This window comes from Caulobacter sp. 602-2 (assembly GCF_011043625.1).
Taxonomy (GTDB): domain Bacteria; phylum Pseudomonadota; class Alphaproteobacteria; order Caulobacterales; family Caulobacteraceae; genus Caulobacter.
The window spans coordinates 54,940-109,248 of the sequence record NZ_JAAKGT010000005.1; the positions used below are offsets into that span (position 1 = coordinate 54,940).

The 54,309-nt window shown below is 69.6% G+C and carries 58 protein-coding genes (2 of these 58 cut by a window edge); 35 read left to right on the forward strand and 23 right to left on the reverse strand.

From position 1 onward, the window contains the following. On the forward strand, window positions 1-226 hold the 3' portion of the coding sequence (locus G5B46_RS12310) for a nucleotidyltransferase family protein (RefSeq protein ID WP_165259036.1). Its footprint begins 536 nt before the window's first position; 226 of the gene's 762 nt are visible here — the last part of the coding sequence; the start codon falls outside the window, past its left edge; it ends in the stop codon at window positions 224-226. Between the two features lie 156 nt (window positions 227-382). Here G5B46_RS12310 and G5B46_RS12315 read toward each other — a convergent pair whose 3' ends face one another. From G5B46_RS12315 to G5B46_RS12330, 4 genes are all read right to left on the reverse strand, one after another. Continuing rightward, entirely contained in the window at window positions 383-607 is a 225-nt protein-coding gene (locus G5B46_RS12315) for a hexameric tyrosine-coordinated heme protein (RefSeq protein WP_165259038.1), read from the reverse strand. A 104-nt stretch (window positions 608-711) separates the two neighbouring features. Further along, the gene (locus G5B46_RS12320; protein ID WP_165259040.1) at window positions 712-1,194 is read right to left on the reverse strand and encodes a hypothetical protein; all 483 of its coding nucleotides are present in this window, start codon (window positions 1,192-1,194) and stop codon (window positions 712-714) included. A 55-nt stretch (window positions 1,195-1,249) separates the two neighbouring features. Next, window positions 1,250-2,461, reverse strand: coding sequence for an NO-inducible flavohemoprotein (hmpA, locus tag G5B46_RS12325; protein ID WP_165259041.1), 1,212 nt, complete (start codon window positions 2,459-2,461; stop codon window positions 1,250-1,252). A 33-nt stretch (window positions 2,462-2,494) separates the two neighbouring features. Then, on the reverse strand, window positions 2,495-3,154 hold the full coding sequence (locus tag G5B46_RS12330) for a DUF1971 domain-containing protein (RefSeq protein WP_165259043.1): 660 nt from the start codon (window positions 3,152-3,154) through the stop codon (window positions 2,495-2,497). Between the two features lie 104 nt (window positions 3,155-3,258). Between G5B46_RS12330 and G5B46_RS12335 the strand changes: the two genes are divergently transcribed. Together G5B46_RS12335 and G5B46_RS12340 are read left to right on the forward strand one after the other, a co-directional pair. Then, complete coding sequence (locus G5B46_RS12335; RefSeq protein WP_165259045.1) at window positions 3,259-3,681, forward strand: Rrf2 family transcriptional regulator; 423 nt, start codon at window positions 3,259-3,261, stop codon at window positions 3,679-3,681. Between the two features lie 135 nt (window positions 3,682-3,816). Further along, window positions 3,817-4,737 carry a phosphodiester glycosidase family protein gene (locus G5B46_RS12340; protein ID WP_165259047.1) on the forward strand — a complete coding sequence of 307 codons (921 nt, stop codon included), beginning with the start codon at window positions 3,817-3,819 and terminating at the stop codon, window positions 4,735-4,737. Between the two features lie 181 nt (window positions 4,738-4,918). Here the strand turns inward: G5B46_RS12340 and G5B46_RS12345 are convergent, their stop codons facing one another. From G5B46_RS12345 to G5B46_RS12375, 7 genes are all read right to left on the reverse strand, one after another. Further along, the gene (locus G5B46_RS12345; RefSeq protein WP_165259048.1) at window positions 4,919-5,365 is read right to left on the reverse strand and encodes a hypothetical protein; all 447 of its coding nucleotides are present in this window, start codon (window positions 5,363-5,365) and stop codon (window positions 4,919-4,921) included. A 170-nt stretch (window positions 5,366-5,535) separates the two neighbouring features. Further along, window positions 5,536-6,297: an NTP transferase domain-containing protein gene (locus G5B46_RS12350; protein WP_165259050.1), complete on the reverse strand. Its 762-nt coding sequence runs from the start codon at window positions 6,295-6,297 to the stop codon at window positions 5,536-5,538. A gap of 188 nt (window positions 6,298-6,485) precedes the next feature. Beyond that, window positions 6,486-7,277 carry a DJ-1/PfpI family protein gene (locus G5B46_RS12355; RefSeq protein WP_165259052.1) on the reverse strand — a complete coding sequence of 264 codons (792 nt, stop codon included), beginning with the start codon at window positions 7,275-7,277 and terminating at the stop codon, window positions 6,486-6,488. Then, entirely contained in the window at window positions 7,274-7,687 is a 414-nt protein-coding gene (locus G5B46_RS12360; protein WP_165259054.1) for a hypothetical protein, read from the reverse strand. Before G5B46_RS12360 ends, G5B46_RS12355 begins: the two co-directional genes overlap by 4 nt. Before the next feature lie 24 nt (window positions 7,688-7,711). Further along, window positions 7,712-9,427, reverse strand: a complete 1,716-nt coding sequence (locus G5B46_RS12365) for a tyrosinase family protein (RefSeq protein WP_165259055.1) — start codon at window positions 9,425-9,427, stop codon at window positions 7,712-7,714. A gap of 81 nt (window positions 9,428-9,508) precedes the next feature. Then, window positions 9,509-11,581 carry a multicopper oxidase family protein gene (locus G5B46_RS12370; RefSeq protein WP_240903456.1) on the reverse strand — a complete coding sequence of 691 codons (2,073 nt, stop codon included), beginning with the start codon at window positions 11,579-11,581 and terminating at the stop codon, window positions 9,509-9,511. Between the two features lie 136 nt (window positions 11,582-11,717). Beyond that, window positions 11,718-12,338 carry a TIGR02466 family protein gene (locus G5B46_RS12375; RefSeq protein WP_165259059.1) on the reverse strand — a complete coding sequence of 207 codons (621 nt, stop codon included), beginning with the start codon at window positions 12,336-12,338 and terminating at the stop codon, window positions 11,718-11,720. Between the two features lie 62 nt (window positions 12,339-12,400). Here G5B46_RS12375 and G5B46_RS12380 point away from each other — a divergent pair, with 62 nt between their 5' ends. The 4 genes from G5B46_RS12380 (at window position 12,401) to G5B46_RS12395 (ending at window position 16,394) form a co-directional block, all read left to right on the forward strand. After that, window positions 12,401-12,691, forward strand: a complete 291-nt coding sequence (locus G5B46_RS12380) for an antitoxin (protein ID WP_165259060.1) — start codon at window positions 12,401-12,403, stop codon at window positions 12,689-12,691. Next, window positions 12,688-12,966 carry a type II toxin-antitoxin system RelE/ParE family toxin gene (locus tag G5B46_RS12385; protein WP_165259062.1) on the forward strand — a complete coding sequence of 93 codons (279 nt, stop codon included), beginning with the start codon at window positions 12,688-12,690 and terminating at the stop codon, window positions 12,964-12,966. Before G5B46_RS12380 ends, G5B46_RS12385 begins: the two co-directional genes overlap by 4 nt. Before the next feature lie 28 nt (window positions 12,967-12,994). After that, window positions 12,995-14,905 carry an excinuclease ABC subunit UvrC gene (gene uvrC, locus G5B46_RS12390; protein ID WP_165259063.1) on the forward strand — a complete coding sequence of 637 codons (1,911 nt, stop codon included), beginning with the start codon at window positions 12,995-12,997 and terminating at the stop codon, window positions 14,903-14,905. 139 nt (window positions 14,906-15,044) lie between these two features. Further along, window positions 15,045-16,394: a lipocalin-like domain-containing protein gene (locus G5B46_RS12395; RefSeq protein ID WP_165259065.1), complete on the forward strand. Its 1,350-nt coding sequence runs from the start codon at window positions 15,045-15,047 to the stop codon at window positions 16,392-16,394. Window positions 16,395-16,436: 42 nt separating this feature from the next. On the opposite strand, the gene G5B46_RS12400 is transcribed toward G5B46_RS12395, so the two are convergent. From G5B46_RS12400 to G5B46_RS12410, 3 genes are all read right to left on the reverse strand, one after another. Beyond that, window positions 16,437-18,113, reverse strand: coding sequence for a sensor histidine kinase (locus tag G5B46_RS12400; protein ID WP_165259066.1), 1,677 nt, complete (start codon window positions 18,111-18,113; stop codon window positions 16,437-16,439). 160 nt (window positions 18,114-18,273) lie between these two features. Continuing rightward, window positions 18,274-19,551 (reverse strand): MFS transporter, encoded by a 1,278-nt coding sequence (locus G5B46_RS12405; RefSeq protein ID WP_165259067.1) that lies wholly within the window; start codon window positions 19,549-19,551, stop codon window positions 18,274-18,276. Between the two features lie 177 nt (window positions 19,552-19,728). After that, the gene (locus G5B46_RS12410; protein WP_165259069.1) at window positions 19,729-20,472 is read right to left on the reverse strand and encodes an SDR family NAD(P)-dependent oxidoreductase; all 744 of its coding nucleotides are present in this window, start codon (window positions 20,470-20,472) and stop codon (window positions 19,729-19,731) included. A gap of 169 nt (window positions 20,473-20,641) precedes the next feature. Here G5B46_RS12410 and G5B46_RS12415 point away from each other — a divergent pair, with 169 nt between their 5' ends. From G5B46_RS12415 to G5B46_RS12425, 3 genes are all read left to right on the forward strand, one after another. Then, on the forward strand, window positions 20,642-21,310 hold the full coding sequence (locus G5B46_RS12415) for a phytanoyl-CoA dioxygenase family protein (protein ID WP_165259070.1): 669 nt from the start codon (window positions 20,642-20,644) through the stop codon (window positions 21,308-21,310). A 179-nt stretch (window positions 21,311-21,489) separates the two neighbouring features. Then, on the forward strand, window positions 21,490-22,107 hold the full coding sequence (gene pgsA, locus G5B46_RS12420; RefSeq protein WP_165259072.1) for a CDP-diacylglycerol--glycerol-3-phosphate 3-phosphatidyltransferase: 618 nt from the start codon (window positions 21,490-21,492) through the stop codon (window positions 22,105-22,107). Between the two features lie 92 nt (window positions 22,108-22,199). Further along, window positions 22,200-23,228: an alpha/beta hydrolase-fold protein gene (locus G5B46_RS12425; protein ID WP_346764913.1), complete on the forward strand. Its 1,029-nt coding sequence runs from the start codon at window positions 22,200-22,202 to the stop codon at window positions 23,226-23,228. Window positions 23,229-23,233: 5 nt separating this feature from the next. On the opposite strand, the gene G5B46_RS12430 is transcribed toward G5B46_RS12425, so the two are convergent. Both G5B46_RS12430 and G5B46_RS12435 read right to left on the reverse strand, forming a co-directional pair. Next, the gene (locus G5B46_RS12430) at window positions 23,234-23,380 is read right to left on the reverse strand and encodes a hypothetical protein (protein WP_165259074.1); all 147 of its coding nucleotides are present in this window, start codon (window positions 23,378-23,380) and stop codon (window positions 23,234-23,236) included. Window positions 23,381-23,481: 101 nt separating this feature from the next. After that, window positions 23,482-23,682, reverse strand: coding sequence for a hypothetical protein (locus G5B46_RS12435; protein WP_165259075.1), 201 nt, complete (start codon window positions 23,680-23,682; stop codon window positions 23,482-23,484). A 279-nt stretch (window positions 23,683-23,961) separates the two neighbouring features. On the opposite strand from G5B46_RS12435, the gene G5B46_RS12440 reads away from it, so the two are divergent. The 15 genes from G5B46_RS12440 to G5B46_RS12510 all read left to right on the forward strand — a co-directional run bounded on the left by G5B46_RS12440 (window position 23,962) and on the right by G5B46_RS12510 (window position 39,007). Beyond that, on the forward strand, window positions 23,962-24,171 hold the full coding sequence (locus G5B46_RS12440; RefSeq protein ID WP_058346787.1) for a cold-shock protein: 210 nt from the start codon (window positions 23,962-23,964) through the stop codon (window positions 24,169-24,171). A 151-nt stretch (window positions 24,172-24,322) separates the two neighbouring features. Continuing rightward, window positions 24,323-25,507 (forward strand): patatin-like phospholipase family protein, encoded by a 1,185-nt coding sequence (locus G5B46_RS12445; RefSeq protein ID WP_165259076.1) that lies wholly within the window; start codon window positions 24,323-24,325, stop codon window positions 25,505-25,507. Window positions 25,508-25,653: 146 nt separating this feature from the next. Further along, window positions 25,654-28,947 carry a carbamoyl-phosphate synthase large subunit gene (gene carB, locus G5B46_RS12450; protein WP_165259077.1) on the forward strand — a complete coding sequence of 1,098 codons (3,294 nt, stop codon included), beginning with the start codon at window positions 25,654-25,656 and terminating at the stop codon, window positions 28,945-28,947. 205 nt (window positions 28,948-29,152) lie between these two features. Beyond that, window positions 29,153-29,602, forward strand: coding sequence for a hypothetical protein (locus G5B46_RS12455; RefSeq protein ID WP_165259078.1), 450 nt, complete (start codon window positions 29,153-29,155; stop codon window positions 29,600-29,602). Further along, the gene (locus G5B46_RS12460; RefSeq protein ID WP_346764914.1) at window positions 29,599-29,880 is read left to right on the forward strand and encodes a DUF1294 domain-containing protein; all 282 of its coding nucleotides are present in this window, start codon (window positions 29,599-29,601) and stop codon (window positions 29,878-29,880) included. The genes G5B46_RS12455 and G5B46_RS12460 overlap by 4 nt, the downstream gene beginning before the upstream one ends. Next, window positions 29,877-30,968: an HPP family protein gene (locus tag G5B46_RS12465; RefSeq protein ID WP_165259079.1), complete on the forward strand. Its 1,092-nt coding sequence runs from the start codon at window positions 29,877-29,879 to the stop codon at window positions 30,966-30,968. Before G5B46_RS12460 ends, G5B46_RS12465 begins: the two co-directional genes overlap by 4 nt. 63 nt (window positions 30,969-31,031) lie before the next feature. Then, on the forward strand, window positions 31,032-31,697 hold the full coding sequence (locus G5B46_RS12470; protein WP_165259080.1) for a glutathione S-transferase: 666 nt from the start codon (window positions 31,032-31,034) through the stop codon (window positions 31,695-31,697). 145 nt (window positions 31,698-31,842) lie between these two features. After that, window positions 31,843-32,199 (forward strand): hypothetical protein, encoded by a 357-nt coding sequence (locus G5B46_RS12475; protein WP_240903458.1) that lies wholly within the window; start codon window positions 31,843-31,845, stop codon window positions 32,197-32,199. Beyond that, window positions 32,196-33,809 carry a methyl-accepting chemotaxis protein gene (locus tag G5B46_RS12480; protein ID WP_165259081.1) on the forward strand — a complete coding sequence of 538 codons (1,614 nt, stop codon included), beginning with the start codon at window positions 32,196-32,198 and terminating at the stop codon, window positions 33,807-33,809. The genes G5B46_RS12475 and G5B46_RS12480 overlap by 4 nt, the downstream gene beginning before the upstream one ends. 154 nt (window positions 33,810-33,963) lie before the next feature. Continuing rightward, complete coding sequence (gene greA, locus G5B46_RS12485; protein WP_165259082.1) at window positions 33,964-34,437, forward strand: transcription elongation factor GreA; 474 nt, start codon at window positions 33,964-33,966, stop codon at window positions 34,435-34,437. 97 nt (window positions 34,438-34,534) lie between these two features. Beyond that, on the forward strand, window positions 34,535-35,536 hold the full coding sequence (locus G5B46_RS12490) for an ELM1/GtrOC1 family putative glycosyltransferase (protein WP_165259083.1): 1,002 nt from the start codon (window positions 34,535-34,537) through the stop codon (window positions 35,534-35,536). Between the two features lie 9 nt (window positions 35,537-35,545). Further along, window positions 35,546-36,262, forward strand: coding sequence for an NTP transferase domain-containing protein (locus G5B46_RS12495; RefSeq protein WP_165259084.1), 717 nt, complete (start codon window positions 35,546-35,548; stop codon window positions 36,260-36,262). A 140-nt stretch (window positions 36,263-36,402) separates the two neighbouring features. After that, window positions 36,403-37,050, forward strand: coding sequence for a class I SAM-dependent methyltransferase (locus G5B46_RS12500; RefSeq protein WP_165259086.1), 648 nt, complete (start codon window positions 36,403-36,405; stop codon window positions 37,048-37,050). After that, window positions 37,047-38,303 (forward strand): flagellin modification protein FlmF, encoded by a 1,257-nt coding sequence (locus tag G5B46_RS12505; RefSeq protein WP_165259088.1) that lies wholly within the window; start codon window positions 37,047-37,049, stop codon window positions 38,301-38,303. The genes G5B46_RS12500 and G5B46_RS12505 overlap by 4 nt, the downstream gene beginning before the upstream one ends. Continuing rightward, on the forward strand, window positions 38,300-39,007 hold the full coding sequence (locus G5B46_RS12510; protein WP_165259090.1) for a WbqC family protein: 708 nt from the start codon (window positions 38,300-38,302) through the stop codon (window positions 39,005-39,007). The genes G5B46_RS12505 and G5B46_RS12510 overlap by 4 nt, the downstream gene beginning before the upstream one ends. Here the strand turns inward: G5B46_RS12510 and G5B46_RS12515 are convergent. The 4 genes from G5B46_RS12515 to G5B46_RS12530 all read right to left on the reverse strand — a co-directional run bounded on the left by G5B46_RS12515 (window position 39,004) and on the right by G5B46_RS12530 (window position 41,139). Next, on the reverse strand, window positions 39,004-39,441 hold the full coding sequence (locus G5B46_RS12515) for a hypothetical protein (RefSeq protein WP_165259091.1): 438 nt from the start codon (window positions 39,439-39,441) through the stop codon (window positions 39,004-39,006). The genes G5B46_RS12510 and G5B46_RS12515 overlap by 4 nt on opposite strands. Next, window positions 39,438-40,496, reverse strand: coding sequence for a pseudaminic acid synthase (pseI, locus tag G5B46_RS12520; protein WP_165259093.1), 1,059 nt, complete (start codon window positions 40,494-40,496; stop codon window positions 39,438-39,440). The genes G5B46_RS12515 and pseI overlap by 4 nt, the downstream gene beginning before the upstream one ends. A gap of 55 nt (window positions 40,497-40,551) precedes the next feature. Next, a complete protein-coding gene (locus tag G5B46_RS12525) occupies window positions 40,552-40,845 on the reverse strand; it encodes a hypothetical protein (RefSeq protein ID WP_165259095.1) in 294 nt (97 codons plus the stop codon). Window positions 40,846-40,938: 93 nt separating this feature from the next. Beyond that, window positions 40,939-41,139 carry a DUF433 domain-containing protein gene (locus G5B46_RS12530; protein WP_165259097.1) on the reverse strand — a complete coding sequence of 67 codons (201 nt, stop codon included), beginning with the start codon at window positions 41,137-41,139 and terminating at the stop codon, window positions 40,939-40,941. 46 nt (window positions 41,140-41,185) lie between these two features. On the opposite strand from G5B46_RS12530, the gene trxB reads away from it, so the two are divergent. Next, on the forward strand, window positions 41,186-42,193 hold the full coding sequence (gene trxB / locus G5B46_RS12535) for a thioredoxin-disulfide reductase (protein ID WP_165259098.1): 1,008 nt from the start codon (window positions 41,186-41,188) through the stop codon (window positions 42,191-42,193). Window positions 42,194-42,446: 253 nt separating this feature from the next. Here trxB and G5B46_RS12540 read toward each other — a convergent pair whose 3' ends face one another. After that, window positions 42,447-43,670, reverse strand: a complete 1,224-nt coding sequence (locus tag G5B46_RS12540) for a cell wall hydrolase (RefSeq protein ID WP_165259100.1) — start codon at window positions 43,668-43,670, stop codon at window positions 42,447-42,449. 14 nt (window positions 43,671-43,684) lie between these two features. Continuing rightward, entirely contained in the window at window positions 43,685-44,161 is a 477-nt protein-coding gene (locus tag G5B46_RS12545) for a Dps family protein (RefSeq protein ID WP_116488582.1), read from the reverse strand. Window positions 44,162-44,239: 78 nt separating this feature from the next. Here G5B46_RS12545 and G5B46_RS12550 point away from each other — a divergent pair, with 78 nt between their 5' ends. The 7 genes from G5B46_RS12550 to G5B46_RS12580 all read left to right on the forward strand — a co-directional run bounded on the left by G5B46_RS12550 (window position 44,240) and on the right by G5B46_RS12580 (window position 52,146). Continuing rightward, window positions 44,240-46,633: a PAS domain-containing hybrid sensor histidine kinase/response regulator gene (locus G5B46_RS12550; RefSeq protein ID WP_165259102.1), complete on the forward strand. Its 2,394-nt coding sequence runs from the start codon at window positions 44,240-44,242 to the stop codon at window positions 46,631-46,633. A gap of 207 nt (window positions 46,634-46,840) precedes the next feature. Beyond that, on the forward strand, window positions 46,841-47,926 hold the full coding sequence (gene nadA, locus G5B46_RS12555; protein ID WP_165259104.1) for a quinolinate synthase NadA: 1,086 nt from the start codon (window positions 46,841-46,843) through the stop codon (window positions 47,924-47,926). A gap of 2 nt (window positions 47,927-47,928) precedes the next feature. Further along, complete coding sequence (locus tag G5B46_RS12560) at window positions 47,929-48,438, forward strand: O-acetyl-ADP-ribose deacetylase (RefSeq protein WP_165259105.1); 510 nt, start codon at window positions 47,929-47,931, stop codon at window positions 48,436-48,438. Beyond that, window positions 48,431-49,951, forward strand: coding sequence for an L-aspartate oxidase (locus G5B46_RS12565; RefSeq protein ID WP_165259107.1), 1,521 nt, complete (start codon window positions 48,431-48,433; stop codon window positions 49,949-49,951). Before G5B46_RS12560 ends, G5B46_RS12565 begins: the two co-directional genes overlap by 8 nt. Before the next feature lie 29 nt (window positions 49,952-49,980). Then, entirely contained in the window at window positions 49,981-50,574 is a 594-nt protein-coding gene (locus G5B46_RS12570; RefSeq protein ID WP_165259109.1) for a Uma2 family endonuclease, read from the forward strand. Window positions 50,575-50,588: 14 nt separating this feature from the next. Continuing rightward, entirely contained in the window at window positions 50,589-51,431 is an 843-nt protein-coding gene (gene nadC / locus G5B46_RS12575) for a carboxylating nicotinate-nucleotide diphosphorylase (RefSeq protein ID WP_165259388.1), read from the forward strand. Window positions 51,432-51,504: 73 nt separating this feature from the next. Next, on the forward strand, window positions 51,505-52,146 hold the full coding sequence (locus G5B46_RS12580) for a DUF4328 domain-containing protein (RefSeq protein WP_165259110.1): 642 nt from the start codon (window positions 51,505-51,507) through the stop codon (window positions 52,144-52,146). Here the strand turns inward: G5B46_RS12580 and G5B46_RS12585 are convergent. Beyond that, window positions 52,143-53,300, reverse strand: a complete 1,158-nt coding sequence (locus tag G5B46_RS12585; protein WP_165259112.1) for an acyltransferase — start codon at window positions 53,298-53,300, stop codon at window positions 52,143-52,145. The two genes, G5B46_RS12580 and G5B46_RS12585, sit on opposite strands and share 4 nt — an antisense overlap. Before the next feature lie 125 nt (window positions 53,301-53,425). Between G5B46_RS12585 and ygiD the strand changes: the two genes are divergently transcribed. Then, window positions 53,426-54,196, forward strand: a complete 771-nt coding sequence (gene ygiD / locus G5B46_RS12590; RefSeq protein ID WP_165259114.1) for a 4,5-DOPA dioxygenase extradiol — start codon at window positions 53,426-53,428, stop codon at window positions 54,194-54,196. A gap of 60 nt (window positions 54,197-54,256) precedes the next feature. Further along, window positions 54,257-54,309: the 5' end (the start) of a hypothetical protein gene (locus tag G5B46_RS12595; protein ID WP_165259116.1), read on the forward strand. The gene runs 340 nt beyond the window's last position; 53 of the gene's 393 nt are visible here — the first part of the coding sequence; the start codon lies at window positions 54,257-54,259; the stop codon falls past the right edge of the window.

Sequence of the window (54,309 nt, forward strand, 5' to 3'; positions counted from 1 at the left end):
GCAGAACCGCAAGCAGCCGTGGAAGATCGCCGCCATGCTGGGTCCCGGCCTGCTGGTCCGCTACCTGCTGGGCCTGCTGACGCTGGACGAGGCCATCGCCCGCCTGGGCGCCTTGGCCGGGGTCCGGGCCGCCGCCGTGCGCGCCCAGGACGGCCTGGCGGCGGTCGACGTCGACAAGCCCGCCGACCTCGACCTGGTCCGCAAGATCGTCGGCGAGACGGTCTAGGTCGATTTTCTACCGAGCTTCCCCGCGAAGGCGGGGATCCAAGCCGCCTTTCAGGAAAAGGTGCGGCGGTGAACGAACCGCAGCCTCAGCTTGGGTCCCCGCTTTCGCGGGGAAGAATGGATTTGGGGGCCGTCGTCGGGTGAACCTCGAAACCGCTTAGCGCCAGTACCCGTTCGCCGCCGCCACGGTGGCGAAGTTCACGGCCACCACGTGCGAGACGGCCACCAGGGCCTGGGCGTCGTTCTCGTAGAGCGCCCGCAGCCGGCCGCGAACCTCGTCGGAGGGTTGGGTCTTCTTGACCGCCATCCGCGAGAGCTTGATGGCCAGGTCGTAGCCCTCTTCGGGCGTGGCGGTGATCAGGCTGGGCAGCCAGGCGGGCATCGAACCCTCCCCTCGTGTTGCGGACTTGGGAAAGCTAGACCGCCGGAGCGGCGCGACGATTGGACGAATGGCTCCGCCGTTCCGTCCAATCGGGCCCGGACCTGTCAGGCGCTGAGCCTGACGATGACCCCAAGGCCGGCGGCCGCGACGGCCAGGGCCACGGGGATGGTCAGGATCTGGGCCAGGGCCGAGCCGGCGCTGACCCGTCCCGTCCAGGTGGAGAGCCCCTGGCGCAGGAAATCGGCCAGGTCGGGCCGGGTTTCGGCCTTCGGCTCCATGCGCAGGATCACCGCCGGCACGCCCAGATAGACGGCCAGATAGGCCGCGCAGACGCCCAGCACCAGACCCACCTCGGCGTCGCCGAGGAAGGCCAGGCCGAACGCCCCGAGGATCGCGCCATAGGCGCCCACGATCATCCAGCCCACCGCCTTGGGCAGATCCGGCGTCGACGGCTCGGGCGCCAGGGGCGCGCGAGGGGCGGGTTCGACCACCGCCGGGGCCGTCCGCGCGCGCGGCGCCGACGGCTCCCAGGACGGACCTTCGTAGAAGGCGTAGGTCAGCGGCGTCGTGGTGGAGACATAGTCCATGACAGGCTCCTTCGGCCGCTCGGCGGCCGGATCAGGGTTGGAAAGACACGCGCACTCAGACGGCCAGGGCTTCGTCGGCCGGGCCGAAGAACTCGAAATGGATCCGCTCGGAGGCCACCCCGGCCCGCGACAGCCCGCCGACGAAGGCCTTCAGGAAGGGACGCGGCCCGCACAGGAAGAAGTCGGCGGTCTCGAACGGGGTGTTTGCCCTCAGCCAGTCGACAGTGATCAAACCGTCGTGGTCGTGGGTGCGGCCGGCTTCGTCATTGGCCGCGGGCTTGGCGTAGAAGGTCGCCACCGAGGTCTTGCCGTGCGCCTTGGCCAGGGCCCGCACGTGACCGTCCATGGCGTGGCTGGCTCCGTCCAGCGCGCCATGGACGAAGGCGGTCTCCAGCTCTGGGTGCTTGTCGGCGATGGTCTCCAGCATGCTGACCATCGGCGTCAGGCCCACCCCGCCCGACAGCAGCACCACCGGCCGCTCTTGCGCCTGCGGCAGGAAGAAGTCGCCCGACGGCGGGGTCAGCAGGATCGTCGTGCCGACCTGCGCCACGTCGTGCAGGAAGCGCGAGCCGCCCTGCCCGCCCTCCTCGCGCTTGACCGAGATGCGATAGGCCTCGTGGTTGGGCGCGTTCGAGATGGTGTAGTTGCGGCGGATCTCGCCCTGGTCGGGCGTCGTCAGGCGCAGGGTCAGGTACTGGCCGGGCTTGTGCGGCAGAACCTTGCCGCCGTCCTTGGGCCGCAGCACGAACGAGGTGATCACCGCGCTCTCGACCGTGCGCTCGGCGATCTCGAAGGCGCGCCAGCCGTTCCAGCCGCCGTCGATCGCCTCGATCGCCTCGCGGATGCCGTGCTCGCGTTCCTGCAGCAGGCCGGCCAGGAACCAGTACGCCTCGCCCCAGGCGGCCAGGATTTCGTCGTTCACCGCCTCGCCCATGACCTCGGCGATCGCCCCCAGCAGGGCGTTGGCCACATAGGGATAGTGCTCGGGCAGCACGTGATAGCCGACGTGCTTCTGGGCCATGCGCTCGATGGCCGGGATCAGCGCCTCCAGGTTCTCGATGTTGAGGGCGTAGCCGACGATCGCGCCCGCCAGCGCGTGATGCTGCTTACCGCTGGCCTGGTTGGCGTGGTTGAACAGCGCCTTGATGTGGTCGTCCTGGAAGAGCCGGGCGTACATCGCCCGGGTCACTTCGGTGGCGCGCGCGGCGACGGCCGGGGCCGTGGCCTTGACGTGCGCGATCGTCTCCGCGCTCAGCGGCTTGGGCATGGTCTTGCTCCTTGGAAAGTCGGGTGTCGGGCGTCAGGCGGCGAGCGCGGGTTCGCGGTCGTAGAAATCCACCTGCATGCGGATCGGCCCCAGCGGCTCGACCCGATGGATCTGTCGCGGGCGGACGAGGCCGCAAACGCCGGGGCTCAGCTCGACCGACGGGCTATCGGGGTCGTCGTAGTGCAGGACGAGCCGCCCCTCGATCAGGCGGATCACGCCCCAGACGCCGGCCTGGGTGCTGTGGTCGCGACGCAGGCCCTCGGGCAGGGTCGTCTCGTCGAACACCGGGGTCGAGCGGTAAGGCGCGTCCGGCGCCGGCCGACGGCTTTCCAGCGCCCCGTTCAGGTTCCTGGCCATGCGCTCGGCCTTCTCCTGCAGTTCGGCCGCGTGGCGGGGCGGAACGAACGCATCCGTCGCCTGCCGCCACAGCGCCAGCCAGCGGTCGAACATCGCAGACTCGATCCGCTCGACGTGCTTCATGTGCGCGGCCAGCGGATTGCCCTTGTAGCGGGCCGAGGCGCGCATCACCGACGACCAGAAATCGGCCAGCCGGTCGAGGTGCTCGTCCCAGTCCTCCACCGCGTCGGCGAAGACGGGGCCCAGCTGCGGATCCTCGCGCACGGCGGCGTAGAAGCTGGTCAGCAACGCCGGCAGAACGGTGTCGTCGAAGTCGAAGACGGGGTTGGCGGACATGACGCCCTCAATTCATTCATCTGGAATGCATCTATTCTCGCGACCTAAAACATGCAATATGAATGCATGATTTATCCGCCGCGCCGAACCCTTAAGGGGAGCCGATGAAGCTCACCCGCTACACCGACTACGCGGTGCGCACGGTCATCTACCTGGCCAACAACGACGGCCGCCTGGCCTCGATCGCCGAGATCGCCCGCGCCTACGACATCTCGCAGAACCACCTGATGAAGGTGGTGCAGCAACTGGCGAGCGCGGGCTTCGTCGAGACGGTGCGGGGTCGCGGCGGCGGCCTGCGGCTGGCGCGCCCCGCCGACCAGATCAATGTCGGCGCCCTGGTGCGCAAGACCGAGGGTGGCTTCGACCTCGTCGACTGCTCGTCATGCCTGGCCGCGCCTGGCTGCGGCCTGCCGCGCATGCTGGCCGAGGCCACGCGGGCCTTCCTGGCCGTGCTCGACGGCTATAGCGTCGCCGACATCTCACGCCAGCCCGATGTGCTGCGCCGGCTGTTCGCCGAAGCCGGCTGAGGCCCTTCCGCCACACGGCGATAAAACACGCCGTTCGGCTTTGCATGCGGCGGCGCCAGGACCTATGTGCCGGGCGAACGCCGCCGGCTCGCATGGCCGGCGGCGACCTGTTTTCGTCCGTTCGAAGTCTGTCCCGTGTCGCCTTTTCTACGCCGCGCCGCCGCTTTGGGCGCCCTGCTCCTGCTGTCGGCCTGCGCCAGCGTCGACATCCCCGCCTCGCCCCGGGCCGCGTTCAGCCGCAGCGCCTCCAGCACGCTCTCCGAGGGCGTGACCTACTGGAGCGAGACCCGCGAGAACCCGCTGCGGCAGGTCTATCATGTGGTCCAGCTGGACCTGGCCGACCCCAAGGTCGAGCTCTTCGTCTCGCCGCCCAATGACGGGGCGGGCCAGTACCACGCCCGCACCACCTCCGAGTTCGTGACCGCCTCGGGCGCCCTGCTGGCCGTCAACGCCAGCTATTTCGTGCCGTTCAAGGCCGGCACACCCGGCGGCGACGACTTCGTCCCGCACGCGGGCCAGCACGTCGATCCGGTCGGCAAGGTGATCGTCGCCGGCCGCGAGGTGGCCCCGCCGGACGACCCCGAGGTCGATCCACGGGTCAACGCCATCCTCTGCATCCACCCTTCCTTCGTCGAGATCCGCTCGGGCGCCACCTGCCGCTGGGACGTGGTCGACGCCGTGGCCGCCGGTCCGGTGCTGCTGGTCGACGGCGCCGAGCAGTCCTTCCAGCACGCCGGCCCCAAATACGCCCGCGACCGCCACCCGCGCACCGCCTTCGGCGTCTCGGCCGACGGCCGCACCGGCTGGCTGGTGGTGGTCGACGGCCGCCAGACCGTGATCAGCGAGGGCGCGACCCTGGCCGAACTGACCGCCTTCTTCCGCGACCTGGGCGCGGCCGACGCCATCAATCTCGACGGCGGCGGCTCGACCACCCTGGCGGTCGACGACGGCTTTGGCCGGCCCCGCGTGCTGAACTCGCCGATCCACACCGGCGTGCCCGGCCGCGAACGCCCGGTCGCCAACCAGATCGGCGTGCGGGTGCTTGGCGCGCCCTAGGATCCGCCCCGGACCAGATTGGCGCTCCCGTTTTCCACCGAGCTTCCCCGCGCAGGCGGGGACCCAAGCCGCGCTTCAAGGGAAGGCGCGGCCGTGAGCTACCCGCAACATCCGCTTGGGTCCCCGCCTTCGCGGGGAAGGACGGGTTTAGGGGCGTCCATCGAGTGAATGTCGATCCGCCCTAGACCTGCGGCGACAGGAAGCTGGCCGCGACGTTGCTGAGCGGCCCCGGCCAGTCGCCAAACACGATCGAGCCGGAAAGCGGGTCGCTCGACATCGACGGGAAGCACAGGTTGAGCCTGAATTTCAGCAGCTCGGCGCTGGTGCTGCTGGCCATGATCGATAGCGGAAAGCCGATGGCCGGAGCGTTGTCGTAGATGAACATCGCGCCGGTGAACGGCGAGATCACCGGCGCGGCCGGGTTGGGGAACGACAGCGTTCCCGTCACCGGAACCACCTCGCATCGCGCCGTCGAAGCCGCCTCGGGCGCGGCGCAGGCGGCGGACAGCAGGCCGGCCTTCTCTTCTTCGGCGACGACCAGGGTCAGGTCGTATTCGAACCCCACCTGGCCGTCGGCCACGATGTCGGGCTTGTAGACGGTCAGCTTGAAAGTGGCGGCTTCGGGCATGGCGTGTCCTCGATCCGGGCGGCGCGAACGACTTCGCGCAACCTATGATCGCATTGACGCACGACACATTCTTTGGAGGAACGCCGTTCCACCGGATGGGCGCGCCAACCGCCCGTCTGCGCAAGGCATGGGCGGGCGTTGACGCTTGGGGCGCAGGAAACGCCCCGCCGTCAGGCCGGGGTCGCCTCGGCGGCCGCCCAGCGCGCGGCCAGTTCGCGGTTCTTGGGCAGGTCTTCGGGGAAGTCCATCTCGGCCCAGTCCAGGCCCTGGATCGAGCGCACCGCCACTGCATCGTGGGCGCGGGCGATCTGGTCGATGGCCGACAGGTACCAGCGGCGCAGGCCCTCGGGCGTGCGCAGCGAGCGCTCGACGATGTCTGTGAACAGCGCCGCGCCCTCGGGCTCGAAGCGCAGGAAGCCGATCGACTCGGCGTCGTAGGTGGTGATGGTCTTGCCGATCTCGCGCAGGGCGTCGCCTTCGGTGCGCACCTTCATGTCGTCGGAATCGTAGCCGCCGTCCTTGCGGTCGATGGTCACCGTGATCGGGGCCGACGGGGCCGACAGCAGGCGCTCGGCGATGGCCGGCTCGAACAGGGTGTCGCCGTTGAGCAGCAGGAACGAGCCCTGCATCTCGCCGCGCGCCATCCACACCGAGGCCAGGTTGTCGCTGACGCTGTAGAACGGGTTGAAGACCGTGCGCAGGGTCAGGCCCGGCAGGCGCAGCTTGGCCAGTTCGGCCTCGACCAGGTCGGCGTTGAAGCCGGTGACGACCACCACCTCGGTGACGCCGGCGCGGTGCAGGTGGCGGATCTGCCATTCCAGGACCGAGCGGCCCGACAGGTCCACCAGGCACTTGGGACGGGTGTCGGTCAACGGCGACAGGCGCTTGCCCTGTCCGGCGCTGAGAATGATGGCTTTGACCGGCGACTGCATGGCGAAAACTCGAGCGCGCCGCGAAGAGGGCGGCGAAGACGGGGGTGAAAAGGGCGAGAGCACGACTCGAAACGAGCCATATCAGCGCAGATCGTGCGCGACCATAGCCCTGGCAAGGCCCGGCCTTCCGCAAAACGCCGCTTGCGACAATGTGCGCGCCCCTCGGGGCGCCCCGCCCTGCCCCGCCCTCAGGCCTCGACGGTCGCCTTGTAGGCGCTCGTCGCCGGATGCAGCCGCGCCTCGATCGCCTTGTCGATGGCCGTCCGGAAGTCGACCATGCTGGCGTTCACCGGCTCGAACACCTCGTAGCTGACCGAGCACGGGTCGCCGCCCGGGAACGGCGGGTCGGGATTGTACTGGATCGACAGCTGGGCCTGCTGGGAGGCCAGCTGCGCCTTTTCCGCCGCGTCTGGACCGCCGGCCAGGTCGGTCACGATCGTCTGGACCATGAACAGCGACTCGTCGATCGACGACGAGATCCCCGCCCCGGTGATGCGATTGCCGTCCTTGACCCAGCGCGGGCAGCCGTTGACCACGGTCACCTCGGGGAACAGCTTCAGGCACTCGATGAAGCCCCAGTGGGTGGTGGCGCGATAGCCGTCCAGCAGGCCGGCCGAGGCCAGCAGCAGGCCGCCGGTGCACACCGAGACCACATAGCGCGCCTTGCCGGCCCGATCGGTCAGGAAGTCCAGCAGCGCCTTGTCGCCGATCGCCGCCTGCAGCCCGTCGCCGCCGCCGGGCACGAACAGCATGTCGATGTGCGGCGCGGCGCAATAGTCGTACTGCGCCACCACCTTCAGGACACCCGAGGTCTGGATCGGGTCGGTGCTCGCCGCCACGGTCGCCACCTGGATGGTCCGCCCGATCACCTCGCCGTCGAAGAAGGCGAACACCTCGTGCGGCCCCGCGACGTCGAGGATGTCCACGCCCGGATAGAGCACGATCCCCACCGTGAACGGCGGCAGCGCCGGGGCGGTCATTGGGCCACCGCGATGAACGAGGCCGTCACGCCGGCCGGCTCGCCGTTGTGCGGCTTGGCCCGCACGATCGTGCCGACGATCGACGGAACCTGGTCCACGCCGTCGGGCCACATATAGCCGGGCCAGCCGTAATAGTCGTACTCCCAGCCGGCCGTCGGCGTGCCGTCGCGGCCAAAGCCCCGGATGACGAGGGTCGTCGGCCCCTCGCACTCGGGATCGACCTCGCCCTTCAGGTCCAGCACGTAGCCGCCGCCCATGTCGAGCGTGCCCGTCAGGCTGCGCGGCGTCGGGGTCTCGAAGGTGAACACCCCCTCGCCGAAGATCAGGCTGAGCGCCGTCTGGGCGTCATCGCCCACCAGCTCGGGATTGTTCAGGTAGCTGCGGTAGGTCCACTTGCCGGCCAGCGCCATGGCTTTCCTCCCTCGTGCATCGCCTCAGTAGGCGTTGACCTCGACGCCCAGCAGTTCCGGCTCGGCCCGGGTCGCGCCCGGGGCCGCGCCGTGGTCGTGCGACGGGGCCGCGTTCGACAGCATGCGCGGCTTCAGGCGCACCAGGCGGATGTTGAGCCCGGCGTCCGAAGCGGCCGCGCCCAGGCCCTTGGCCATGGCCAGCTTGGCCAGCGGCGGCGACAGCGGCACGGTGAAGGTGACCGGCCGGGTCACCAGGTGCTGGCCGAACATCGACAGCGTGGTGACGAAGCCCGGCGAGTTGACGCCGACCGCCTCGCTCTCGGGCGTGTTGACCACCACCGCCAGGTCGTGACCGTGCTCGAACGGCGGCAGCTCCACCGTCAGGGTGGCCAGCAGCTTGGGGCCGTCCACCTTGACCGCCTCGGTCAGCAGCGACTGCGGCACGGCCACGTCGCCCGAGGCCAGGCTGGCGTCGCTGGGGATGTTCAGCTTGGCGAGGAACTGCTGCGGCTTGGCGGCGACGGCCGCCTTCAGGCGCGGACCCGGGCGCGGCGGCGGCACCACGTTCTCGCCCGACCCAGGCTGGTAGTCGTAGTCGAAGGCCCCGATGGTCTCGTAGGCGCCGGCCATCTGCTGGGCCGGCGGCAGAACCTGGCCGTCCGCGTTGCGGAAGAACAGGAACGGCTCGGCCCGCCATTGGCCAAGATCACCACGCGGGTTGAGGTAGTTGGGGTTGTCGTCCGGCAGGGTCGGATAGCCGTAGCCCTGCTGCTTGCGCGTCCAGACGTCCCAGATGCGGTCGATGTTGGCGTGGTGCAGGAAGAACAGCGGATCGACCGGCGACAGGTTCGACTGCATGAAGCCGTCGCCATAGGTCGTGTTGCCGTTGGCGTCGGTCCAGATGCCGCCGACGCAGTTGTGCACCTTGTTGTGCGGCTGGCCTTCCATCACCCCGAAGCCGGTGATGCTGCTGTGGAACTGCGACTTGGGGCTGGCGAAGCCGATGAAGTCGCGCGGGGCCAGGGCGTTGTCGAGCATCCAGGCCGAGACGGCGCGGTTGGTGATGTCATCGAAGCCCGGACGCTGAGGGGTCGAGCCGCGCGACTTGGGCGGCGCGAAGAACATCGGCCCGCCCTTGGGCCCGATGTCGAACAGCAGGTCGGCCGGGAAGCGCAGGCCGCGGATCAGCAGCTGCTGGTTCTGGGCGGGGGTGAGGCCGTTCCAGAACTTCTCGAGCACCGGCCCGAACGCCCTGTTGAAGGCGTCCAGGCTCTGGATGTAGCCCGGATAGGTGCTGGGGTTGAGCACGCCCTGGAACATCTCGGCCGGCACTTGGGGATTGGCCGTCCAGTCCCAGTAGGGGAAGGCGAAGGTGTTGTCGCCGCTGAGCTTGCGGACCACCTGCTCGAACCAGCCCACATAGCCCCGGTGCCAGACCACGAACCACCAGTTGCCGTGCGGGCAGTCGACCGTGTGGGTCAGGGCGTGGTTGTACCAGTTGTAGGGATGCGACGGCGGCAGCTTCAGCATGATGTCGATCGCCCGGGCGTAGCTGGCCAGGGCCTTCTTGCCTTCCGGGCTGCTGACGTTCCAGCGCCGCCAGCGGGCCTTGGTCGGCGCGGCGGGCTGGGCCAGCGCCTGGCCGGCGGCCATCGCGCCCACGATCGCGGCGCCGCCGGCCATCAGGTCGCGGCGCGAGGGAGCGGAGAACGGGCCGAAGGCGGCGGGATCCTGGGTCATGTCACGGACTCTCTCTGGGGATCGGATTGGGATCGGGGAAACACCGGCGCGACCTTGCGAGGCCGCGCCGGGAGGGGTCGGTCAGTGGTGGCCGTGGGACACGCCGCCGGCGCCGCCGGGCAGCACGATCTGGACGTTCTGCATCATGCCCTGGTCCTCGTGGTCGAGGATGTGGCAGTGCAGGACGTACTCGCCGATGTAGCGCTGGTAGCGGGTGCGGACGATCAGGGTGTAGGGCAGGTAGGGACCGTTGTCGGTCTTCTGCACGCTCTTGACCCACAGGGTGTCCTTCCAGGCGCCCTTCAGGCCCGGATACTGCGGGTCGGCCGGCCCGGGGCCGAAGTCGTCGACCGCGCCGGGCGCGCTGACGTCCTTGCCGTTCGGATCCAGGATCTTGACGATCTGGAACGGGTTCACGTGGATGTGGAACGGGTGGCTGACGAACTCCGAGCGCAGCTCCCACTCCTGGGCGGTGCCCAGCACCAGGGTGCGGTCGACCCGGTCGGGCGCATAGGGGCGCGGGGCGTAGTCCTGCGAGCCCACCTCGAACTGCACCGGCATGTTGGTGTTCTGGCCGGGGATGGCGATGTTGAAGAGCACCTTCTCGGTCTCCGAACCCTTGATCTCGGCTTCGGTGATCGTCGGGTGCGGCACGAAGCGGGTCAGCTTCAGGCCGTTGCGCAGGTCGGCGACGACGCTGGCGCGCACGTCCGGCGGCATCTGCACGTTGGCGGCCGCCACCAGTTCGTTGGTGACGAAGGCCGGGATGTCGCGGACTTCCTGGCCCGGCGCGACGCTGACCTTGCCCAGCAGGCGCGTGCCGACGGCGATGCTGTTGACCGTGGCGCTGGGCGCGGTGTCGGCGTCGAGCATGCAGTAGTTGCCCGCCTTGGGGAAAACCACCAGCAGGTCGTTGCGATAGCCCGGCTGCAGGGTGACCACCGTCGCCTTGCGGGCCTGGGCGTCGGTCAGGCCGTCGTCGGCGACCACGTAGAAGGGCACGGGCTCGCCGATGCAGTAGGTCTTCTGGAAGGCCGGGCCGTCGGCCGCCGCCAGGCGCTCCATGGCCGCGGGGCCGCCGTCGGCCATCTTCACGAACTGCAGCGAGATGGTGTCGCGCACGCCGGCGTGGATCATCCGCCAGCGAGCCAGCTCGCCCTGCTTGGCCGGCAGGGTCGCCAGCACCTGGCCGTTGATGCTGGTGTAGCGGCCCGACTGCCCCCAGCTGCCGGGACCAAAGCCGTTGCCGTTGGCGTCGCTGTAGAACTCGATCACGCCGGTGTCGCCCGGATCGCAGACCCACTCGACCACGTTGCCCTTGGCGTCGGTCTTGACCTTGATGTTCCCGTTCTTGTCCAGGCACGCGTACTGGATCTGCTGGAACACCAGCAACTTCTCCGGGATCGGGGTCCCGTTCTTGTAGAGCAGGGTGTCGAGGTCGCCGTTGGCGCTGGGGGTCGGCTTGCGGTCGCCCTTGATGACCAGGGCCCCGGCCATGCCGCTGGAAACCTGCAGCGCCGTCGAGCCGTGCCGGTGGGTGTGGTACCAGAAGGTGCCGGCCGGATGGTCGCGGGGGATGTTGTATTCGTACTCGAACTTCACCCCGGGATTGATCGACAGCAGCACGTTGTCGCTGTTGCCGGTGGGGCTGACCCACAGGCCATGGCTGTGCAGGTTGGTGCCGTTGTAGCAGTGCGGCACGTTGATCAGCCAGTTGGGGTCGGTGCAGCTGGGATCGGCGGGCAGCCTGTTGTCCAGCGCGACGCGGACCGTCTCGCCCGGCCGCGTCAGGATCGTCGGCGCCACATAGGGCGTGGTCGACGAGACGTCGGTGCCGTTGTAGCTGCGCAGGTGGACCTTGTCGTAGCGCCCGTTGGCCGGGTTGTAGAGCCGCCCGTCGGTGTAGACGATGTTGAGCGCCAGGCGCTTGTCGGCGGTGATCGCCGCGGTCGACGGCGGGATGACGTAGCTCTTGTCGCCCGAGGCCGTGCCGGTGATCGCCAGCAGGCTGGTCGTTCCCTTCTGCGCCGCCTGCGCCGTCGCCTCGATCGGCGCGCCCAGCAGGCGGGGATTGTCGACGACCCGATCCTGCGCGGCGGCCGTCCCCGCCTGGATGGCGACGGCGGCCAGGGCCGCCCCTACCGTCAACGTCAAGCGCGCATTGCGCACGCGCCCACCAGCACCGCTCATCGCAGCCTCCCCGAACAACGTTCCCCGAGGCTGAATACTACCTAAGCGATACTCAAGGTGAAGGCTAAATTTTTGTGATCTTTCGCACAGGCCGCGCGCGTCACCGCCAGGCGTAGTTGAAGCTGACGCTGATCCGCTGCTCCTCGGCCTGGTTGGGCGTCACCTCGTGGCGCAGCCAGCTCTCCCACATCAGGACCGTGCCCGGCTCGGGCTGCACGTAGACGAAGGGCTGCAGGCTTTCGGGCGCGTCGTCCTGGCGGGTGGGCGCAGCCATCATCATCGGCAGGCGCGGATCCTCGAACTTCAGGGCCGAGGCGCCCGGCGGAATGGTCACGTAGACCGTGCCGGAGATCACGCTGTGGGGGTGGATGTGGCCGGTGTGCTGGCCGCCCGGATCCAGGATGTTGATCCAGAAGCTGTCCATCACCAGCTTGCCGCCCGCCAAGTCGAACCGCAGATCCTTGGCGAAGGCGGCCGCGTGCTTGTCGAGCTTCTTCTTGAGGTCTGCGAACAGGCTGTCGCGCTGGGGCAGGTCGTCCAGCGAGGCGTAGGAGGTGTAGCCCAGATAGCCCTTTCGCTCGGCCCAGGCCTGGCCGGCCTCGTCGTCCTCGGCCACGGCGATGCAGGCGTCGTGCAGGTCGTCGATGAAGGTCTCGAAGCCCTTCTCGCCGGACAGGGTGGCTTCATAGAGCGGGGTGACGAAGAGCGAGCGGGTGGTCATGGGGCGGGGTCATACAGGCGGCCGGCGTTGACGACAAACGGCGATTGGAACATCATGAGAACATGACCGTGAGCCTCACCATTCCCGCTGCGCTCGCCGCCCGCCTCAAAGCGGCCGCCGAAGCCGAGGGCAAGGACGTCGACACCTATGCGATCGACGTGCTTCACGTGATGTCCGACGAGGACTGGGGATACACCGACGACGACGCCTACTGGCGTGAACTGCGTGCTCAAGCAGACCAGACGCTGCGCGAAGGCGGTATTCCTTTCGAGGACATCCAGCGTTGGGTCGCGTCCTGGGACACCGAAGAGGAACTGCCGCCGCCAGAGCCGAAGGTCAAAGCGCGCGGATGAAATCCATCGAGTTCGATCAGCGCGCCAGGCGTGACCTCATGAAGTTGCGCCGATGGCTCGTGAGCCGAGCGCCATCGGCGGCCGATCGCGCCATTGACGTCATCATGAAAAGCGTTGGCTCGCTCGGGGAGCTTCCGGACCGCGGCCGGCGCAAAGGTCATGGCATGCGCGAGCTTTACATCCCCTTCGGCGCCCATGGCTATGTGGTGCAGTATCGACAACAAGGCGACGCAGTCGTGATCCTGCGCATCAGACACAGCCTCGAACGTCGCTGACTTCCCCGGACTCGCCTATATCTGCCTCGTGACCGACACCACCGCCGACATCCCCTCCCCCGCCGAACCGCCGAAGCTGTCCGGCGCCGCCCTGATCAAGGACGAGGTCACGCGCCTGCCCGACGGGCCGGGCGTCTACCGGATGATCGGCGAAGGCGACGAGGTGCTGTACGTCGGCAAGGCCAAAAGCCTGAAGAAGCGCGTGGTGCAGTACGCGCAGGGCCGCTTCCACACCAACCGCATCGCCCACATGGTCGACGCCACGCGGGCGATGGAATTCGTCACCACCCGCACCGAAGCCGACGCCCTGCTGCTCGAGATCAACCTGATCAAGCAGCTGAAGCCGCGCTTCAACGTGCTGCTGCGCGACGACAAGAGCTTCCCCGAGATCCTCATCCGCCGTGACCACGACGCCGCGCAGCTTCGCAAGCACCGCGGCGCCCACGCCATCAAGGGCGACTATTTCGGACCATTCGCCAGCGCCTGGGCGGTGAACCGTACGCTCAACACCCTGCAGAAGGCGTTTCTTCTGCGCTCGTGCAGCGACAGCGTCTACGAGACGCGCGACCGGCCCTGCATGCTGCACCAGATCAAGCGCTGCGCCGCGCCCTGCACCGGCCTGATCAGCCTTGAGGACTACGGCGCGCTGGTCGACCAGGCCGAGGCGTTCCTGCGCGGCAAGTCCCGCGCCGTCATGGCGTCGATGGCCAAGCAGATGGAAGAGGCCGCCGAGGAACTGGAGTTCGAGCGCGCCGCCCGCCTTCGCGACCGCATCCGCGCCCTGGCCGCCGTCGCCCAGGAAAGCCAGATCAACCCCGAGACCGTGGAAGAGGCCGACGTCGTCGCCCTGCATGTCGAGGGCGGCCAGGCCTGCGTGCAGGTGTTCTTCTTCCGCGCCGGCCAGAACTGGGGCAACCACGCCTACTTCCCCCGCATCACCGGCGCCGCCGAGGACGAGGAGGAAGGCGTCACCGAGGAGCAGCGGGTCATCACCGCGTTCCTGGGCCAGTTCTACGACGACAAGCCGATCCCGCGCCTAATCCTGGCCAACGTCCAGCCGGCCGACTCCGACCTGCTGAGCGAGGCCTTCGCGCTGAAGAGCGGCCGCAAGGTCGAGATCGCCGTGCCCAAGCGCGGCGAGAAGGCCGACCTCGTCGGTCACGCCCTGACCAACGCCCGCGAGGCGCTGGGCCGCCGGATGGCCGAAGGCAGCGCCCAGACCAAGCTGCTGGCCGGCGTGGCCGAGGCCTTCAAGCTGGACGCCCCGCCCGAGCGGATCGAGGTCTACGACAATAGCCACATCCAGGGAACCAATGCCGTAGGCGGCATGATCGTGGCCGGCCCCGAAGGCTTCATGAAGGGCCAGTACCGCAAGTTCAACATCCGCTCGACCGAGCTCACGCCCGGCGACGACTACGGCATGATGAAGGAGGTGCTGAAGCGCCGCTTCTCCCGCCTGGTCAAGGAAGAGGAAGAAGGCGACGACGCCAACCGCCCCGACCTCGTGCTGGTCGACGGCGGCAAGGGCCAGTTGGACGCGGCGCTGGAGATCATGGCCGACCTGGGCGTCGACGACATCGCCGTCGTCGGCGTGGCCAAGGGCCCCGATCGCGACGCGGGGCTGGAGCGCTTCTTCATCCCCGGCCAGACGCCGTTCATGCTCGAGCCCAAGTCGCCGGTGCTCTACTATCTGCAGCGTCTGCGCGACGAGGCCCACCGCTTCGCCATCGGCGCCCACCGCACCCGCCGCAGCATGGACCTGAAGAAGAACCCGCTCGACGAGATCGAGGGCGTGGGTCCCGGCCGCAAGAAGGCCCTGCTGCACGCCTTCGGCTCGGCCAAGGGCGTGGGCCGCGCCGGCGTCGAGGATCTGGTCAAGGTCGACGGCGTCAGCCAGGCCCTGGCCGAACGCATCCACGCCTTCTTCCGCAAGGGCTGACGCCCCTACCCAAAACGCGCCCCGCGCGATTGACAACGCCGTTCGCCGAACGCAACCTCAGGCCGCTCTGGAGAAGCATGCAACCTGCCACGCGGCGCGCCCGACGCGCCGTGTCCGAGCGCCTGGGGGAAACATCGCCATGACCATCCTGCCGTTCCTTCGGGGCCGCGGCCTCGCGCGCCCGCTCGCCTCGGCCGGTGCCGACACCGACGCGCCCAAGCCGATCCCGCGCGAGCTGTCGGTGATCCGCCTGCCCGCCGATCACTACCTGCACCGCGACGCCCCCACCGAATGGTGGTGGCACATCGGCACGCTGAAGGCGGGCGACCGGGTGTTCGGCTTCGAGATCAACGCCGCCTCGTTCCAGGGCCGGGGCTTCGGCTTCTCGCAGATCATGCTGACCGACGTCGCCACCCAGAAGCACTACCAGCGCACCACCACCTTCACCCCGCCCGCCGGCTATGATCCGGCGACCTGGGCCGAGCACGACGTCAACCGCGACTGGCGCGTGCGCCTGGGCGACCCCAACAGCCGACTGACCGCGATCAAGGTGACCAATCCCGGCTCGGGCTACGATCCGCTCGCCACCACCGTTACCGTGACCGGCGGCGGCGGCTCGCAGGCCATCGCCTATCCGCTGATCGACCCGGCCACCGGCGCGATCCTGTCGATCCAGGTCACCAATCCGGGCCGCGGCTACACCTCGCCGCCGCACATCGTCATCGGCGGTCCCGGCCAGAAGGGTTCGGGCGCCGCCGCCGAGGCGGTGCACACCTTCATCACCATGGACGCGGCCTGGGGCGATCCCACCCAGAACATGGCCGTGGTCACCAAGCTGACCGACGAGGCCACCGACACCGAGATCGTCTTCGACCTGACCATGTCGCAGAACGGCGCGCCCTTCGTCGTCTGGGGCACCGGCGTCAGCCAGATCCTGCCCAAGGCCAGCGGCTCGCACCTGCAGACCGGCAACTACTACTACTCACTGACCAACATCGCCGCCTCGGGCACGATCACCATCGACGGCGAGATCTTCGAGGTGACCGGCAAGACCTGGATGGACCACGAGTACGGCTTCTTCGGCACCGCCCAGAACCCGGTGAAGTGGATCCTGCAGAACGCCCAGCTCGACAATGGCTGGTCGTTGTCGAACCACTACGTGCTGTACGGCGAACACAAACGGCCCATGCCGGGCGAGCCGGTCCCCTGCGAGGTCACCCTGCAGGACCCGGACGGCCAGATGTACGTCGTGCCGGGCGTGATGACCGCCGATCGCCCCTGGACCAGCCCGGCCTCCGGCGTGGTCTACTATCTCGACTATCAGCTCGACATCGCCGGCTTCGACGCGGTGCTGAACTTCAAGGCCCTTGTGGCCGACCAGGAGTTCCCGCTGCCGACCGGCTCGATCTACGAGGGCATAGCCTCGGCCGAGGGCAGCTTCCAGGGCCAGGCGACGACGGGCACGGGCTGGATCGAGCAGGCGCTCTGAGACTTCGGCGGACGCGGAGGACGCCTTGTCCTCCGCGGCGCCTCAGAAGTCGTTGCTCCAGCGCTGCACCGAGGCCAGCGGCAGCCAGGCCTCGAACACCAGGCCCTCGGCATGGAAGTCAAAGCGCGAGCGGCCCTTCAGTTCGCGCTGGGTCAGGTTCTCGATCAGCCGCGCCCCGAAGCCGAACCGCTCGGGCTGGCTGACCGCCGGACCGCCGCTCTCGCTCCAGGTCAGACGGAGCTGCCTGGCGTCCTGGTCGACGCTCCAGCGCAGGCTCACCCGCCCCTCCGGCGCCGACAGCGCGCCGTACTTGGCGCTGTTGGTGGCCAGTTCGTGCAGCACCATCGACAGCGACACCGCCACGTGCGGGCTCAGCGCCACCTTCGGCCCCGAGGCGTCTATGCCCTCGCCGTGGGCGCGCACGCAGATGGCCGCCACGTCGGTCAGGTCGGCCTCGTTCCAGCCGGTGCGGGTCAGAAGGTCGTGGGCGGCCGAGAAGGCCACCAGGCGCTCGGTGAAGATCCGCACCTGGTCGGCGTCGAGCTTGGCGAAGGTCTGGCGGGCCAGCGACTGCACCGTGGCCAGGTTGTTCTTCACCCGGTGGTTCAGCTCGTTGATCATCACCGCCTGGCGCGCCTCGCGGGCCTCCAGCTCGTGCGAGGCCGCGACCAGGGCCTCGCGCACGACGGCGATCTCGGCCAGACCGCCGCGCTTGCCCGGATCCAGCGGCCGCCCCTCGCCGATCGCCCCAGCGTCCTCGACCAGGCCCACCACCTCGCGATTGATGCGGTTGGCCAGGAACAGCGCCATGCCCACGCCCAGCAGCAGCAGCAGCGGAAAGATCGCCGCCGTGCCCCAGGCCGCCGCCACGCCCACCTTGGCGACGTCGGCGCGGGGAATGGCCACCACTAGCGTCCAGCCGGTGCGGGGCGAGCGGGTGTAGGCCACGCGGGTCTTCACGTTGTCGAGCGACACGCTCTTGCTGATCCCCTCGTTGGAGCGGGCCAGGTTGCGGGTCATGTCCGGCGAGGCGCTGGCGCCGGTGAAGCGCTCGTTGCGCACCGAGCGGGCGATCACCTTGCGCTGGTTGTCCAGGATGGTGGCGACCCAGCTCTCGGGCGCGCGCTGCTGGCGGAACACCGAGGTGAAGCTGGCCGCCTCGACCACGTAGGAGACCACGTAGGGCTGGCCCTTGATGTCCACGGGCGCGCCGACGGTGATCACGTGGCGCTGGGCCAGCGCGCCCATGCGCAGGTCGGAAACCTGGGTGCGGCCGGCCGCGCGGGCGGCGACCATGTAGGCCGGCGGCGGGGTCTTGGGCAGGACCGCGCCCCAGGGGGCCAGGGTGTTGACCACCTGCTGGCCGTCGGCCGCGGTCACGGCCACCCAGCCGGGCCGATTGCCGGTGGCGCGCTTGGCCCGGATGTAGAAGTTCTTCCAGTCGCCGTTCAGCAGGGCCTGGTCGGTGGCCAGGGTCTCGGCCACGGCCACGCCCTCGGCCACCTGCCGGTCGACCGCGCCCGACAGCGCCCGCGCCGTGGCCAGCAACTGCTCTTCCAGCTGGTCGCGGTTCTGGCGGTTGGAGCGCTCCAGCAGCAGGGCCGTGGCGGCGAGCGCCGGCACCAGCAGGCTGACGGTCAGCAGCACCAGCAGGCCGCGGACCGAGCTGCGCAGGCCCCGGTGCGACGTGGCCGGGGTCTCGGAGGGAGTGGACGCCATGGGCGGATTTACGCGGCGGCGGCCAGGAGGTTGCGGACAGCCCCTTGGATCGCGCCGTTCGTCAGCCCCGCCATGCCCATGCTCCCCTGCCCGGATGACGCGACCTTACGCGATGCGTCGCCCCTGTCACCCGGTAAGAAACCAGCGTTATGCGCCGACCTTAAGCGTCGGTGCGCGTCTTCAGCAGCACCAGGGCGACGAAGCTGATCGCCGCGGCGACCGCCAGGTAGATCCCGACCGGAACCAGCCCGCCCTGCGCGGCCAGGGCGGTGGCGACCATCGGCGTCAGGCCGCCGCCGATGATGCCACCGATGTTGAAGGCCATCGAGGCGCCGGTGTAGCGCACGCGGGCCGGGAACAGCTCGGGCAGCCACGAGCCCAGCGGACCGTAGACGAAGCCCATGGCGAACAGGGCCGCCGACAGGAAGGCGCAGATCAGGGCCAGCGAGCCGGCGCCCATCATCACCGGCAGCAGCGCCCCGGCGGCCACGGTCATGGCGCAGCCGGCCATCAGCACGCGCCGGGGCGTCGTGGCGTCCGACCAGTAGCCCGAGGCGACGATGCCCCCGGCCATGAACAGGATGGCGAACAGCTGCACGGCCAGGAACAGCTGGCGGTCATAGCCCAGGGTCTTGGCGCCGTAACCCAGCGCGAAGGCCGTGGTCAGGTAGAACAGCGCAAAGCAGCAGACCACCGCGAAGGTGCCGCCCAGGGTCTCCCTCCAATGGCGCTTGAGCAGCTCGGCCAGCGGCACGGCCGGGGGCGGCTCGTGGGCCAGGGCCGCGGCGAAGGCCGGGGTCTCGGTCAGCTTCAGCCGCACCCACAGGCCAAGGCCCACCAGCACCGCGCTGGCCAGGAACGGCAGGCGCCAGCCCCAGGCCATGAACTGCTCGGGGCTCAGCGCCAGGCCCAGGATCAGGAAAAGACCGTTGGCGGCGATGAAGCCCACGGGCGCGCCCAGCTGCGGGAACATGCCAAAGCGCGCCTTCCAGCCGGGAGGGGCGTTCTCGACGGCCAGCAGCGCCGCCCCGCCCCACTCGCCCCCCAGGCCGAAGCCTTGGCCAAAGCGCAGCACGCACAGCAGCGCCGGCGCCAGCCAGCCGGCCATCTGGTAGGTCGGCAGGAAGGCGATCAGCAGGGTCGAGCCGCCCATCAGCATCAGCGAAGCCACCAGCGTCGACTTGCGGCCGATGCGGTCGCCGAAGTGGCCGAAGGCGATCGCTCCGACCGGCCGCGCGAAGAAGGCCACCGCCAGGCTGGCGTACGAGGCCAGCAGCTGCATCGAGGCCGAGTGCGACGGGAAGAACAGCGGGCCGAACACCAGCGAGGCGGCCGTGGCGTAGATGTAGAAGTCGTAGAACTCGACCGCCGTGCCCACCAGGCTGGCCAGCAGCACGCGGTGGGAGGAGTTGCTGGTCGGTGCGGCGCTGGCGGTCATGGCGTCCTCGGAAACTTGACCACGGCTTGGCGCTACCCGCCCGCCACGTCAACCATCCGAGAGAAGAAAATCACCCGCGCCAAACAGGAAATCCGCCAAAACCAATGAGATTTCTTCGCGTGAACCTTGTTTCAAGGAAGAGGATTGCCCCGCCATGCGAACGGCGGGGCCGTGTCCTCAGCGGGCCGAGAACCCGCCGTCCACCAGGTGGTAGCTGCCGGTGATGAACGAGGCGCGGTCCGACAGCAGGAAGCAGGTCAGGGCCGAAACCTCCTCGGGACGGCCCAGGCGTCCGGCCGGATGCAGGCCGATCAGGCCGGCGCGGGCCTCGTCGGTCATCTCCGAATGGATCAGCGGAGTCTCGATGAAGCCCGGCCCCACCGCGTTGATGCGCACGCCCTGCGGGGCGTACTCGATGGCGGCGGTCTTGGTCATGCCGACCACCGCGTGCTTGGAGGCGACATAGGCGCCCGAGCCCGCCCAGCCGTGCGTGCCCAGGATCGAGGCCATGTTGACGATCGAGCCGCCACCGGCCGCCAGCATGGCCGGGATCTCGTACTTCATCGAGTAGAGCACGCTGTTCATGTCGACATCGACGACGCGCTTCCACTGGTCCAGCGGGTAGTCGGCCGTGGGCAGGTTGGGGCCGCCGACGCCGGCGTTGTTCACCGCCAGATGCAGGGCGCCGTAGGTGTCGACCGCGAACTTGACCATGGCCTCGACCTGGGCCGGATCGGCGACGTCCACCTTGAAGGCGCTGGCCGAACCGACCTCCTTGGCGAGCGTCTGCGCCGCCTCGAGGTTGAAGTCGGCGATCACCACCTTGGCGCCGCCGGCCGCCAGCTCGCGCACCACCGCCTCGCCGATGCCCGAGGCGCCGCCGGTGACCAGGGCGACCTTGTTCGCGAATTCCGTGCTCATGAGGCTCTACTCCACTTGGTGTTACATTATACGCCCCGTACCCTATCTGGGAGCGGCCGCCTCCGAGCGCCACCACCACCGCCGCCCATTTTTCCCCTCCCCCGCTCCCGGCCCGTCTGACGTGTGCGCCAGCCTTGCGAGCCCCAGGGTTGAGCTCTACGCAAGCGCGATGTGCACCGCTTTGACACCGACCAGGGTCGGCTCGCCGTCGGCCGAACAGGCCGCCCTCCTCGATCGCGACGGGTATCTGCTGCTGCGCGGCGCGACGCCTAAGGCCTGGCGCGAGCCCCTGCGCCGCGCCTTCGAGGCGGGTGTCGGGACCGGCGATCAGTGGGGCGTTCCCAAGGCGCCCGGCTGGCGCCACGCCCTGGTCGACCTGAACCCGACGGTGCGCGAGACCTGCCGCCTGCCCGCCCTGCTGGCGGCGGCGGGGCGGATGCTCGGCGGCCCCTTCTTCCTGGCCCAGGTCGAGGGCCGCGAGCCCCTGCCCGGCGCCGGGCGTCAGCCCCTGCATCGCGACGGCGCGGGCCTGCACGCGGTGTCAGCCATGATCTTTCTCGACGACTATGGTCCCGACAACGGCGCCACGCGGGTGGTGCCCCGCGCGCTCGATCAGGGCGACCCCGACGAGACCTTGTCCCTGACCCTGGCCGGCCAGGCGGGCGACATCCTGGTGTTCGACGCCGACCTGCTGCACGGCGCCACCCGCAACGCCTCCGGCGCGCGGCGGCGCTCGCTGCTGCTGAACTTCCTGCCCGAGCGCGAACGAAACGCCCAGGACGCCTATCGCGCCATCCGCGATGTGCGCATGGACAACGGCGAGCTCTTCACGCCTTAGGACGGATCGACATCCATACGACGACCGGCCCCGGACCCGTCCTTCCCCGTGAAAGCGGGCAAGCTCGGGAAGAAGGGTCAGTGTTGATGAATCCCGGCCTTCTACTTGAGACGAAAGCCTTGGCCATGAGCGCGCATGCGCCATAGCCCTCTCCCGCGCTCATGCGTTAGAACGGCGCCATGAAAGCCCTGCCCAACATCCTGACCTCCGCCCGCCTGGTCATCGCCCTGTTCATGTTCGTGGCCCTGGCCACGGCCGCCGGCGGCGTGCCCTGGCTCAGCGAGCAACTGACGGGCGACCAGCAGTTCTCCCTGCAGCGCTGGGCGTTCTGGGCCTTCGTGATCGCGGCCGTCACCGACTTCTTCGACGGCTGGCTGGCCCGCAAGCTCGACGCCGTCAGCATCTGGGGCGCGATTCTCGATCCTATCGGCGACAAGATCCTGGTCTGCGGCGCTCTGCTGGGCCTGATGGCCCTGGGCCCCAACCCGCTGGTCATCCTGCCGGCCGGCCTGATCCTGTTCCGCGAGTTCGCCGTCAGCGCCCTGCGCGAGGTCGGCGCCGGCAAGGGGATCAAACTGCCCGTCACCCTGCTGGCCAAGTGGAAGACCACCCTGCAGCTGGTGGCCATCGGCGGCGAGCTGGTGGTGGTGTCCTGGGGCGCGTTCAACCTGCCGCAGGACCCGGCGATCATCGAGCCCGTCTCCTGGGCCGTCCACGGCCTGCTCGGCGTCGCCGCGATCGTCACCCTGATCACCGGCGCCCAGTACTGGGAAGCCGCCCGCAAGGCCCTGACCTGAGCGCCGCCGCAAATCCGACACACGCATAGGAAGAACATCGCTCTCCCAACACCTGCGACGGGGGTGGTGCGATGCGTGGCGTGCTGTGCGTTGTGTTGCTCCTTCTTACCCTCGCGCCGCTGACGGCGCGGGCCGAGGGGCGATTGGTGGATTTCGAGGTCGCCTCGCGGCGCTTCGACGGCAACAAGGCGGGGGTCGCGCTGATCCGCAAAGTCACCGCCTACCTGCCCGACGGCTACGAGGCTGGATCGCGGCGCTATCCGGTCGTCTACTTCCTGCCCAACCTGTTCGACGGCCATCGCGCGATCTTCGAGCGCGACGGGGCCAAGGCCGTGCTCGACCGGGCCATCGCGGACGGATCGGTCCCGCCCCTGATCCTGGTCAGCGCCGACTTCTCCACCCCGGCCGGCAGTTCGTTCTACGCCACCTCGCCGGTGACCGGCGACTGGACGGGCTTCCTGGCCAAGGACCTGGTGGACGCGGTCGACGGCCGCTTTCGCACCCTGCCCGCCCCGGCCTCGCGCGGACTGCTGGGCGACCGCATGGGCGGCTATGGCGCGATCCGCACGGCCATGGTGGCGCCCGGCGTGTTCGGCGCGGTCTACGCCCTGCATCCGGTGGGCACGGGCGTGGGCCTGCAGACCATGAACTCGCGCCCCAATTTCGAGCGCCTGGCGGCCGCCAGGTCGCTCGACGACCTGGGCGACGACGGCTTCTCGCGAGTGTTCCTGGGGATGTACCAGGCCTTCCTGCCCAATCTCGACAAGGCCCCGTTCTATGCCGACCTGCCGGCCAGCGGCCGCGGGGCGGGCCTGGCCACCGATCCCGTCCTGACCGCCAAGCTGCAGAACGCCTTCCTGCTTGACCGCCTGCTGCCGGCCCATGCCGCCGACCTGAAGGGCCTGCGCGGCCTGATGTTCGACTGGGGCCGCTTCGACGGCAACGCCGACCACGTGGTCGCCAACCGCGCCTTCGCCGGCCTGCTGGAAGAGTTCGGCGTGCCCAACGAGGCCGAGGAGTATCGCGGCTGGTGGGGCGAGCGGCACTGGACGCAAGACGGCCGCGTCGAGGCCCGCGCCCTGCCGTTCTTCGCGCGGACGCTGGCGTTCGAGCCGGGGTGAGCCCCCTACTCGCCCGCGATGATCTCGCCGTCGTCGTCTTCCTCGGAGGGCCCGTACATCAGCCATTCGCTGTCGGGCCGGTCTTCGCCGCCTGCCCGCTCGGCCTGCATCATCAGGGCCAGCCAGCGCGTCCCCGTCATCCGCAACACCATGATCGCCTCCAGGACTCAAGGTCGTTATTGAGAGTGACTCGCAATATCGAACCAATCAAGGCGATTTCGATGCTTAAGGCGTCCTACCTATGAGCGTGGGCCTAGAAGCGCGCAGTGGCCGCGCGACGCGCCATCAGCACCCGCTCGCGACGGCGGGAGGCTTCGCGCTCCAGGTGCGGCGCAACCTCGGCCGCTCGCCGGCGTTCCTCGGGCGTGCCGCTGACGTCCAGGCGGCGCACGTTGCTCAGCAGTTGCGCCAGTTCGGCGTCCCTGAGGCTGGGGATGCGGTCGATCAGCGTCATGGCCACGCTCCATTTGAATTCTGCGACGTTGATAACCACAACGCCCGAAGTGCTTTGAAGGTGATGCTTCAGCTCAAAAAAATAAAATATCGATGTTCCGCTTGCTATTGGCGGGATGAGCTTCTAGAAGACCGTCATCGAATTCGCTGCCGCTCGATCCGCTATTCCACGCTTCTTTCTGAAGAAGCCCCGGGCCAGCCCTCCGACCTCCAACGAAATTGATCGCTTCCCGGCATACGCCGCGAGGCGCCCTGCACTACGATCTAAAGGACTACCCCAATGGCTATCGGCACCGTGAAATGGTTCAACGGCACCAAGGGCTTCGGCTTCATTCAGCCTGAAGACGGCGGCAACGACGTCTTCGTGCACATCTCGGCCGTCGAGCGCGCCGGCATGACCTCGCTGAACGAAGGTCAGAAGGTCAGCTACGAGCTCGAGCAAGACCGCCGCAGCGGCAAGGTCTCGGCCGGCCAGCTGCAGTCGGCCTAAAGGCCGCGCTGCACAAGCGACCCGCGAACGGGCCGGCTCACCGCCGGCCCGTTTTGCGTTTTTGGACCGCACTTTGATCAAACGCGCCATTGAGTGGACGCGGGGCCCGGCCACGCCTAGGTTCGCGCCGTTCGAACACCTCCGGCCCGACATGCGTCCGATCCGCCTCGCCCTCGCCGCCCTCGCCCTGATGACCCTGGCCGCCTGCGGCTCGGTGTCGCGCGACGCCTTCAAGGCCAGCGACCTGGCCGGCCCGCCGCCGTCCGGCCTGTCGGACATCCGCTTCAACGCCAGCGACAGCGCCGCGGGCATCCGCTTCGCCGACGCCGCCCGCAACCGCGCCCGCCACCAGCAGACCTTCGACGTCCTGGCCCTGTCGGGCGGCGGCTCCAACGGGGCCTACGGCGCGGGGGTCATCACCGGCTGGACCAAGACCGGCGAGCGGCCCGAGTTCGACATCGTCACCGGCGTCTCGACCGGCGCCCTCACCGCCCCCTTCGCCTTCCTCGGCCCCACCTGGGACGATCGCCTGGCCGAGGTCTACACCGGCGACGCCGCCGACCGGATCCTGCAGCCGCGCGGGCTGGGCGTGCTGTTCCATCCCAGCTTCTACGACAGCGGCGCCCTGCGCGGCCTGGTCGACAAGTACGCCGACGCCAACATGATGCAGGCCATCGCCGCCGAGCATGCCCGCGGCCGGCGCCTCTTGATCGCCACCACCAACCTCGACACCGAGGAGACGGTGATCTGGGACATGGGGGCCATCGCCTCCAAGGGCGACGAGGCCTCGCGCGAGCTGTTCCGCGACGTGCTGGTGGCCTCGGCCAGCATCCCCGGCGTCTTCCCGCCCGCCCTGATCCAGGTCGAGGGCCACGGCCGGCGGCTGTCGGAGATGCATGTCGACGGCGGGGTGACCATCCCGTTCTTCGTCGCTCCCGAGTCGCTCCTGCTGTGGACCGCCGATCGCGGCACGGCCAAGCCGGGGCGGATCTTCGTGGTCGTCAACGGCCAGGTCGGCGGCGTCTTCGGCTTCACCAAGGGCGGGGCCCTGTCGATCGTCGGCCGCTCGTGGCAGACCATGAGCAAGGCCCTGATCCGCACCCACCTGGCCGCCAGCGCCGGCTTCGCCCAGCGCAACGGCGGCCAGCTGTTCTACAGCGCCATTCCAGACGCCGCCGAGGCCGACACCTCGGGCCTCGACTTCGCCGCCGGCAACCGCAAGACCCTGTTCCGCATGGGCTACGACCGCGCCGTCGCCGGCTGGGCCTGGAGCGTCGCGGCCGCCCCCGCCGAACCTCCGGTCGTACCCGCGCCGCCGGCCAAGAGCGGGCGTTAAGCCACACCGCTAACAGCGCTTTTCCAGACTCCCCGACTCTGGGGTTGCGCCGACCTGACTCCGTCTCTAAAGGGGCGGCTTAACCTGCAAGATGGTCGACAGCGGGCGCGCGGATGTGCGCGACCGTGTCTTTGCGCGAGTTAGCCATGCCCAAACGTACCGACCTCTCCTCGATCCTGATCATCGGCGCTGGCCCGATCGTCATCGGTCAAGCCTGCGAGTTCGACTATTCGGGCGTCCAGGCCTGCAAGGCGCTGCGCGCCGAAGGCTACCGGATCATCCTGGTCAACTCGAACCCGGCCACGATCATGACCGATCCGGACGTGGCCGATGCGACCTACATCGAGCCGATCACCCCCGACATGGTCGCCAAGATCATCGAGAAGGAGCGTCCTGACGCCCTGCTCCCGACCATGGGCGGCCAGACGGCGCTGAACACCGCGCTGGCCCTCGAAGAGTCCGGCGTGCTGAAGAAGTTCGGCGTCGAGATGATCGGCGCCAAGGCCGAGGTCATCGACAAGGCCGAGGACCGCCAGAAGTTCCGCGACGCCATGGACAAGCTGGGCCTGGAATCGCCCCGCTCGCGCGCCTGCCACACCCTGGAAGAAGCCCTGGAAGGCCTGGACTTCGTCGGCCTGCCGGCGATCATCCGTCCGTCCTTCACCCTGGCCGGCACCGGCGGCGGCATCGCCTACAACATGGAAGAGTTCCGCGAGATCGTGGAACGCGGCCTCGACCTGTCGCCCACCACCGAAGTGCTGGTGGAAGAAAGCGTCCTGGGCTGGAAGGAATACGAGATGGAAGTGGTCCGCGACACCGCGGACAACTGCATCATCGTCTGCTCGATCGAGAACATCGACCCGATGGGCGTCCACACCGGCGACTCGATCACCGTCGCCCCGGCCCTGACCCTGACGGACAAGGAATACCAGTGGATGCGCGCGGCCTCGATCGCCGTGCTGCGCGAGATCGGCGTCGAGACCGGCGGCTCGAACGTCCAGTTCGCGCTGAACCCGGCCGACGGCCGCATGGTCGTCATCGAGATGAACCCGCGCGTGTCGCGCTCGTCGGCCCTGGCGTCGAAGGCCACCGGCTTCCCGATCGCCAAGGTCGCCGCGCGCCTGGCCGTCGGCTACACGCTGGACGAACTGAAGAACGACATCACCGGCGGCGCCACCCCGGCCTCGTTCGAGCCGTCGATCGACTACGTCGTCACCAAGATCCCGCGCTTCGCCTTCGAAAAGTACCCGGGCTCCGAGCCCCTGCTGACCACCGCGATGAAGTCGGTCGGCGAAGTGATGGCCATCGGCCGCACCTTCAAGGAAAGCGCCCAGAAGGCCCTGCGCGGCCTGGAGACCGGCCTGACGGGCTTCGACGAGGTGGAGATCCACGGCGCTGAGGATCCCGACACCGGCAAGGCCGCGGTCATCCGCGCCCTGGGCGTGCCGACCCCGGATCGTCTTCGGGTCATCGCCCAGGCCTTCCGCCACGGCCTGACCGTGGAAGAGATCAACGCCGCCTGCAGCTATGAGCCGTGGTTCCTGCGCCAGATCGCCGAGATCGTTCGCCAGGAAGGCCTGGTCCGCGCCGGCGGCCTGCCGACCACGGCCCAGGGCTTCCGCGAGCTGAAGGCCCAGGGCTTCTCCGACGCCCGTCTGGCCAAGCTGACGGGTTCGACCGAGAAGGCCGTCCGCGCCGCTCGCCAGGCCCTGAACGTGCGCCCGGTGTTCAAGCGCATCGACAGCTGCGCCGGCGAGTTCCTGGCCTCGACGCCCTACATGTACTCGACCTACGAGTTCGGCGCCCTGGGCCAAGTTCCCGAGTGCGAGAGCGAGCCCTCCGACCGCAAGAAGGCCGTCATCCTCGGCGGCGGTCCCAACCGGATCGGCCAGGGCATCGAGTTCGACTACTGCTGCTGCCACGCCGCCTTCGCGCTCGACCAGATCGGCGTGGAGTCGATCATGGTCAACTGCAACCCCGAGACCGTCTCGACCGACTACGACACCTCCGACCGCCTGTACTTCGAGCCGCTGACGGCCGAGGACGTGCTGGAGCTGCTGCACGTCGAGATGAGCAAGGGCGAGCTGGCCGGCGTCATCGTGCAGTTCGGCGGGCAGACCCCGCTGAAGCTGGCCCACGCCCTGGAAGAGGCCGGCGTGCCGATCCTGGGCACCAGCCCCGACGCCATCGACCTGGCCGAAGACCGCGAGCGCTTCCAGCAACTGCTGAACGGTCTGCAGATCGCCCAGCCGGAAAACGCCATCGCCCGCAGCTGGGACGAGGCCCGCGCCGAAGGCGAGAAGATCGGCTTCCCGTTCGTGATGCGTCCGTCCTACGTGCTGGGCGGTCGCGGCATGGAGATCATCCGTGATCACGAGGCCATGGAGCGCTACATCGCCGGCGCCGGCGAGATCTCGCTCGAGCACCCCATCCTGCTCGACCACTATCTGAGCCGCGCGACCGAGGTCGACGTCGACGCCCTGTGCGACGGCGAGAGCGTTTTCGTGGCTGGCGTGCTGGAGCACATCGAGGAAGCCGGCGTCCACTCGGGCGACTCGGCCTGCTCGATGCCGCCCTTCTCGCTGAAGGCCGAAACCATCGCGGAGCTGAAGCGCCAGACGGTGCAGATGGCCCTGGCCCTGAACGTGCGCGGCCTGATGAACGTGCAGTTCGCCATCGAGGAGCCGCACGGCGAGAACCCGCGCATCTACGTGCTGGAAGTGAACCCGCGCGCCTCGCGCACCGTGCCGTTCGTGGCCAAGACCATTGGTCAGCCCGTGGCCGCCATCGCCGCCAAGCTGATGGCCGGCGCCAAGCTCGCCGAGTTCGGCCTGAAGGACGAGCCCTACGACCACATCGCGGTCAAGGAAGCCGTCTTCCCGTTCGCCCGCTTCGCCGGCGTCGACACGGTGCTCGGCCCGGAAATGCGCTCGACCGGCGAGGTCATGGGCCTCGACTGGATCCGTGAAGGCGAAACGGGCCTCGGTCCCGCCTTCGCCCGCGCCTTCGCCAAGAGCCAGCTGGGCGGCGGCGTGAAGCTGCCGACCGCCGGCACCGCGTTCGTGTCGGTCAAGGAAAGCGACCGTCCGTGGATCGTCGAACCGGTTCGCCTGCTTCAGCAGGCCGGCTTCAAGGTGATCTCTACCGTCGGCACCCGCGCCTACCTCGCCGAACAAGGCGTCGAGGTCGAGCTGGTTAAGAAGGTGCTGGAAGGCCGTCCCAACATCGTCGACGTGATGAAGAACGGCGGCGTGCAGCTGGTGTTCAACACCACCGAAGGCAAGCAGGCCCTGGAGGACAGCTTCGACATCCGCCGCACCGCGCTGATGATGAAGGTGCCCTACTACACCACCAGCGCCGGCGCCCTTGCCGCCGCCCAGGCCATCGCCGGCGCCCCGGCCGAGTCGCTCGACGTGCGCCCGCTGCAAAGCTACGCCTGAGCGACGCACCGTCTTTGAGACACGACAAGCCGCCCGGAGCGATCCGGGCGGCTTTTTCGTTTCCGAGATCCTCCCCCTGAAGGGGGAGGTGGCCCGGAGGGCCGGAGGGGGAAGCGTCTGGTGACGTCAGTGCGCCCCCGAGCCCAGCAGTCCCTTCCCTCGCCTGCGCGCCTCACCTACAGACGTCTCCCAGCCGGAAGCCGCCATGACCGCCTACACCGCCGCAAACGTCGCCCGTCTCGCCGAGCGCCTGCTCGACGCCAGCCTGCCCAAGGCCGAGTGGACCCACGCCGCCCACCTGGTCGCGACCCTGCGTCTGGTCCGCACCCGCAACGACGGTCTCGAGCGCGACCTGCCCGGCGTCATCCGCGCCTACAACGAGGCCGTCGGCGGCGTGAACGACGACACGAGCGGCTATCACGAGACCATCACCCAGGCCTATCTGGCCGCCATCCGGGGCTTCGTCGCCGCCCTGCCCGCCGGGCTCGACGACGGCGAAGCGGCCGCCCGCCTGCTGGCCACGCCGCTGGGCGACAAGGCCTGGCCGCTGGCTTTCTGGTCGCGCGAGCGGCTGTTCTCCGTCGAGGCCCGCCGCGGCTGGGTCGCCCCCGACCTCGCGCCGCTGGAGCACACGCCGGCGGAGATCGCGCGGTGACCCTGATCCTCACCCTGGCCCTGCTGGCGGCCAACCTGTTCTGCTTCCTGCTGTTCGCTCACGACAAGGCCGCCGCCGTGCACGGCGAGCGCCGCGTGCCCGAGCGGGTGCTGCTGCTGTCGGCCGCCCTGTGCGCCGCGCCCGGCGCGCTGCTGGCCCAGCGCTGGCTGCGCCACAAGACCCGCAAGCAGCCGTTCGGCGCCTGGCTGACCCTGATCGTCTTCGCCCAGGCCTGCACCGTCGCCGGCCTGGGCGTCCTGGCCTATCGCGCCTCATGACCCAGCGCCTGCTGACCCTGCTCCGGGGCAAGACCCCGCCCCGGCCCGTCGATGCGCTGAAAGGCGGCGGCGGCGCGCTGCTGGGCCTGCTGTTCGCGGGCGTGCTGGGACGCTTGGCGGTCGGCGGCGGCGACTGGCTGCATCCGCTGCTGGTCGCGCCGATCGGCGCCTCGGCGGTGCTGGTCTTCGCCGTGCCGGCCAGCCCCCTGGCCCAGCCGCGCGGCGTGATCGGCGGCAACATCGTCTCGGCCTTCATCGGGATCACGGTCGCCCTGCTGCTGCCAGGCCACCCGCTGGTCGCCGCGCCTCTGGCCGTAGGGCTGGCCATCGCCGCCATGATCTTGCTGGGCTGCCTGCACCCGCCCGGCGGCGCGGTTGCCCTGATCACCGTCATCGGCGGGCCGGCCGTGACCAAGGCCGGCTATCTCTTCGCGCTCAATCCGGTGGCCGTCGACTCGGTGCTGCTGGTCGCCGCCGGCATGGTCTGGAACCGCCTGGTCGGCCGCTCCTATCCGCACAAGGCGCCGGCCCCGCCGCCCAGCCCCCACGGTACGGCCGATCCCCTGCCCGCCTCGCGCATCGGCTACGACGCCGGCGACCTCGACAAGGCCCTGGCCCGCTACGGCGAACTGCTCGACGTCAGCCGCGAGGACCTCGACGTCCTGTTCCGCGAGGTCGAGATCCAGGCCCACCAGCGCCTGCACTCGCAGATCCGCTGCGGCGAGGTGATGTCGCGCGACGTCATTCGCCTGGACCGCGCCCAGTCGGCCGAAAGCGCCCTGGCGTTCCTGCAGAGCCACGACCTGCGCGCAGCCCCGGTGGTCGACGAGGAAGGCCGCGTTATCGGCATGGCCCGGCGGGCCGAGCTGCAGGCCAACCGCCGCCGCACCGTCGAGGCCGCCCTGGACCCGTTCGTCCACCGCGTGCGCGAAGGCACGCCGATCGCCGCCCTGCTGCCGATCCTCTCCACCGGCCAGACCCACGAGGCCATGGTCGTCGATCGCGACCGCAAACTGGTGGGCGTGATCACCCAGACCGACCTGATCGCCGTGCTCTATCGCGCCCACATCGTCGAGAGCGTGCTCTGACGAGGCTTGACTGACGCACGCGTCGCCGCGCCATCCTGGCGACAAATCGATAGGGGAAACGCCATGCTCGTCGTCCACCACCTGAACAACTCGCGCAGCCAGCGCGTGCTGTGGCTGCTGGAGGAGCTGGGCGTTCCCTACGAGGTCAGGCGCTACGAGCGCGACGCCAAGACCATGCTGGCCCCGCCCGAACTGCTGGCCATCCACCCGCTGGGCAAGTCGCCGGTGATCACCGACGGCGACAAGACCATCGCCGAGACCGGCGCCATCATCGAGTACATCCTCGACACCTACGGGAACGGCCGCCTGATACCGCCGGCCGGCACGCCCGAGCGCCTTCGCTTCACCTACTGGCTGCACTACGCCGAGGGCTCGGCCATGACGCCGCTGCTGCTGAAGCTGGTCTTCACCGCCCTGCCCGCGCGCGCGCCGGGCCTGCTGAAGGGCCTGGTCAAGACCATCGCGGCCAAGGCCCAGTCGGGCTTCGTCGACCCGCAGCTGAAGAGCCATATCGACTACTGGAACGGCGAGCTTTCCAAGTCCGAGTGGTTCGCCGGTTCCGAATTCACCGCCGCCGACGTGATCATGAGCTTCCCGCTGGAAGCGGCCGTGTCGCGGGCCGGCGCGGGCTCACGCCCCAAGGTGAAGGCCTTCCTCGACCGGATCCACGCCCGCCCCGCCTATCGCACGGCCCTCGAACGCGGCGGCGAGTACGCCTACGCCGACTAGAACAGCGCCCTGCAACTCACGGCCGAGCTTGCGCCTGCGACACGGCGACGCTCGGCCGCGATCTTAAGACTTCGCACACCACGGAGGCGCAAAACCTCTCCCTGAAAGCCGCCGATCCATGGCTCAGCTTGCCCGGAGATCGAGTTTGTCCCTGTCGCGTGTTCGAACCTGGCGTGATCTGCTTCACGCCCTGGGTCGGACACTGACCGCAACCTCCGCGATCATCGTCACTTTACTGGTCGTAACGTTGTCCAGCGCCTCGCCGCGCGACCCGGGCCGCGTCGCCGCCGTCTTCCCGCCCTGGTGGACGCCGGCCCGCGCCGCCGGCGCCGCCACCTCGGCCGGCGACATCGCCGGCGCCGGCGCGGTTCCCTTCGTCCTGATCCTGCGCGGCGATCCGGCCACGCTGGGTCAGCGCCTCCGCGCCGCCGGCGCCATCGTCCTGCTCGACCCCGACACCGCCGGCGTCTGCGCCAAGACCGTCCTGGAGCCCCGTCCATGAGCACGAAGCCCTCGAACCTCGACGCGCAACGCCGGTCCGGCGGCCGCCTGATCCTGCTGCTGACCGCCCTGATGGCGCCGATCGTCGTCGCCGCCCGCTTCCTGGTGGGCGAGCCGGTGCTGGGCGTCGCCGTGGCCGCGGCCATGGTCGCCGCCCTGGCGGCCGGGGCCGTCCTGCACCGCGGCGAAACCGCCACCGGCCGGATCCTGTCGGGCGTGGCCCTGATGGCCCAGGTCTCGCTGCTGGTCGCCGCCCTCGGCGGCCACGGCTGGCAGATCGACATGCACATGGCCTACTTCGCGGCCCTGGCCCTGCTCGTGGTCTATTGCGACTGGACCGTCATCGCCGCCGCGGCCGCCACGGTCGCCGTCCACCACCTCGCGCTCAGCTACCTGCTGCCGACCGCCGTCTTCCCAGGTTCGGCGAGCCTTGGCCGGGTGCTGGTCCACGCCGTCATCCTGATCGTCGAGGCCGGCGCCCTGATCGCCGCAACCTTCAGCATCCACCGCGTCATCGGCCTGGCCGAGCGGGCCCGCGCCAAGGCCGAGGCGGCCATGCAGGAGGCCCGTGAGGCCGACGCCGCCGCCGACAGCGCCCGCCGCTCGGAAGAGGAAGGTCGCATCGCCCACGCCGCCGTCCAGGCCGCCGCCGAGCGCCAGCGCGCCGACATGGTCGACTCTCTGGCCCAGAGCCTGTCGCGCCTGGCCAAGGGCGACCTTTCGGTGCGGCTGGTCGAGCAGTTCTCCGAATCGTACGAGCAGCTGCGCGCCGACTTCAACCAGGCCGCCGGCAAGCTGGCCGGGGCGCTGGCGATCATCGACGAGCGCGCCTCGGGCGTGCGCAACGGTTCCGACCAGATCGCCGGCGCGGCCGCCAACCTGTCGCGCCGCACCGAGCAGCAGGCCGCCAACCTGGCCGAGACCGCCAGCGCCATGGACGAGATCACCGCCACCGTCGGGCAGACGGCCGACGGCGCCCGCAAGGCCGCCGCCGTCGTGGCCCGGGCCCGCGAGGACGCCCGCCGCTCGGGCGAGGTGGTCGGCGAGGCCGTCGACGCCATGGGCGCGATCGAAACCTCGGCCACCCAGATCTCGCGTATCATCGGGGTGATCGACGAGATCGCCTTCCAGACCAACCTTCTGGCCCTGAACGCCGGCGTCGAAGCCGCCCGCGCGGGCGAGGCGGGCAAGGGCTTCGCCGTGGTCGCCTCCGAAGTGCGGGCCCTGGCCCAGCGTTCGGCCGAGGCCGCCAAGGAGATCAAGCAGCTGATCACCACCTCGACCCGCCAGGTCGGCGAAGGCGTCGAACTGGTCGGCCGCACCGGCGAGGCGCTGGAACGGATCGTCTCGCAGATCGCCGAGATCGACGGCCTGGTTTCCGAGATCGCCGCCAGCGCCCAGCACCAGGCCCAGGGCCTGACCCAGGTCAACACGGCGGTGAATCAGATGGACCAGGTGCTGCAACAGAACGCGGGCCTGGTCGAGGAGACCGCCGCCGCCACCCACGCGCTGAACGACGACGCCGGCGAGCTGGCCCGTCTGGTCGGCCAGTTCCAGCTGCCCGGCGATCGCCTGGCGGGGACTTCGACGCGCGGTCTGCAGCGGGCCTGAGGACCTGTCGCCGCCGTCAGCTTGACCACGCAACCGTTGCGGCGCGTGAGACTTGCTTATCCGGAATGCGGCGCCTATCCTCTCAGCCCCCGGTCGCGCTCGCCAGCGACTGGAAGTCTTCCTCCCCTTAGGGCGAACCGAGCTAAAATCCACTATGGAAAAAGTGCCGATGACCGTCGTGGGTTATCAAACCCTCGACGAAGAACTGAAGCGTTTGAAGACGGTCGAACGGCCCGCCGTGATCGCCGCGATCGCCGAGGCGCGCTCGCACGGCGACCTTTCGGAAAATGCCGAGTACCACGCCGCCAAGGAACGCCAGGGCTGGATCGAAGGTCAGATCGCCGAGATCGAGGACAAGATCGCTCGCGCCCAGGTCATCGACGTCTCGAAGCTCTCGGGTTCGCAGGTCAAGTTCGGCGCCACGGTCAGCGTGGTCGACGAGGACACCGAAGAAGAAGCCCGCTACCAGATCGTGGGCGACCACGAGGCCGACGTGAAGTCGGGCCGCATCTCGCTGAGCTCGCCGCTGTCGCGCGCCATGATCGGCAAGGAAGTCGGCGAAGTGGTCGAGGTCAACACGCCCGGCGGCGTGAAGGCCTACGAGATCCTTAAGGTCGAGTGGGTCTAGGCTTCGGCCCTGACCCCGCCATAAAGTCCGGCCAATCGCCGCGGAGTCGCCCGTTCAGGGTGGTTCCGCGGCGTTCGCCGTTTTGAGGGCTGGAGCGATGAGCGCCAATCAGACGCCAGGTTCCGAACCGCTGACCATCTGGGCCGTCTCCGACGGTCGCGCCGGCATCGAGGCCCAGGCCGTCGGCCTGGCCGAAGCCATCGCGCGCAAGCGACCGGCCAGGATCGTCGTCAAGCGCGTGGGCTGGAGAGGCCGCACCAGCCGCCTGCCCTGGTGGCTCGTCTGGCTGCCGCGCCGCTGGCTGACGCCGGAAAGCGAGATCACCCCGCCCTGGCCCGACCTGTGGGTCGCCGCCGGCCGCGCCACCCTGCCCCTGTCGATCCGGCTGAAGAAATGGTCGGGCGGCAAGACCTATGTCGTGCAGATCCAGGACCCGCGCGTCCCGGCCCACATGTTCGACCTGGTGATCCCGCCCAAGCACGACCGCCTGACCGGCGACAACGTCGTGCCGATCACGGGCTCGCCCCACCGCGTGTCGCAGGCCCGTCTCGACGCCGAGTACGACAAGTTCAAGGACGTCATCGAGGCCCTGCCCCGTCCGCGCGTGGCGGTGCTGCTGGGCGGCAAGTCCAAGGCCTTCGACCTTTCGGTCGAGCGCGCCGCGCAGATGGCGCACGAGATCCAGCTGCCGCTGGAGCAGGAAGGCGGCAGCCTCTTGATGACCTTCTCGCGGCGCACGCCCGAGCCGGCCCGCGCCCTGCTGGCCGCCCGCCTGCGCGACCTGCCGGGGATCATCTGGGACGGCGAAGGCCCCAACCCTTATTTCGCCTTCCTGGCCGCGGCCGACTACATCCTCGTCAGCGAGGACTCGACCAACATGGCCACCGAGGCCGCCTCGACCGGCAAGCCGGTGTTCATCCTCAAGATGGAAGGCCACAGCCTGAAGTTCCGCCTCTTCCATGAGGAGCTGGAGCGCCAGGGCGCGGCCCGCCCCTACGGCGGGGCCTTCCACGGCTGGACCTACGAGCCGGTCGACGAGACCGGCCGCGCCGCCGCCGAGGTGCTGGCGCGGATGGACGCCCGGAACGCCAAGGCCTAGCCTTCCGCGATGATCCTCGCCGTCCTGCAAGCCCGCATGAGCTCCACCCGCCTGCCGGGCAAGGTGCTGATGCCGATCGTCCGCGCGCCGATGATCATCCGCCAGATCGAACGCGTCTCCCGCTCGCGCCGCATCGACAAGCTGGTGGTGGCCACCAGCACCGATCCGCTGGACGACGCCATCGAGGCCGCCGTGCGCAAGGACGGCGTCGCCGTGCACCGCGGTCCGCTGGCCAATGTGCTGGAGCGCTTCGTCGGCGCGCTGGACGCGCATCCGGCCGACCACGTGGTGCGCCTGACCGCCGACTGCCCGCTGGCCGACCCGACGGTCATCGACGCCACCATCGACCTGCACCTGTCGTCCGGAGCCGACTACACCAGCAACAGCCCCGAAGGCGCGGCCTACCCTAAGGGTCTCGACGTCGAGGTGATCACGGCTTCGGGGCTGCGCCGCGCCGCCGCGCAGGCCGACAGTCCCGAGGCCCGCGAGCACGTCACCTGGGACGTCTGGAACAATCCCGACCGCTGGAACCTGGCCTGGCTGCCCGACGCGCCCGGCGAAGGCGACGTGCGCTGGACCGTCGACCGGCCCGACGACTACGCCTTCGTGGCGGCGGTCTATGACGCGCTCTATCCGAACAACCGGGCCTTCACCTCCGACGACGTCCGCGCCTTCGTGAAAGGCCGGGAAGACCTGCTGAACTACGGCGGCGACCGACGGGCCTAGAGCCGGGTGCGACAATCGCGCCGCATCCCTTAAGGACAGGGTTAACAAAGTATTCGGCAAAGCGGCCCCAGGCTGCTGCCGCGACCGCTCCACCGGTTCGCGCCAGCTTTGAGGGGCCTCCGGTCAGGGGGCGGACGGACATGCGCGCCCTGCCGGACATCCGGGGTCTGAAGTACCCCGACGAGTTCATCGCCCGCCACTTCTTCAAGCGCGGCCTGCACCAACGCGCCGGCAAGGTCGTGGAACTGGGCGGCGGCACGGGCAACAACCTGTCGCTCTACGCCGCCTACGGCTGGACCCTGACCAATGTCGACTATTCGGCCGCGGCGCTGGAAGACGCCCGCTGGAACCTGGGCGAGGCCGCGACCCTGATCCAGGCCGACCTGTCGCTGGGCCTGCCCGACGGGATCGAAGGTCCGATCGACGTCCTGCTGATCCCCAACCTGCTCTGCTACCTGACCAACGCCCAGGCCAATCGGGTGCTGACCGCCGTGCGCGAGAAGTTGGCGCCGAACGCCGAGGTCTTCGTTCGCACCCGCCTCGTCGACGACTATCGCTACGGCCGAGGCGTCGCCGAGGAACCGGACGGCTTCCGGCTGGCCACGCCGGAGACCGGCGAAGAAGGCCTGTTCAACCTGTTCTACACCGAGGCGGGCCTGGTGAACCGTCTGCGCGACGAGCTGGGCCTGGCCCAGCCGGACGTCTTCCGCGTCTGCTTCGACAACCTGCAGGCCGGCGTCCGCGTGCCCAGCAACAGCGACCTCGTGGTCTGGGGGGCCGCGTCGTGAACGGCCGCATCCGCATCGTCGGCGGCGGCCTGACCGGGATCATGGCCGCCTTCGAGGCCCATCGCCTGGGCTGGCGCGACATCGAGCTGCACGAGCGCTTCGACGCCCTGGGCGGGGTTGCCCGCCCCAAGGTCGTGAACGGTGCTGAGATGCGCGACGGCTGCGTCTATTTCGGCCCTGAGGGCGACGCTCTGGTCGAACGCCTGAAGACGCAAGGCGCGGCCTTCGAGACCTTCGACAACCGCTTCGGCTCGCTCAGCCTCGACGGCGCGGGCAAGCGCGTCTTCACCTGGGACTTCGGCGGCCCGGCCGTGGACTGCGCCAGCCTGCGGATCGCCCGGCCGGCCGGCGACAGCCTGGCCGACCGCATCGCCGCCTATCCCTCGCCGATCGCCGAGACCCTGTCCGAGTACTGCCGCTGGCACCTGGGCGCCGACCTTTCCGCCGTGCACGGCGACGCGGCCATTCCGCTGGCCATCAACCGGGTCTATCCGGCCGGCGCCGAGACCCCGGCCCTGGTCGCGCTGAAGGCCTCGAACGAATGGGCCGACGAGCTGTACGGCGTCCCGCGCGGCCTTTCGGGTCGCACCGCCAACGTCACAGCCAGCCTGCCGGCCGGCGGCTTCACCGCCCTGTTCGAAACCTGCCGCCGCGCGCTGGAGGCCCTGGGCGTCGACATCCGGTTCGAGAGCCTGATCTCGCCGCGCCAGGTGATGGCCGAGCACGCCGCCGGCGACACCGTAGTGTGGGCCGCCAACCCGACGCCGCTGTTCAAGCCGATGGGCCTTTCGACCCCGTCGCTGGTGAAGAAGAGCTTCTTCACCTACGTCTTCGAAGCCGATTTCGACGGCCCCTGCCCCGTCTACGTCCAGAACTTCACGGCCAAGGGCGACTGCTTCCGGGCCTATCTGTACGAGAGCGGCGGCAAGACCCTGGTGGTGGCCGAGTGCGTGCGCGAGGCCGACCTGCGCGCCCTGCCCGGCGAGATCCGCGGCCTGCTGTCGGGCTTCGGCTCGCTGAAGACCGGCGCCCTGCTGCACTCGGGCGCCCAGCCGCGCTGGATCTATCATTCGCGCGACGCCATCGCGGGCCTTGGCCAGCTGCGCGCGAAGCTGACCGAGCGCTTCGGCGCCTCCTTCGTCTGCGGCGCCTGGGAGCCCTACGGCAAGAGCGCCAAGCTGGCCGAGGTGGACGCCGCCCTTGCGTCGGCACGCGCCGCGCCCGCCGCCGGCGGCCTGGCCCTGGTCGGATGAACCAGACCTCGCCCCCGAGAACGGCGGCGATCATGCAGCCGACCTATCTGCCGTATCTGGGCTATTTCCAGCTGATGTCGGCCAGCGACGTCTTCGTCTTTCTCGACGACGTGCAGTTCGCCCGCCGCTCGTGGCAGTCGCGCAACCGGATCCTCACCGCCCAGGGCGAGCTGATGCTCACCGTGCCAGTGAAGAAGCACGACCGCGACACGCCGATCCACGCTATCCGCATCGACGACAGCCAGACTTGGCGCGACAAGCACCTGGCCGCCATCCGTCACGCCTACGGCAAGCGGCCGTTCTTCGCCGAGGGCTTCGCCTTCGTAGCCGAGCAACTGGCCCGCGAACACGACGGCGCCCTGGCCGACCTGACCTGCGGCCTGGCCCAGGCCGCGGCCGAGCAGATCGGCATCGACACACAATTCGTCCGCGCTTCGAGCCTGAACGCGGTCGGCGCCCGCTCCGAACACCTGCTGGCCATCTGCCGCACGGTGCAAGCCGAGGCCTACGTCTCGCCGACCGGATCGGCCGACTACATGGAAGAGGACGGCGTCTTCGCCGCCGCCGGCTTCCCGGTTCGCTTCAAGCCCTGCAATCTGGCGGAGTATCCCCAGGGTCGGCCGGAGTTCACGCCCTATATGAGCTTCGTCGACGCCCTGATGAACGTCGGCTGGACCGGGCTGAAGGCGCTGGTCGCTGCTTAGGGCTCGACCACCGGCAGAGACCTGAGCGCTTCTTCGTACGCGTCCCGAGCGAAGGCGATAGGAGCCAGCCCGGCATAGCCTTCGTCGCCGGCATATCGCCCGAAGGCGCTCCAGCGCACGACGTCGCCCTCGACCTCGATCCGCGCATAGAACGGATCGCACGCCCACTCGCCGCACTGGCAGCCGAGCAGCACCGTGCCGTCATCGCCCGTCGGCCAGTCGCCTCGCCCCAGGTAGTGGCGATCGAGCGGCCCGAAGCGGAAGTACTCCGGGATCAGGCCGCCGCGTTCTTCGCTCGAGAGCTTGTCGAACCCCTGCTCGCGCTCGAAGGCCGCAACGAAGTCGATCAACGACACGCCATCGATCCAGGGCACGACGATGGTCGTTCCGCCCTCGCGCGCCAGGCTCTCGAAGGCGATCGCGCTGAGCCTCACCCGGCCACCATGTCCCAGGCCAACGGTTCGCCGCGGGTCAGGGCGCGGGCCGCGGGACGGCCCAGAACCTTGTCGAGATCGGCCGGCGGCAGGCCGTTGCCCGGACGCACCGAGCGGACATTGTCGCGGGTCAGCGGCGCGCCGGCCGGCACGTCGGCGGTGACGTAGAGCGAGCGGCGGAACAGCAACGAGCCCTGCTCGGAGCCCAGCACGTCATAGTGAGCGCGGCCGAGCGAGGCCCAGGCGTTCTTCGTGTCGTCGACCAGGGCCTTGAACTCGGCCGGCTCCAGGCTGAAGGCGGCGTCGGGGCCGCCGTCGGCGCGGGCCAGGGTGAAGTGCTTTTCGACCGCGCAGGCGCCGACCGACACCGCCGCCACCGAGGCGGCCGTGCCTGGCGTGTGGTCCGACAGCCCGATCGGGCAGCCGAAGCGGGCGGCCATGTCGGCCACGGTCCGCACGTTGGCGTCGGCGAAGGTGGCCGGATAGCTGGACACGCAGTGCAGCAGCAGCACGCCCGGCGCGCCGGCTTCCAGGGCGGTGCTGCGGGCGGTCTCGATCTCGGCCAGGTTGGCCATGCCGGTCGAGATGATCAGCGGCTTGCCCTGGCTGGCGGCGTAGCGGATCAGCGGCAGGTCGACGGCCTCGAACGAGGCGATCTTGTAGGCCGGCGCGTCGAGCCCCGCCAGCAGGTCGACCGCGGTCTCGTCGAAGGGGCTGGAGAAGATGGTCACGCCGCGCTTGCGGGCCCGCTCGAAGATGGCCGCGTGCCACTCGAACGGGGTGTGGGCCTCTTCGTACAGTTCGTACAGGCTGCGTCCGTCCCACAGGCCGCCGTGGATCTTGAACTCGGGCCGGTCGACGTCGAGCGTGATGGTGTCGGCGGTGTAGGTCTGGATCTTGATGGCGTCGCAGCCGGTGTCGGCGGCGGCGTCGACCATCTCAAGGCAGCGGTCGAGGCTGCCGTTGTGGTTCCCCGACAGCTCGCAGATCACGTAGGGCGGATGGTCCGCGCCGATCTTGCGGCCGGCGATCTCGATTTCGGGCGAAGCGGTCATGGGCGGAAACTCACGCGGTTTGTTGCCTATTAACCCTGAAATCGTGGACGAGCCGTCAATCCCCGCCGCCATCGCCCCCGCAGCTTCCGCCGTCGGAGGACGAACCGAAGTCTGATGACGATGAAGAGGACGAGCTGTCGAAAGAGTGGCTCGTGCCGCTGTCGCCGCCGTCGCCCTTCTTGCCGCCGGCCTTGGCCTCGGCGGGCTTTGCCATCTGCAGCGCGGTGCCCAGGCCCCCGCCGATGGCGATGCCCACCCCGATGCCGATCGCCAGATTGTCGAGCGCCAGGCCCAGCGCGACCCCGATCGCCGTACCGACGCCGATCCCGATGTTCAATCCGCCCTTCATGGGCTCCCCTATCAACTCAGCGACCGATCTCTATGACGGCCGCCTCTCCCGCCAAGGTCTGCCGAAAAATAACCTAGGCGTAGATCGTTTGCCTCAAGCCGCGGCGGCGTAGGCCAGCGCGGCGCGAACGTCGTCGGCTTCGAGGTAGGGATACTCCTGCAGCACCTCGCCTGGCGTCATGCCGGCCGCCAGCATTTCCAGGATATCCTGAACCCGCACCCGCAGATCGCGGATGCAGGGGCGACCGCCGGCCTTGCCAGGATCGATCGTGATGCGTTCCAGCAACGGGTTCATGGCGTGCAATGTAGCGCAGGAGCGGAATCGCGCCTAGATATCGCCCATGTCCACCACCGCTCCCCGCCAGACGCGCTGCCTGATCATCGGTTCGGGCCCCGCCGGCTACACCGCCGCCATCTACGCCGCCCGCGCGCTGCTCAAGCCCGTGCTCATCGCCGGCATCCAGCCGGGCGGCCAGCTGACCATCACGACCGACGTCGAGAACTATCCAGGCTTCGCCGACGTCATCCAGGGGCCCTGGCTGATGGACCAGATGCGCGCCCAGGCCGAGCACGTGGGCACCGAGTTCGTCAGCGACATCGTGATGTCGGTCGACCTCTCCAAGCGTCCGTTCGTGGTCAAGACCGACAGCGGCCAGGACTGGATCGCCGAGACGATCATCATCGCCACCGGCGCCCAGGCCAAGTGGCTGGGCCTGGAGAGCGAGAGCAAGTTCCAGGGCTTCGGCGTTTCGGCCTGCGCCACCTGCGACGGCTTCTTCTATCGCAACAAGGAAGTCGTGGTGGTCGGCGGCGGCAACACGGCCGTCGAGGAAGCCCTGTTCCTGACCAGCTTCGCCAGCAAGGTCACGCTGGTGCACCGCAAGGACGAGCTGCGGGCCGAGAAGATCCTGCAGGAGCGCCTGCTGGCCCATCCGAAGGTCGAAGTGGTCTGGGACAGCGTCATCGACGAGGTCGTCGGCGACAGCGAACCGATGGGCGTCACCGGCGTGCGCCTGAAGAATATCAAGACCGGCGAGTTCACCGAGCTTGCGACCGACGGCGTGTTCATCGCCATCGGCCACGCTCCGTCGTCGGAGCTGTTCGCCGGCCAGCTGGAAGTCGGCCCGGGCGGCTACCTGAAGGTCAAGCCGGGCACGGCCTCGACGGCCATCGAAGGCGTCTACGCCGCCGGCGACGTCACCGACGACGTCTACCGCCAGGCGGTGACCGCCGCCGGCATGGGCTGCATGGCCGCCCTGGAGGCGGTGCGGTTCCTGGCCGAGGAAGACCACAAGAAGGCTCACCATCCGATCAGCCACGCCGAAGCCAACGAAATCGGCGCCTGGTAGGGCCGGGTTTGATCGAAGCTTGAGAGGGGGCGACGAAAGTCGCCCCCTTTTTCGTTCGGTCGGCCCCTCCGGCCCTTCGTCCAAGGCGCTCCCCCTGAAGGGGGAGCTGTCGTGGAGCGACTGAGGGGGAAGAAACTTCCCACGTCGAGGCCCGGCTCAGGCTCATCAGGAACTTCCCCCTCCGGCCCTCCGGGCCACCTCCCCCTTCAGGGGGAGGATCTGGAGGGACGGGCCTTTGCCCGTGGGGGATCTTCTAGAGCGGGTTCAGCAGGTTGGGCGGCCGGGGTTTCGGCTTGGGCGGCGGCGGCGGAAGGGGCTCGACGACCGGCGGCGGGGCGGGCTTGGCGGCGGCTTCGGCCTGGACCTCGGGCAGCACTTCCAGGGCCTTGTTGATGCGGGCGATCTCTTCGGGGGTGGCGATGCGGCGACCGGCGACGCTGCCTTCGACCCGGATGCGCTCGCCCCCCGGCGCGGCGGCGTCGGGGATCACCACCAGCCTGGCGTCCTTCAGCGCCGCGCTCGGCGCCGGGCCGCCCAGGGTCTGGGCGAGGTTCTGGGCCAGGACGGCCGGCGGCGCGGCCTCCAGCGTGCGCGGGTCCGCGCCCATCAGGGTGTCGGCCGAGATCCTGGTCTCGCCGCCGGCGTAGCGGCCGTTGAAGGCGGCCAGCCTGCCCGAAGGGCCGGTCCAGCGGTAGAAGATGTGCGTGCCGACTTGGCGCAGCTTCACGAGGGTCGGCGCCCAGTACGGGGCCACATAGTCGGCGTGGTAGTGGGTTGCCACGCCCACGTCCTTCATCACGAAGCCCGACAGCGCCCGCCGGGCCACGGCCTGGGCGCGGTCCCAGATCGTCGGAACCACCGTCTTCTCCAGCGAGCCGTCGCAGGTGAAGCTGAACTGGCAGCCGGTGCTGCGCAGCGAGCCCTCGTAGATCACGCCGCAGATCGACTTGGGATAGCCCGGATGTCGCAGGCGGTTGAGCACGGTCTGGGCCACGGCCTGCTGGCCTTCGGGCGCCTCGAAGCCGGCCTCGAAATAGACCGCCTGGGTCAGGCAGTGCAGAGCCCGGGCCCGCTCCTCGCCCGAGGCCTTGAGCACGAAGGGCCTGGCGGCCTCGATCGGCAGGGGCGCGGGCAGGCGGTAGCCGTTGATCAGCCGCGCATCCGCAAAGTCCGGCACGCCGTCGCCCAGCACCGGGATGGTGGCGATGTCGATCACCTCCCAGCCCTTCACCCGGCCCCAGTAGTCCTTGCGCGGGCGCGGGTCGTGACGACGGGCCAGGGCCAGCATCGCCGGATCCATGTCGGCCGTGTAGCGCGCCAGACCCGCGTCGGAGAGCGCCCCGGCCTCATTGGCCACCCCCGCCGCCCGGCCGTGCTGGCGCGGCAGGTGCCAGGCCGTCGCGCACGCAGAAAGGCCGCCGACGGCGATCAGCGCCGCGGCGGCCTTCTTGCCCGGATGTCGCCTTGGGGACGGCACGCGGGGTGTTCGGATTACTTGCTCAGGGTCGAGCGCAGCATCCAGGCGTGCTTTTCGTGGGCCGCCAGGCGCTGGGTGTAGAGGTCGACGGTGGCCTCGTCGCCCGCCTCGTCCGGAGCCTCGATGGCGCCGCGCAGGGTGGCGATGACCGTCTCGTTGTCGGCCAGCAGTTCCTTGATCATGCCCTCCCAGTCCTTTTCGGCGTCGCCGTCCTTGATGCTGGAGAGGTTGCCGAAGGCGGCGTAGCCCTGCGGGGCCAGTTCGCCCAGGGCGCGAATGCGCTCGGCGATCAGGTCAAGAGCGGCCCATTCTTCGTTGTATTGGCCTTCCAGGAGGATATGCAGGGACTGGAAGTAGGGCCCGCGAACATTCCAGTGATAGCCGTGCGTCTTGAGGTAGAGCGCATAGCTGTCGGCCAGGACCTTATTCAATCCCTGCGCGATGTCAGCGCGTTGCTTGGCCGAGATGCCGATGTTCGGAGCGGTCGCCATTCATGATCTCCCGTGTTGCGTGTCCTAGGTAAGCGTGTCCATGCTCTTGGCAAGCCTGCTCATGAGCGCGGAGCAAGAATGAACAAAAACGATCCGCTCGCCCCTACGCCGACGCCGCGCCGTGCGGCGTCCGCCCTGCTAAGCGCGTGGCTTATACCAGAGGTTCCTCCGCCGTTCTGGCGGGCGTCGCTGGCCGCGATCGTGGCCACGCTGGCGGCGCTGGGCATGCGCTTCGCCCTGCTGGGCCCCGACCAGACGCTGGGCGCGACCCAGGCCTTCTTCCCCGCCATGGTGCTGGTGACGCTGTACGCCGGCTGGCGCTGGGGCCTTGCGCCCATGGCCAGCGGGGCGGCGCTGGGCTGGTGGCTGTGGGCCGGACGCTACGGCGACACCATGAGCGAACCGCAGACGGCCTCGATGGTGCTGTACCTGGTCTCGGCGACGGCCACGACGGCCGTGGCCCACGGCATGCGCGAGGCCGTCATCGGCCTGGGCGAGGCCCGCCGCCGCCAGCAGGACGCCGAGACGCGGCTGGACGTGACCCAGGCCGCGGCCGGGGTCGGCCCGTGGGAGTGGGACGTGGCCACCGGGGCCCTGCACCTGTCGCCGGCCGCGCGGCGCAACCTTCGCCTGCCGCCGGACGGTCCGCTGGACTTCGAGCAGGTGGCCGCCGCCGTGCATCCCGAGGACCGGCCGCGGGTGCAGGACGAAATCCGGCGGGCGATCAAGAGCGGGCCGCTCTACGAGGTGGAGTACCGGCTGGTGGACGGTCCGGACGGCGAGCGCTGGATCCACGGCCTGGGCCGGATCGAGCGCGACGCGGCGGGCCGGGCCTTGCGCGTGCTGGGCGTCAATTTCGAGGTCACGAAGCGCCGCCAGGCCGAGGAAGGCCTGCGCGAAAGCGAGGCCCGCTTCCGGGCCCTGGCCGACAGCGCGCCGGCCCTGATGTGGATCACCGGCATGGGCGGGGCGCGGGAGTTCGTCAACGCCGCCTATGTCGACTTTGCCGGGGCCGACTATCGCGACGCCCTGACCCTGGACTGGCGCACCCGCATCCACCCCGAGGACCTGCCGGGCATCCTCAAGGCCCAGATCGCCGGCGAGGCCTCGCGCAGACCGTTCAGCCTGGAGGCGCGCTATCGCCGGCCCGACGGCCAGTGGCGGTGGCTGAAGTCGTTCTCGCAGCCACGCTACGGCCCCGGCGGCGGCTTCGCCGGCTTCATCGGCATCGCCTTCGACGTCAGCGACGCCAAGGAGGCCGAGGCCAAGCTGACCGGCATGAACGAGCTTCTGGCCGACAAGGTCGACGCCGCCGTCGCCGAGCGCGACCTGGCCCAGGCCGCGCTCAGCCAGGCCCAGAAGCTGGAAGCCATCGGCCAGCTGACCGGCGGGGTGGCCCACGACTTCAACAACCTGCTGACCGTGGTGATCGGCGCGCTCGACGCGGTGCAGCGCCATCCCGACGACGCGCGCCGGCGCGACAAGATGATCGACGCGGCGCTTTCGGCCGCAAGGCGCGGCGAGAAGCTGACCCAGCACCTGCTGGCCTTCGCCCGCCGCCAGCCGCTCAATCCGGAGATCTGCCGCGTCGACCGCCTGATCGCCGAGAGCGAGGCGCTGCTGCGCCGGGCGGTGGGCGAGGTCTTGCCGCTGAAGCTCAGCCTGGGCTCGGGCACCCGTACGGCGCGGATCGACGCGGGCCAGTTCGAGGCGGCCCTGCTGAACCTGGTGGTCAACGCCCGCGACGCCAGTCCGCCCGGCGGGACGATCGTGGTGGAATCCGGTCCGGAGACCTTCGACAAGCCGCGCGGCGAGCTGAAGCCCGGGGCCTATCTGCGCGTCTCGGTGCGCGACGAGGGCAAGGGCATGGACGCGGCCACCATCGCCCGCGCCTTCGAGCCGTTCTTCACGACCAAGGCCTCGGGCAAGGGCACGGGGCTTGGCCTGTCGCAGGTCTACGGCTTCGTGCGCCAGAGCGGCGGCGAGGTGGAGATCACCTCGAAGCCGGGCCACGGCACGACGGTGTCGCTGCTGCTGCCGGCCAGCCACGAGGGCGCGATCCTGCAGGCGGCGCCGGTCGCCCCGCCCGCCCCGCGCCCCGGCGTCGATGTGCTGCTGGCCGAGGACGACGTCGAGGTCGGCGACCTGGTCGAGGCCATGCTGCTGGAGCTGGGCCACAACGTCCGCCGGGCCGGCGACGCCGACGAGGCCCTTGAGGTGGCCCGCGCCCACCCGGAACTGGGCCTGCTGGTCACCGACGTGATGATGCCCGGCGACAAGAGCGGCGTGGATTTGGCGGCCATCCTCTCGGCCGAACGGCCCGAACTGCCGATCCTGCTGAGCTCGGGCTACACCGGCCAGGAGCTGGCGGAAGCCCGCGCCGCGCCCTGGCCCCTTCTGCGCAAGCCCTATGCGCTGGACGCGCTGGTGCGGGCCATAGACCAGGCCTTCGAGACCCGCCGCCCGCACTGATCCGCCCTTGGACCGAACGGGCGTCCTTGCGCGCCGTCGCGGGATTTTTCGTCCGCATGCTTTGCATTCGAGGAACGAGCGGCTATATCTGGATAGCCCCTTATGCTCACTTTCAGCATAAGTCGCGACGCCGGACGGAGCCGCAACCTTTGCCCGGCGTTTTTTGAGGCCCAGGAAATGCTCACTTTGAGCATAAGAGAGGACGACATGGCCGACGGTTTCGCGCCCCTCGCCTTCACCGCCGACATCGAGGCGGAGACCGCCGCCGTCTGGGACAAGGTCAAGCACCACGTCACCCCGATGGAATGGCGTCTGCACGCGCCGCTGATCTCTGAGATCAACCGGATCAAGCGCGAGAAGAACGCCGCCATCCTGGCCCACAACTACATGACGCCGGACATCTTCCACGGCGTCGGCGACTTCGTGGGCGATAGCCTGGCGCTGGCCAAGGAAGCCGCCAAGAGCGACGCGGCGATCATCGTCCAGGCCGGCGTGCACTTCATGGCCGAGACCAGCAAGGTGCTCAGCCCCGAAAAGAAGATCCTGATCCCCGACCTGCTGGCCGGCTGCAGCCTGGCCTCGTCGATCACGGGCGCGGACGTGCGGCTGATCAAGGAGCGCCACCCGGGCGTGCCGGTGGTCACCTACGTCAACACCACCGCCGACGTGAAGGCCGAGACCGACATCTGCTGCACCAGCGCCAACGCCGTGCAGGTGGTCGAATGGGCCGCCAAGGAATGGGGGACCGACAAGGTCATCCTGATCCCCGACGAGTTCCTGGCCCGCAACGTCGCCCGCCAGACCAACGTCAAGATCATCGCCTGGGCCGGCCACTGCGAGGTGCACAAGCGCTTCACCGCCCAGGACATCGCCGACATGCGCGCGGCCTGGCCCGGCGCCGAGGTGCTGGCCCACCCCGAATGCCCGGCCGAGATCCTCGAGGCCTCGGACTTCGCCGGCTCGACCGCCGCGATGAACGACTACGTCGCCGCGCGCAAGCCGGCCCAGGTGGTGCTGATCACCGAGTGCTCGATGGCCAGCAACGTGCAGGCCGAAAGCCCCGGGACCCAGTTCATCGGCCCCTGCAACATGTGCCCGCACATGAAGCGGATCACGCTGCAGAACATCTACGACGCCCTGGTGCACGAGCAGTACGAGGTGACGGTCGACGCCGATGTGCTGGAGCGCGCCCGCCAGGCCGTGCAGCGAATGATCGACCTGCCCCCGCCCGCCGCCCCGGCCCGCTACGACCTCGTCAAGGCCCGCCACCACGTGGACGTGGAGCTGATCTGACCATGCCGAAGATGAGCGTCATCCAGGCCGACATCACGACCCTGGACGTCGACGCCATCGTCAACGCCGCCAACAGCAGCCTGCTGGGCGGCGGCGGCGTGGATGGAGCGATCCATCGCAAGGCCGGCCCTGAGCTGGCCATGGCCTGCCGCATGCTCAACGGCTGCAAGACGGGCGACGCCAAGCTGACCGAAGGCTTCAAGCTGCCGGCCCGCTGGGTGATCCACACCGTCGGCCCGGTCTGGAACGGCGGCGGACTGGACGAACGCGACCAGCTGGCCAGCTGCTACCGCCGCTCGCTGGAGATCGCCTCGCAGAAGGGCTTCCAGACGGTCGCCTTTCCGGCGATCTCGACCGGGATCTACCGCTTTCCGGCGGACGAGGCGGCCCGCATCGCCGTTCGCACCGTCGCCGAGTTCAAGACGGCCAAGCCGGCCGAAGTGATCTTCTGCTGCTTCGACGCAGCCTCTGCCGACCGCCATCGCGCGGCCTTGGAGAGTATCGATGCCTAAGACGCTTACCTTCGACGGCCCTGTCATTCTGGGCGCGGGCCTCGCCGGCCTCACCGCCGCGCTCGCCGCGAAGACGGCCCTCGTCCTGTCGCCCACGCCGCTGGCGACCGGCTGTTCCAGCGCCTGGGCGCAGGGCGGCCTGGCCGCCGCCCTGGCCGGCGACGACACGCCTTCGCTGCATGCCGCCGACACCATCGCGGCGGGCGCCGGCCTGTGCGACGGCGAGGCCGTGGCGCTGCTGACCCGTGAAGGCCCCGCCGCGGTCCGCGCCCTGGCCGCCCTGGGCGCGCCCTTCGATCGCAAAGCCGACGGCGACTTCGTGCTGAGCCTCGAGGCCGCCCACTCCAAGGCCCGCGTCGCCCGCGTCGGCGGCGACGGGGCCGGCGCGGCGATCATGGCCGCCGTCATCACGACGGTCCGCGCCACACCCACGATCGAGATCCGCGAGAACGCCCGCGCCCGCCGCCTGCTTCAAGACGAGACCGGCCGCGTGGTCGGGGTCCTGGCGGAAATCGACGGCGAGCTGGTCGAGATCCACAGCCATGCCGTGGTCCTGGCCACCGGCGGCGTCGGCGGCCTTTACGCCGTCACCACGACGCCGACCCAGGTGCGCGGCGAAGGCCTGGGCCTGGCCGCGCTGGCCGGCGCCGAGATCGCCGATCCCGAGTTCGTGCAGTTCCACCCCACGGCCATCGACATCGGCCGCGATCCCGCGCCCCTGGCGACGGAAGCGCTGCGCGGCGAAGGCTCGATCCTGCGCAATACGGATGGCCGCGCCTTCATGGCCGACTATCACCCGGCCAAGGAGCTGGCGCCGCGCGACGTGGTGGCCCGCGCCATCCACGCCGAGCGCGCCGCCGGCCGCGGCGCCTTCCTCGACGCCACGACGGCCGTGGGCGGCCACTTCCCCCGCGAGTTCCCGGCCGTGTTCGAGGCCTGCCAGAGCGCCGGGATCGATCCGCGCCGCGAGATGATCCCGGTCGTGCCGGCCGTGCACTACCACATGGGCGGCGTGGCCACCGACCTGGACGGCCGCGCCAGCCTGCCGGGCCTCTACGCCGCCGGCGAATGCGCCTCCACCGGCGTACAGGGCGCCAACCGCCTGGCCTCCAACAGCCTGCTGGAAGCGGCCGTTTTCGGCGCCCGCGCCGGCCGCGCCGCCGCCGCCGCCGCCGAGGGCGAGACGGGCGACGAGCCGGTCTCGCTGGCGCCGCTGCCCGACCTGCCTAACGAAGCCTTCCAGGCGCTGCGCAAGGCCATGAGCCGCGACGCCGGCGTCATCCGCGACGCGACGGGTCTGGCCCGCCTGCTGGAAGAGATCGCCGCCCTGGAAGCAGCCCACGGCCCCTGCCCGTCCCTGGTCGCCGCCCGCCTGATCGTCGACGCCGCCCTGGCCCGCCAGGAAAGCCGGGGCGGTCACTACCGCGCCGACTTCCCCGAGAAGGCCGCTCCCGTCCGCACCTTCGTCACCCTCGATCCCGTCCAGGCCGGTTTGCGCCACGCCGCCGAGTAGTGGTACGTAAGGGGAACGGAGACGCGACCATGACGGCGACCAGCGCGGGTTTCGAGGAACGGGGCGACACCGAGTTCCTGTTCGACTTCGATCAGTACGAACGCATGGACCAGGCCGGCGTGTTCGACGACGTCTTCGGCCGCGTCGAACTGATCGAGGGGAAGATCATCCGCATGGCGCCCGCTTCCCTGGATCATGGCGAGGTCAGCGCAAACGCGGCCTTCGTGCTCAAGAGCGCGATACGCAAGCTATCCGCTTCGACAAGCCTGAAGGTCTTCGTGGGCTCCACCCTGAAGCTGGGACGTTACAGCGCGCCTGATCCCGACGTCCTCGTGGCTCGGGCGCCCGAAGGAAAGTACGCCGAAGCCGAAGCCGCCGTCCTGGTCGTCGAGGTTTCCATCTCGTCGCTCGGCAACGACCTGACGGTAAAGAGCCGCCTCTACGCCAAGGCCGGCGTGCCGGAATACTGGGTGGCCGAGCCGGAAGCCCGTCGCCTGACGGTCTTCAGCCAGCCGCTCCCAGACGGCGGCTGGGGCGAGACCGCTGTCCACGAAGGCGACGCCGCGGCCGTCTCGCCGCTGTTCGCCCCCGAAGTTCGCATTCCGCTGTCGGAGCTGTTTTGACCGCCCTCCCCCGTATCGAGCCGCTGCCCGACCTTCTCGTCCGTCCCATCGTCGATCTGTCCCTGGCCGAGGATCTGGGCCGGGCCGGCGACATCACGGGCCTGGCCTGCATCGACGCCGACGCCCGGCTTTCGGTGCTGTTCGCCAGCCGCCAGGACGGCCGGGTCGCCGGCCTGTCGTGCGCGCGCCTGTCGCTGGCCGCCCTGGACCCGACCGCGAGCTTCGAGGTGATCACGCCCGACGGCGCCGACGCCGCGCCGGGCACGGTGCTGGCCCGCGCCGAGGGCAACGCCCGCGCCGTGCTGGCCGCCGAGCGCACGGGCCTGAACCTGCTGGGCCGCCTGTCGGGCATCGCCACCCTAACCCGCGCCTATGTGCGCCTGGTCGAGGGCACGGGCGCGACCATCGTCGACACCCGCAAGACCACGCCGGGCCTGCGCGCCCTGGAGAAGTACGCGGTGCGCTGCGGCGGCGGGGTCAACCACCGCTTCGGCCTCGACGACGCGATCCTGATCAAGGACAACCACGTCGCCGCCTGCGGCGGGGTCGGTGAAGCCGTCCGCCGGGCCCGCGCCTTCGCCGGACACCTGGTCAAGATCGAGGTCGAGGTCGACGGCCTGGACCAGCTGGAAGACGCCCTCAAGCACGGCCCCGACGTGGTGATGCTCGACAATTTCAGCCTGGACGATCTTGCGACCGCCGTGGCGCTGGCCAAGGGCCGCGCGGTGCTGGAGGCCTCGGGCGGAGTGAACCTGGCCACCGTGCGCGCCATCGCCGAGACGGGCGTGGACGTGATCAGCGTCGGAGCCCTGACCCACTCGGCGCCGGTGCTGGATATCGGGCTGGACGCGGCCTGAAGCCGTAGCGGCGGGATTGCAACCTGGCCGCGCCACCCGCTATGAGCGCCCTCTGTTGCGGGGGGCGATTTCAATGACCAGGAAGACCTACACCCAGCGTGCGCCCGAGCCGCTGGCCAAGACGCTGCTGCTGTGGATCTGGATCATGATGAGCGCCAACGCCGCCAGCATGATCACGAGCCTGGTCGTGATCGGCGCCGCGCTCTTCGGCGGCGGCGACGCCTCGATGTCGCTGCTTCAGTTCGTCGACGGCGGCGTCACCCTGCTCTACGTGGCGGTCTTCATCATCGCCGGCTTCCTGGGCCTGAAATGGACCTACCGCGTGAGCATGAACGCCAACGCCATGGTCCCCGACCTGACGATCTCGCCGCCCTGGGCGGTGGGCTGGTACTTCGTCCCGATCGCGTCGCTGTTCACGCCGTTCAAGGCGATGGAGGAGGCCTGGAAGGCGAGCAGCGACCCGACCGACTGGCGCTCGGTTCCGACGCCCGGGTGGATGCGCGTCTGGTGGGCTTTCTGGATCGCGGGGACCTTCATCGACCAGGCCAGCGGCAATATGGACGCCAGCTATGGCGACACCGCTCTGATCGTGACCGGCGAGGCCGTCGGCCTTCTGGGCAGCGCCCTGAACCTGGTCGCCAGCTTCTACTTCGCCAAGCTGGTGCGGGAGCTGACCGCGCGCCAGTCGAGCATCCGCGCGCTGGAGGTCTTCTAGCCCCTGCCGCGCACCCACGGCATGATGCGATCCTGCACGGGCTGGTCGATGAAGGTGTGGAAGACCCAGGCCGCGCCGATGGCCAGCGGGAAGCCGGCCAGCCACATCAGCCACTGCCAGCCGATGCCGATCGGCACGGTGTCGATCAGCTTGTGCACGGCGCTCCAGTAGATCACGCCGACCAGGATGTGGGTGATGAACAGGGCGAAGGAGAGCTTGGCCCCCTCCTCGATCCAGGCCTTGGGATGCTTCACCGGCAGCCGGCCGGCGCCGAGGATGATGGCGGCCAGGCAGGTCAGGCTGGGCAGGTCGTAGCGGCCGATCAGCTGGATGATCACCAGGCCCGCGCAGCCGACGGTCAGCAGCACCTTGGCGGCCTTCTCGGTAGGCCAGGAAAGCTCGACCGCGCGCGCCAGGCACAGGCCCAGCAGGAACAGCGGGACGGCCCGCAGCACGCCGATGCGCAGCGGCAGGTCGGACAGACCGATCGGGACCTCGGCGAAGCCGAAGCCGTTGGTGCGGCGGGCGGCGACGTCGAACAGCACCACGACCACGGCGGCCAGGGCGATCGGCAGCCAGGGACGGCGCGTGGCGCTGGCGGCGCGCCAGAACCAGGGAAACAGGGCGTAGCAGACGATCAGCGCCGACAGCGACCAGCTGGGCAGGTTCCAGCCGTCGCTGTTGAAGCCCCAGGCGTGCATCAGCATCGCCTGCAGCGGCAGCTGGTCCCAGGCGAAGCGCGAGGGCTTGTGAGCGTCGGTGCCGATCAGGTTCAGCGCCAGCACCAGGCCGGCCATGGCGGCCAGCACCATCAGATGCCCCGGCCACACGCGCGCGGCGCGGCGCAGCCAGAACTGGAAGTGGGTGATGCGGCCGGAAATGGCCGACGGCCCGTAGGCGCGACCCAGCACATAGCCCGACAACATCAGGAAGAAGTCGGTGGCCAGATATCCCCGCGCGAACACCGGGTGGAAACGCTCGATCCGCAGGGGGCTCTCGGCGCCGAAGTGGTAGACCACGATCAGCAGGGCGGCCAGCAGGCGCAGCAGGTCCAGCGCGCCGCCGCGCGTGGCCGGCCGGGTCGAATGGCTGACGAAAGACGCGGCTGGGGCGACCGAGGGGGCCGACTCCGAGGATGACTGGGACGTGCTCACGAGGGCAGGCCTTAACAAAGCCCGGCCTCGGGGGGAAGCGGCGGAAGGTCGCGCCGGCCGTCCTTGACCCGCGAGGCGCGAGCGCCCATCTGTAACTGTACAAGTTTCTATTTGGATTTCGCGCCATGACCCGCATGCCCGTCCTCTTCATCGGCCACGGCTCGCCGATGAACGCCATCGAGGACAACGCCTGGAGCCGCGCCTGGGCGCAGCTGGGCCGCGACCTGCCGCGCCCCAAGGCCGTGCTGATGATCAGCGCCCACTGGGAGACCATGGGCGGCACGGCGCTGAGCGCCGCCGAGCGCCCCGAGACCATCCACGATTTCGGCGGCTTCCCGCAGGCGCTGTTCGACGTGCAGTACCGCGCGCCGGGCGATCCGGCCCTGGCCCAGCGCGCCGCCGACCTGCTGGCCCCGCAACGCACGGTGCAGCATCCGACCCGCGGCCTCGACCACGGGGCCTGGAGCGTGCTGGCGCCGATGTATCCCGACGCCGACGTGCCGGTGGTGCAGCTGAGCATCGACCGCGGCCAGCCCAACGCCTGGCACTACGAGGCCGGCCGCCGGCTGGCGGCGCTGCGCGACGAGGGCGTGCTGATCATCGGCAGCGGCGACATCGTCCATAACCTGCGGGCCGTGAACTTCCGCACCGGCGAGACCCCCGACTGGGCGCCGCGCTTCAACGAGCGCGCCAAGGCCCTGATCACGGCGGGCGACCACCAGCCGCTGATCGACTGGGAGAGCCTGGGCCCCGACGCGGCGCTGTCGATCAACAGCGCCGAACACTATCTGCCGCTGCTCTACGTGCTGGGCGCGCAAGGGCCCGACGAGCCGGTGTCGTTCTTCGCCGACGACGTCTTCGCGGCGATCTCGATGACCGGCGTGCAGGTGGGGTGAGGCAGGGATCAGCCGCCCTTCTCGTTCCCTTCCCCATCGCCCCCGTCTAGGGTCCTGGAGATGACCTGCAACCCCGATCCCGTACGCGAAGGATTCCGATGGGCGGTCTATTG

What these genes read in the sequence shown, in the direction of transcription:
- G5B46_RS12315 (WP_165259038.1), bottom strand. Translation starts at nt 607, where the DNA reads ATGCCCGCCTGGCTGCCCAGCCTGATCACCGCCACGCCCGAAGAGGGC.
- G5B46_RS12320 (WP_165259040.1), bottom strand. Translation starts at nt 1,194, where the DNA reads ATGGACTATGTCTCCACCACGACGCCGCTGACCTACGCCTTCTACGAA.
- hmpA (WP_165259041.1), bottom strand. Translation starts at nt 2,461, where the DNA reads ATGCCCAAGCCGCTGAGCGCGGAGACGATCGCGCACGTCAAGGCCACG.
- G5B46_RS12330 (WP_165259043.1), bottom strand. Translation starts at nt 3,154, where the DNA reads ATGTCCGCCAACCCCGTCTTCGACTTCGACGACACCGTTCTGCCGGCG.
- G5B46_RS12335 (WP_165259045.1), top strand. Translation starts at nt 3,259, where the DNA reads ATGAAGCTCACCCGCTACACCGACTACGCGGTGCGCACGGTCATCTAC.
- G5B46_RS12345 (WP_165259048.1), bottom strand. Translation starts at nt 5,365, where the DNA reads ATGCCCGAAGCCGCCACTTTCAAGCTGACCGTCTACAAGCCCGACATC.
- G5B46_RS12350 (WP_165259050.1), bottom strand. Translation starts at nt 6,297, where the DNA reads ATGCAGTCGCCGGTCAAAGCCATCATTCTCAGCGCCGGACAGGGCAAG.
- G5B46_RS12355 (WP_165259052.1), bottom strand. Translation starts at nt 7,277, where the DNA reads ATGACCGCCCCGGCGCTGCCGCCGTTCACGGTGGGGATCGTGCTCTAT.
- G5B46_RS12360 (WP_165259054.1), bottom strand. Translation starts at nt 7,687, where the DNA reads ATGGCGCTGGCCGGCAAGTGGACCTACCGCAGCTACCTGAACAATCCC.
- G5B46_RS12365 (WP_165259055.1), bottom strand. Translation starts at nt 9,427, where the DNA reads ATGACCCAGGATCCCGCCGCCTTCGGCCCGTTCTCCGCTCCCTCGCGC.
- G5B46_RS12375 (WP_165259059.1), bottom strand. Translation starts at nt 12,338, where the DNA reads ATGACCACCCGCTCGCTCTTCGTCACCCCGCTCTATGAAGCCACCCTG.
- G5B46_RS12380 (WP_165259060.1), top strand. Translation starts at nt 12,401, where the DNA reads ATGACCGTGAGCCTCACCATTCCCGCTGCGCTCGCCGCCCGCCTCAAA.
- G5B46_RS12385 (WP_165259062.1), top strand. Translation starts at nt 12,688, where the DNA reads ATGAAATCCATCGAGTTCGATCAGCGCGCCAGGCGTGACCTCATGAAG.
- G5B46_RS12395 (WP_165259065.1), top strand. Translation starts at nt 15,045, where the DNA reads ATGACCATCCTGCCGTTCCTTCGGGGCCGCGGCCTCGCGCGCCCGCTC.
- G5B46_RS12400 (WP_165259066.1), bottom strand. Translation starts at nt 18,113, where the DNA reads ATGGCGTCCACTCCCTCCGAGACCCCGGCCACGTCGCACCGGGGCCTG.
- G5B46_RS12405 (WP_165259067.1), bottom strand. Translation starts at nt 19,551, where the DNA reads ATGACCGCCAGCGCCGCACCGACCAGCAACTCCTCCCACCGCGTGCTG.
- G5B46_RS12410 (WP_165259069.1), bottom strand. Translation starts at nt 20,472, where the DNA reads ATGAGCACGGAATTCGCGAACAAGGTCGCCCTGGTCACCGGCGGCGCC.
- G5B46_RS12415 (WP_165259070.1), top strand. Translation starts at nt 20,642, where the DNA reads ATGTGCACCGCTTTGACACCGACCAGGGTCGGCTCGCCGTCGGCCGAA.
- pgsA (WP_165259072.1), top strand. Translation starts at nt 21,490, where the DNA reads ATGAAAGCCCTGCCCAACATCCTGACCTCCGCCCGCCTGGTCATCGCC.
- G5B46_RS12430 (WP_165259074.1), bottom strand. Translation starts at nt 23,380, where the DNA reads ATGGTGTTGCGGATGACGGGGACGCGCTGGCTGGCCCTGATGATGCAG.
- G5B46_RS12435 (WP_165259075.1), bottom strand. Translation starts at nt 23,682, where the DNA reads ATGACGCTGATCGACCGCATCCCCAGCCTCAGGGACGCCGAACTGGCG.
- G5B46_RS12440 (WP_058346787.1), top strand. Translation starts at nt 23,962, where the DNA reads ATGGCTATCGGCACCGTGAAATGGTTCAACGGCACCAAGGGCTTCGGC.
- G5B46_RS12445 (WP_165259076.1), top strand. Translation starts at nt 24,323, where the DNA reads ATGCGTCCGATCCGCCTCGCCCTCGCCGCCCTCGCCCTGATGACCCTG.
- carB (WP_165259077.1), top strand. Translation starts at nt 25,654, where the DNA reads ATGCCCAAACGTACCGACCTCTCCTCGATCCTGATCATCGGCGCTGGC.
- G5B46_RS12455 (WP_165259078.1), top strand. Translation starts at nt 29,153, where the DNA reads ATGACCGCCTACACCGCCGCAAACGTCGCCCGTCTCGCCGAGCGCCTG.
- G5B46_RS12465 (WP_165259079.1), top strand. Translation starts at nt 29,877, where the DNA reads ATGACCCAGCGCCTGCTGACCCTGCTCCGGGGCAAGACCCCGCCCCGG.
- G5B46_RS12470 (WP_165259080.1), top strand. Translation starts at nt 31,032, where the DNA reads ATGCTCGTCGTCCACCACCTGAACAACTCGCGCAGCCAGCGCGTGCTG.
- G5B46_RS12480 (WP_165259081.1), top strand. Translation starts at nt 32,196, where the DNA reads ATGAGCACGAAGCCCTCGAACCTCGACGCGCAACGCCGGTCCGGCGGC.
- greA (WP_165259082.1), top strand. Translation starts at nt 33,964, where the DNA reads ATGGAAAAAGTGCCGATGACCGTCGTGGGTTATCAAACCCTCGACGAA.
- G5B46_RS12490 (WP_165259083.1), top strand. Translation starts at nt 34,535, where the DNA reads ATGAGCGCCAATCAGACGCCAGGTTCCGAACCGCTGACCATCTGGGCC.
- G5B46_RS12495 (WP_165259084.1), top strand. Translation starts at nt 35,546, where the DNA reads ATGATCCTCGCCGTCCTGCAAGCCCGCATGAGCTCCACCCGCCTGCCG.
- G5B46_RS12500 (WP_165259086.1), top strand. Translation starts at nt 36,403, where the DNA reads ATGCGCGCCCTGCCGGACATCCGGGGTCTGAAGTACCCCGACGAGTTC.
- G5B46_RS12510 (WP_165259090.1), top strand. Translation starts at nt 38,300, where the DNA reads ATGAACCAGACCTCGCCCCCGAGAACGGCGGCGATCATGCAGCCGACC.
- pseI (WP_165259093.1), bottom strand. Translation starts at nt 40,496, where the DNA reads ATGACCGCTTCGCCCGAAATCGAGATCGCCGGCCGCAAGATCGGCGCG.
- G5B46_RS12525 (WP_165259095.1), bottom strand. Translation starts at nt 40,845, where the DNA reads ATGAAGGGCGGATTGAACATCGGGATCGGCGTCGGTACGGCGATCGGG.
- G5B46_RS12530 (WP_165259097.1), bottom strand. Translation starts at nt 41,139, where the DNA reads ATGAACCCGTTGCTGGAACGCATCACGATCGATCCTGGCAAGGCCGGC.
- trxB (WP_165259098.1), top strand. Translation starts at nt 41,186, where the DNA reads ATGTCCACCACCGCTCCCCGCCAGACGCGCTGCCTGATCATCGGTTCG.
- G5B46_RS12545 (WP_116488582.1), bottom strand. Translation starts at nt 44,161, where the DNA reads ATGGCGACCGCTCCGAACATCGGCATCTCGGCCAAGCAACGCGCTGAC.
- G5B46_RS12550 (WP_165259102.1), top strand. Translation starts at nt 44,240, where the DNA reads ATGAACAAAAACGATCCGCTCGCCCCTACGCCGACGCCGCGCCGTGCG.
- nadA (WP_165259104.1), top strand. Translation starts at nt 46,841, where the DNA reads ATGGCCGACGGTTTCGCGCCCCTCGCCTTCACCGCCGACATCGAGGCG.
- G5B46_RS12560 (WP_165259105.1), top strand. Translation starts at nt 47,929, where the DNA reads ATGCCGAAGATGAGCGTCATCCAGGCCGACATCACGACCCTGGACGTC.
- G5B46_RS12565 (WP_165259107.1), top strand. Translation starts at nt 48,431, where the DNA reads ATGCCTAAGACGCTTACCTTCGACGGCCCTGTCATTCTGGGCGCGGGC.
- G5B46_RS12570 (WP_165259109.1), top strand. Translation starts at nt 49,981, where the DNA reads ATGACGGCGACCAGCGCGGGTTTCGAGGAACGGGGCGACACCGAGTTC.
- G5B46_RS12580 (WP_165259110.1), top strand. Translation starts at nt 51,505, where the DNA reads ATGACCAGGAAGACCTACACCCAGCGTGCGCCCGAGCCGCTGGCCAAG.
- ygiD (WP_165259114.1), top strand. Translation starts at nt 53,426, where the DNA reads ATGACCCGCATGCCCGTCCTCTTCATCGGCCACGGCTCGCCGATGAAC.